Source organism: Sinomicrobium pectinilyticum (assembly GCF_003725735.1).
GTDB lineage: Bacteria > Bacteroidota > Bacteroidia > Flavobacteriales > Flavobacteriaceae > Sinomicrobium > Sinomicrobium pectinilyticum.
Genome location: NZ_RJTM01000057.1, coordinates 1 through 57,671, shown reverse-complemented (window position 1 = coordinate 57,671; position 57,671 = coordinate 1). Strand labels below are relative to the sequence as shown.

53 protein-coding genes (1 of these 53 running past the window's edge) are annotated in these 57,671 nt (G+C 46.3%); 19 read left to right on the top strand and 34 right to left on the bottom strand.

What is annotated here, in order from left to right:
* The 7 genes from ED312_RS07985 to ED312_RS07955 form a co-directional block, all read left to right on the top strand.
* On the top strand, positions 1–849 hold the 3' portion of the coding sequence (locus ED312_RS07985) for a DUF58 domain-containing protein (RefSeq protein ID WP_123215534.1). 18 nt of this gene lie to the left of the window's left edge; 849 of the gene's 867 nt are visible here — the last part of the coding sequence; its start codon lies off the left edge, out of view; its stop codon occupies positions 847–849.
* 40 nt (positions 850–889) lie between these two features.
* On the top strand, positions 890–2,554 hold the full coding sequence (locus ED312_RS07980; RefSeq protein ID WP_240643060.1) for a hypothetical protein: 1,665 nt from the start codon (positions 890–892) through the stop codon (positions 2,552–2,554).
* A 2-nt stretch (positions 2,555–2,556) separates the two neighbouring features.
* Entirely contained in the window at positions 2,557–3,558 is a 1,002-nt protein-coding gene (locus tag ED312_RS07975; protein WP_123215476.1) for a vWA domain-containing protein, read from the top strand.
* Between the two features lie 100 nt (positions 3,559–3,658).
* Positions 3,659–4,702 (top strand): VWA domain-containing protein, encoded by a 1,044-nt coding sequence (locus tag ED312_RS07970; protein ID WP_123215475.1) that lies wholly within the window; start codon positions 3,659–3,661, stop codon positions 4,700–4,702.
* 39 nt (positions 4,703–4,741) lie between these two features.
* Positions 4,742–5,671 carry a tetratricopeptide repeat protein gene (locus ED312_RS07965; protein ID WP_240643059.1) on the top strand — a complete coding sequence of 310 codons (930 nt, stop codon included), beginning with the start codon at positions 4,742–4,744 and terminating at the stop codon, positions 5,669–5,671.
* A gap of 52 nt (positions 5,672–5,723) precedes the next feature.
* A complete protein-coding gene (locus ED312_RS07960; RefSeq protein WP_123215474.1) occupies positions 5,724–7,502 on the top strand; it encodes a BatD family protein in 1,779 nt (592 codons plus the stop codon).
* 58 nt (positions 7,503–7,560) lie between these two features.
* Positions 7,561–8,322, top strand: coding sequence for a tetratricopeptide repeat protein (locus ED312_RS07955; RefSeq protein ID WP_123215473.1), 762 nt, complete (start codon positions 7,561–7,563; stop codon positions 8,320–8,322).
* A gap of 26 nt (positions 8,323–8,348) precedes the next feature.
* Here ED312_RS07955 and ED312_RS07950 read toward each other — a convergent pair whose 3' ends face one another.
* The gene (locus ED312_RS07950; RefSeq protein WP_123215472.1) at positions 8,349–9,287 is read right to left on the bottom strand and encodes a cation diffusion facilitator family transporter; all 939 of its coding nucleotides are present in this window, start codon (positions 9,285–9,287) and stop codon (positions 8,349–8,351) included.
* A gap of 317 nt (positions 9,288–9,604) precedes the next feature.
* On the opposite strand from ED312_RS07950, the gene ED312_RS07940 reads away from it, so the two are divergent.
* The 3 genes from ED312_RS07940 (at position 9,605) to ED312_RS07930 (ending at position 12,460) form a co-directional block, all read left to right on the top strand.
* Entirely contained in the window at positions 9,605–9,916 is a 312-nt protein-coding gene (locus tag ED312_RS07940; protein ID WP_123215470.1) for a hypothetical protein, read from the top strand.
* A 218-nt stretch (positions 9,917–10,134) separates the two neighbouring features.
* Positions 10,135–11,778: a SulP family inorganic anion transporter gene (locus ED312_RS07935; protein WP_123215469.1), complete on the top strand. Its 1,644-nt coding sequence runs from the start codon at positions 10,135–10,137 to the stop codon at positions 11,776–11,778.
* A 43-nt stretch (positions 11,779–11,821) separates the two neighbouring features.
* A complete protein-coding gene (locus ED312_RS07930; RefSeq protein WP_123215531.1) occupies positions 11,822–12,460 on the top strand; it encodes a carbonic anhydrase family protein in 639 nt (212 codons plus the stop codon).
* Positions 12,461–12,530: 70 nt separating this feature from the next.
* On the opposite strand, the gene ED312_RS07925 is transcribed toward ED312_RS07930, so the two are convergent.
* The 6 genes from ED312_RS07925 to ED312_RS07900 all read right to left on the bottom strand — a co-directional run bounded on the left by ED312_RS07925 (position 12,531) and on the right by ED312_RS07900 (position 19,823).
* Entirely contained in the window at positions 12,531–13,940 is a 1,410-nt protein-coding gene (locus ED312_RS07925) for a DUF4403 family protein (RefSeq protein WP_123215468.1), read from the bottom strand.
* A 325-nt stretch (positions 13,941–14,265) separates the two neighbouring features.
* Positions 14,266–14,853 (bottom strand): DUF6252 family protein, encoded by a 588-nt coding sequence (locus ED312_RS07920; RefSeq protein WP_123215467.1) that lies wholly within the window; start codon positions 14,851–14,853, stop codon positions 14,266–14,268.
* A 47-nt stretch (positions 14,854–14,900) separates the two neighbouring features.
* The gene (locus ED312_RS07915; protein WP_123215466.1) at positions 14,901–16,445 is read right to left on the bottom strand and encodes an HAD family hydrolase; all 1,545 of its coding nucleotides are present in this window, start codon (positions 16,443–16,445) and stop codon (positions 14,901–14,903) included.
* 129 nt (positions 16,446–16,574) lie between these two features.
* Positions 16,575–17,351 (bottom strand): LytR/AlgR family response regulator transcription factor, encoded by a 777-nt coding sequence (locus ED312_RS07910; protein WP_123215465.1) that lies wholly within the window; start codon positions 17,349–17,351, stop codon positions 16,575–16,577.
* A gap of 52 nt (positions 17,352–17,403) precedes the next feature.
* Entirely contained in the window at positions 17,404–19,218 is a 1,815-nt protein-coding gene (locus ED312_RS07905; protein ID WP_123215464.1) for a tetratricopeptide repeat-containing sensor histidine kinase, read from the bottom strand.
* Between the two features lie 80 nt (positions 19,219–19,298).
* The gene (locus tag ED312_RS07900; protein WP_123215463.1) at positions 19,299–19,823 is read right to left on the bottom strand and encodes a CvpA family protein; all 525 of its coding nucleotides are present in this window, start codon (positions 19,821–19,823) and stop codon (positions 19,299–19,301) included.
* A 426-nt stretch (positions 19,824–20,249) separates the two neighbouring features.
* On the opposite strand from ED312_RS07900, the gene ED312_RS07895 reads away from it, so the two are divergent.
* The 3 genes from ED312_RS07895 to ED312_RS07885 all read left to right on the top strand — a co-directional run bounded on the left by ED312_RS07895 (position 20,250) and on the right by ED312_RS07885 (position 22,240).
* Entirely contained in the window at positions 20,250–20,606 is a 357-nt protein-coding gene (locus ED312_RS07895) for a hypothetical protein (protein WP_123215462.1), read from the top strand.
* A 173-nt stretch (positions 20,607–20,779) separates the two neighbouring features.
* Positions 20,780–21,799 carry a phenylalanine--tRNA ligase subunit alpha gene (gene pheS, locus ED312_RS07890; RefSeq protein ID WP_123215461.1) on the top strand — a complete coding sequence of 340 codons (1,020 nt, stop codon included), beginning with the start codon at positions 20,780–20,782 and terminating at the stop codon, positions 21,797–21,799.
* A gap of 45 nt (positions 21,800–21,844) precedes the next feature.
* The gene (locus ED312_RS07885; protein WP_123215460.1) at positions 21,845–22,240 is read left to right on the top strand and encodes a hypothetical protein; all 396 of its coding nucleotides are present in this window, start codon (positions 21,845–21,847) and stop codon (positions 22,238–22,240) included.
* An 82-nt stretch (positions 22,241–22,322) separates the two neighbouring features.
* On the opposite strand, the gene ED312_RS07880 is transcribed toward ED312_RS07885, so the two are convergent.
* From ED312_RS07880 to ED312_RS07780, 20 genes are all read right to left on the bottom strand, one after another.
* A complete protein-coding gene (locus tag ED312_RS07880) occupies positions 22,323–22,955 on the bottom strand; it encodes a LysE family translocator (RefSeq protein ID WP_123215459.1) in 633 nt (210 codons plus the stop codon).
* Between the two features lie 23 nt (positions 22,956–22,978).
* On the bottom strand, positions 22,979–24,193 hold the full coding sequence (locus tag ED312_RS07875) for a murein hydrolase activator EnvC family protein (RefSeq protein ID WP_123215458.1): 1,215 nt from the start codon (positions 24,191–24,193) through the stop codon (positions 22,979–22,981).
* Between the two features lie 30 nt (positions 24,194–24,223).
* Complete coding sequence (locus ED312_RS07870; RefSeq protein WP_123215457.1) at positions 24,224–25,012, bottom strand: DUF4292 domain-containing protein; 789 nt, start codon at positions 25,010–25,012, stop codon at positions 24,224–24,226.
* Positions 25,013–25,034: 22 nt separating this feature from the next.
* Positions 25,035–25,973 (bottom strand): tetratricopeptide repeat protein, encoded by a 939-nt coding sequence (locus ED312_RS07865; RefSeq protein WP_148044245.1) that lies wholly within the window; start codon positions 25,971–25,973, stop codon positions 25,035–25,037.
* A 50-nt stretch (positions 25,974–26,023) separates the two neighbouring features.
* Complete coding sequence (locus ED312_RS07860) at positions 26,024–27,034, bottom strand: sugar nucleotidyltransferase (protein ID WP_123215455.1); 1,011 nt, start codon at positions 27,032–27,034, stop codon at positions 26,024–26,026.
* A 138-nt stretch (positions 27,035–27,172) separates the two neighbouring features.
* Positions 27,173–27,346, bottom strand: coding sequence for a GIY-YIG nuclease family protein (locus tag ED312_RS24490; RefSeq protein ID WP_394342857.1), 174 nt, complete (start codon positions 27,344–27,346; stop codon positions 27,173–27,175).
* 80 nt (positions 27,347–27,426) lie between these two features.
* Positions 27,427–27,861, bottom strand: coding sequence for a dUTP diphosphatase (dut, locus tag ED312_RS07850; protein WP_123215454.1), 435 nt, complete (start codon positions 27,859–27,861; stop codon positions 27,427–27,429).
* A gap of 92 nt (positions 27,862–27,953) precedes the next feature.
* Positions 27,954–29,441, bottom strand: coding sequence for a lipopolysaccharide biosynthesis protein (locus ED312_RS07845; RefSeq protein ID WP_123215453.1), 1,488 nt, complete (start codon positions 29,439–29,441; stop codon positions 27,954–27,956).
* Positions 29,442–29,596: 155 nt separating this feature from the next.
* A complete protein-coding gene (locus tag ED312_RS07840) occupies positions 29,597–30,088 on the bottom strand; it encodes a hypothetical protein (RefSeq protein WP_123215452.1) in 492 nt (163 codons plus the stop codon).
* A 307-nt stretch (positions 30,089–30,395) separates the two neighbouring features.
* A complete protein-coding gene (gene atpG / locus ED312_RS07835) occupies positions 30,396–31,256 on the bottom strand; it encodes an ATP synthase F1 subunit gamma (protein ID WP_123215451.1) in 861 nt (286 codons plus the stop codon).
* 84 nt (positions 31,257–31,340) lie between these two features.
* On the bottom strand, positions 31,341–32,918 hold the full coding sequence (gene atpA / locus ED312_RS07830; RefSeq protein WP_123215450.1) for a F0F1 ATP synthase subunit alpha: 1,578 nt from the start codon (positions 32,916–32,918) through the stop codon (positions 31,341–31,343).
* Positions 32,919–33,007: 89 nt separating this feature from the next.
* Positions 33,008–33,544 (bottom strand): ATP synthase F1 subunit delta, encoded by a 537-nt coding sequence (atpH, locus tag ED312_RS07825; protein WP_123215449.1) that lies wholly within the window; start codon positions 33,542–33,544, stop codon positions 33,008–33,010.
* Positions 33,545–33,553: 9 nt separating this feature from the next.
* The gene (locus ED312_RS07820; RefSeq protein WP_123215448.1) at positions 33,554–34,051 is read right to left on the bottom strand and encodes a F0F1 ATP synthase subunit B; all 498 of its coding nucleotides are present in this window, start codon (positions 34,049–34,051) and stop codon (positions 33,554–33,556) included.
* 83 nt (positions 34,052–34,134) lie between these two features.
* Entirely contained in the window at positions 34,135–34,335 is a 201-nt protein-coding gene (gene atpE, locus ED312_RS07815; RefSeq protein ID WP_072316888.1) for an ATP synthase F0 subunit C, read from the bottom strand.
* A 49-nt stretch (positions 34,336–34,384) separates the two neighbouring features.
* Positions 34,385–35,461, bottom strand: a complete 1,077-nt coding sequence (gene atpB / locus ED312_RS07810) for a F0F1 ATP synthase subunit A (protein WP_123215447.1) — start codon at positions 35,459–35,461, stop codon at positions 34,385–34,387.
* 100 nt (positions 35,462–35,561) lie between these two features.
* A complete protein-coding gene (locus ED312_RS07805) occupies positions 35,562–35,951 on the bottom strand; it encodes a hypothetical protein (protein ID WP_148044244.1) in 390 nt (129 codons plus the stop codon).
* A gap of 135 nt (positions 35,952–36,086) precedes the next feature.
* Positions 36,087–36,506 carry a bactofilin family protein gene (locus ED312_RS07800; protein ID WP_123215445.1) on the bottom strand — a complete coding sequence of 140 codons (420 nt, stop codon included), beginning with the start codon at positions 36,504–36,506 and terminating at the stop codon, positions 36,087–36,089.
* 33 nt (positions 36,507–36,539) lie between these two features.
* Positions 36,540–39,074 (bottom strand): type IX secretion system periplasmic lipoprotein PorW/SprE, encoded by a 2,535-nt coding sequence (gene porW, locus ED312_RS07795; RefSeq protein WP_240643058.1) that lies wholly within the window; start codon positions 39,072–39,074, stop codon positions 36,540–36,542.
* Positions 39,075–39,359: 285 nt separating this feature from the next.
* Positions 39,360–40,055: an ABC transporter ATP-binding protein gene (locus ED312_RS07785; RefSeq protein WP_123215443.1), complete on the bottom strand. Its 696-nt coding sequence runs from the start codon at positions 40,053–40,055 to the stop codon at positions 39,360–39,362.
* 84 nt (positions 40,056–40,139) lie between these two features.
* Positions 40,140–41,624 (bottom strand): DUF5687 family protein, encoded by a 1,485-nt coding sequence (locus tag ED312_RS07780; RefSeq protein ID WP_240643057.1) that lies wholly within the window; start codon positions 41,622–41,624, stop codon positions 40,140–40,142.
* Positions 41,625–42,056: 432 nt separating this feature from the next.
* On the opposite strand from ED312_RS07780, the gene ED312_RS07775 reads away from it, so the two are divergent.
* Complete coding sequence (locus ED312_RS07775; RefSeq protein WP_123215442.1) at positions 42,057–43,109, top strand: ferredoxin--NADP reductase; 1,053 nt, start codon at positions 42,057–42,059, stop codon at positions 43,107–43,109.
* A gap of 166 nt (positions 43,110–43,275) precedes the next feature.
* On the opposite strand, the gene ED312_RS07770 is transcribed toward ED312_RS07775, so the two are convergent.
* From ED312_RS07770 to ED312_RS07740, 7 genes are all read right to left on the bottom strand, one after another.
* Complete coding sequence (locus ED312_RS07770) at positions 43,276–44,277, bottom strand: glycosyltransferase family 9 protein (protein ID WP_123215441.1); 1,002 nt, start codon at positions 44,275–44,277, stop codon at positions 43,276–43,278.
* A gap of 158 nt (positions 44,278–44,435) precedes the next feature.
* Positions 44,436–45,041: a DUF4254 domain-containing protein gene (locus ED312_RS07765; RefSeq protein WP_123215440.1), complete on the bottom strand. Its 606-nt coding sequence runs from the start codon at positions 45,039–45,041 to the stop codon at positions 44,436–44,438.
* A 293-nt stretch (positions 45,042–45,334) separates the two neighbouring features.
* Positions 45,335–46,684, bottom strand: coding sequence for an undecaprenyl-phosphate glucose phosphotransferase (locus ED312_RS07760; RefSeq protein WP_123215439.1), 1,350 nt, complete (start codon positions 46,682–46,684; stop codon positions 45,335–45,337).
* Positions 46,685–46,959: 275 nt separating this feature from the next.
* On the bottom strand, positions 46,960–47,946 hold the full coding sequence (locus tag ED312_RS07755) for a UDP-glucuronic acid decarboxylase family protein (RefSeq protein WP_123215438.1): 987 nt from the start codon (positions 47,944–47,946) through the stop codon (positions 46,960–46,962).
* A 245-nt stretch (positions 47,947–48,191) separates the two neighbouring features.
* Positions 48,192–49,724: a S41 family peptidase gene (locus ED312_RS07750; RefSeq protein ID WP_123215437.1), complete on the bottom strand. Its 1,533-nt coding sequence runs from the start codon at positions 49,722–49,724 to the stop codon at positions 48,192–48,194.
* A gap of 53 nt (positions 49,725–49,777) precedes the next feature.
* A complete protein-coding gene (locus ED312_RS07745) occupies positions 49,778–50,545 on the bottom strand; it encodes an AraC family transcriptional regulator (RefSeq protein ID WP_123215436.1) in 768 nt (255 codons plus the stop codon).
* 12 nt (positions 50,546–50,557) lie between these two features.
* Positions 50,558–52,693 (bottom strand): M48 family metalloprotease, encoded by a 2,136-nt coding sequence (locus ED312_RS07740; protein WP_123215435.1) that lies wholly within the window; start codon positions 52,691–52,693, stop codon positions 50,558–50,560.
* 420 nt (positions 52,694–53,113) lie between these two features.
* On the opposite strand from ED312_RS07740, the gene ED312_RS07735 reads away from it, so the two are divergent.
* The 5 genes from ED312_RS07735 to ED312_RS07715 form a co-directional block, all read left to right on the top strand.
* Positions 53,114–53,464 carry a hypothetical protein gene (locus tag ED312_RS07735; protein ID WP_123215434.1) on the top strand — a complete coding sequence of 117 codons (351 nt, stop codon included), beginning with the start codon at positions 53,114–53,116 and terminating at the stop codon, positions 53,462–53,464.
* 2 nt (positions 53,465–53,466) lie between these two features.
* Positions 53,467–54,330, top strand: coding sequence for a hypothetical protein (locus tag ED312_RS07730; protein WP_123215433.1), 864 nt, complete (start codon positions 53,467–53,469; stop codon positions 54,328–54,330).
* Positions 54,330–55,463 carry an adenylosuccinate synthetase gene (locus ED312_RS07725; protein WP_123215432.1) on the top strand — a complete coding sequence of 378 codons (1,134 nt, stop codon included), beginning with the start codon at positions 54,330–54,332 and terminating at the stop codon, positions 55,461–55,463. The genes ED312_RS07730 and ED312_RS07725 overlap by 1 nt, the downstream gene beginning before the upstream one ends.
* 113 nt (positions 55,464–55,576) lie before the next feature.
* A complete protein-coding gene (locus ED312_RS07720; protein ID WP_123215431.1) occupies positions 55,577–56,224 on the top strand; it encodes an OmpW/AlkL family protein in 648 nt (215 codons plus the stop codon).
* Between the two features lie 331 nt (positions 56,225–56,555).
* A partial coding sequence (locus ED312_RS07715; protein WP_148044243.1) for a hypothetical protein occupies positions 56,556–57,671 on the top strand: 1,116 nt, incomplete at its 3' end.

Genomic DNA, 57,671 nt, shown 5'->3' with positions numbered 1-57,671 from the left:
CTTAAGAAAGTCAGGAAAATAGAGATCAAGACACGCCGGTTGTCCGATCACATCTTTGGAGGCGAATACCATTCCACCTTCAAAGGAAGAGGTATGACATTCAGTGAAGTGCGTCAGTACCAGTTCGGCGATGATGTGCGTAATATAGACTGGAATGTCACCGCCCGGTATAACGAACCGTATGTAAAAGTATTTGAAGAAGAGCGGGAACTCACCATGATGCTCGTAGCCGATGTGAGCGGCAGCCAGTTTTTCGGCACCACCGCACAGTTCAAAAACGAAATCATTACGGAAATAGCCGCCACCCTCGCCTTTTCGGCCCTGCAGAACAACGATAAGATAGGGCTCATCCTCTTTTCGGATAAAATAGAACTGTACATCCCCCCGAAAAAAGGAAAGTCGCACGTACTGCGCATTATACGCGAACTACTGGAATTCGAATCCGAAAGTAAAAAGACCGACATAGCCGAAGCCCTGAAATTCCTGTCGAACGTCATGAAGAAAAAAGCTATCGTTTTTGTCCTCTCGGACTTTATGGCCGACGATTACAATCACACCCTGAAGATCGTGGGAAAAAAACACGACATCACCGGAATACGGGTTTATGACAGGCATGAAGAACATCTTCCGAACCTCGGGCTTATTATGGCCGAGGACGAGGAAACCGGAGAACTTGTCGCCGTAGATACCGGCTCCAAAAAAGTACGGAACAACTACACGGCCTATCATAAAGAACGGGTAGATTATTTTCAGAATTCCTTTACCAAGAACGGTGCCGGGGTACTGAACAACAGGGTAGACGAAAGCTATGTAAAAAAGCTGCTGGGATATTTTAAAAGAAGGACATAAAAACCAATGTTGTCATAAAGCAAAAAATTAAGAACGTTTCATGATCAAAGATCTTTTCACTATAAAAAAAAGACTTTTCCTCCTTCGTAAGGGAGCTGGGGCACTTTTTGCCGTACTGTTCTTCTTTGCACCGATACGTTCCGTTGCCCAGGATGACCCGAGGGTTGCTTCCGAAATTGACTCCACCCAAATGCGGATCGGCGAACAACTGCATTTTGAAATCTCAGTAGATGCAGACAGTACGGCACTGGTCGTATTTCCCGAAGGACAGACTTTCCGTCCGCTGGAAATGGTGAAAGCTTCAGACATAGATACTTTTCGCAATAAAGACAGGGTAAACCTCATACGGAAATACGCCCTTACCCAGTTCGATTCCGGGCACTATACCCTCCCCCGGCAAAAAGTCATTGTCAACAACAAGGACTTCTATACAGATTCCCTGCAAATCACCGTCAACGATATTGCCGTAGACACCACTACGCAGAAAATGTACGATATAAAGCCCCTGGCGGAAGTTTCCAGGAATTATTCCGGGTGGGTGAGGTACATCATCTGGGCCATTATTATCCTGGCCGTTGCGGGAGCACTTGTTTACTGGTTTTTCATTCGGAAAAAACCACTTACCCGGGAAGAAAAAGAAGCGCTCCTTCCTCCTTTCGACAGGGCCCTGCTCGGACTGAAAAAACTGGAAGAGTCCCGTTACCTGATACAGTCCCAGTACAAAGAATACTATTCCGAACTCACCAATATCGTCCGGGCCTACCTGGAAGAAGAGGTCCATATTTCCGCTATGGAAAGTACTACCGAAGAACTGGTGACCAAACTGGAAATGATGCAACAGGCCGGAAGACTGAACCTGGAAAAAAATACGATAGACAACTTTAAAAGCGTCTTGCAAAAAGCAGACCTGGTGAAATTCGCAAGGTCCAGACCCGATACCTATGCGGCCGAAGAGGATCGCAAAGTTATAGAAAACGTAGTCGTACGGACCAAAGAAGCCATTCCGGAACCTACGGAAGAAGAATTACTGCAACGCGAAGAATACATAGCCGAGCTGGAACGAAAACGCCGTAAAAAAAGAAAAGTCACCATAGCCATTGCCGCAGCCTGCGTGTTGTTCGTAGCAGCCGGAGGCGCAGTTGCCTATTACGGTTTTACACAGGTAAAAGATACGGTTTTCGGCCACCCGACCCGCGAACTGCTCCACGGTGAATGGATAACCAGCGAATACGGCTATCCCGCAATTGTACTGGAAACCCCGAAAGTGCTGAAACGGACCGAAGTAAAACTGCCCGACGCCCTCAAACAGATTATAAGTACCAACCAGACGTTCACCTATGGCGGACTCATAGGCGATTTCCATGTTTCCGCAAGTGCAACTACCTTCCGTGAAGGCGTGGAATTTAACATGGAAGATGCCATACAGGGCTCTGTAAAGACCATGGAACAGCAGGGTGCTAAAAATATTATCGTCAAGCAGGACGAATTCACCACGCCATCCGGGAAAAAGGGGATTAAAGTTCACGGCAGTATGGATATTACCCTGCCCGGCAGTGAAAAAACCGTAAAAGGAGAATATATAATATTGAATTTTAACGAAAAAGGAGCATTCCAACAGGTTATTATTGTCCACAGACAAGACGACCGTTATGCCAAGGATATCGAGAACAGGATCGTAAATTCCATCGATTTTAAAAACCAATAAAAATGCTGGAGAACATTCAATTTGCCAATCCGCAATTCTTCTGGTTGCTTTTATTGCTTCCTCTGGCTGTCGTATGGTATTTGCTCAAGAGGAAAAAGGAAACGGCTCCCCTGAAAATATCATCTGTCAAAGGCTTTAAGGCAGGCGGCTCCATACTGCCCCGTCTGAAACCGATACTCTTTGTCATGCGTCTGCTTGCACTTGCGGCTCTTATCACTGCAATGGCCAGGCCGCAGACCCTTGATATATCCTCCAGGACCAAAACCACCCGGGGGATTGATATTGTTATGGCACTCGATTTTTCATCCAGTATGCTGGCGAAAGACCTGAGGCCCAACCGCCTCATAGCTCTCAAGGAAGTCGTGGCCGAATTCATCAAAAACAGGCCCAACGACCGGATAGGTCTCGTAGCCTATGCCGGGGAAAGCTACACTCCCATTCCTGTTACGAGCGACAAGGCCCTGGTGCTGAACACCCTGGACCAACTGGATTTCGAGACCCTCAAAGACGGCACTGCCATAGGTATGGGGCTGGCCACCGCAGTAAACCGCCTCAAGGACAGTAAAGCGGAAAGCAAAGTCATTATCCTGCTCACCGACGGTGTGAACAATACCGGGGTAATAGAACCCCTGACTGCAACAGAACTGGCCAAGGAATACCATATAAAGACATACACCATAGGGCTGGGGACCAATGGTATGGCAATGACCCCCGTTGCATACAACCCCGACGGTTCTTTCCGTTATGGCATGCAGAAAGTGGAAATTGACGAAAAATTATTGAAGGACATCGCCAAAGAGACCGGCGGCAAATATTTCCGGGCGACCAACAACAGGAAGCTCGAAGAGATATACGAAGAGATCAACCAACTGGAGACCACCGAAATAGAAGAGTTCAAATACTATAATTACGATGAAAAATTCCGGCCGCTGGCTTTACTTGCGGGAGCGTTATTATTTCTCGAATTATTACTGCGTTATACAGTATTCAGAAGTTTTGTGTAATTTGACAAACCTATGAACCGAATTGGCAAGATGTTTGGATAACCGTACAAAGGAACCCGGAACTGCCATAACCGTGAATGATAACCCATAAACACAACGGATGTACGTACTGGAAGAAAAAATATATTTTTATCTGCTCGCCATAATCCCGGTGGTGGTGGTGCTCTTTCTTTTTATGCAATTATGGAAAAAAAGAACGCAGAAGAAATTTGCCGACACCTCACTGTTAAAAAGACTGAGCCCGGATACTTCCACCTTCAAGCCCCTGCTGAAGCTCATTACCCTGTTACTTGCCTTTACCTGTATGGCATTTGCCCTGGTAAACCCGAAAATAGGCACAAAACTCGAAACGGTAAAGAGAGAGGGGGTCGATATCGTGTTTGCCGTGGATGTGTCGAAAAGTATGCTCGCGGAAGACATTACGCCAAACAGGCTGGACAAAGCCAAACGGCTTATTTCCGAGGTCATTGATCAGCTGGCGGGCGATCGTATAGGCATTATCGCATATGCCGGAGAAGCTTTTCCCCAGTTGCCGATAACAACCGATTATGCAGCAGCCAAAATGTTCCTCCAGGGAATGAACACAGACATGCTTTCTTCACAGGGGACCGCCATCGGGGATGCCATTACCATGGCCAAAGACTACTTTAACGACCAGGAGCAAACCAATAAAATCCTGGTTGTCGTTTCCGACGGGGAAGACCATGAAAAAAATATCGAGCAAGCCATCGAGGAGATCACCCAAAAAGGGATTCGCATCGTAACCATAGGTGTAGGGACCCCGAAAGGAGGCCCTATTCCCATAAAACGGAACGGTATTACCGAAACCTACAAAAAAGACCGCCAGGGCGAAGTGGTAATTACCAAACTCAATGAAGATACCCTCAAGGAAATGGCCGAAGAAAGTAACGGTGAATACATTGACGGCAGAAACACCTCTGATGTCGTTTCCTTTATGAAGGATTATCTCGGGCAAATGGACAAAAAAGAATACGAAACAAAACAGTTTGCCGACTATAAGAGTCAGTTTCAGTGGTTTTTGGGGGCAGCTATTTTATTTTTAATTTTAGACCTGTTGTTTCTGGAAAGAAAGACCGCCTGGGTACGGAAGCTTAACCTGTTTAACGAAAAGAATGAGAAATAACACTGAATTCAACCTGTTAATTGCTTAAATTACCGAAAGATGACTGTTTTTTCCACACATATCGCCAGAACCATGCGTTCGTGCCCCGATACAAGGGCTACGCGAATGTACCTTACGGTTACCTTATTTCTGTCTTTTTTCCTGACTTATGCCCAGGAAAAGGAAAAAGATAAGGAAGCAGAAAAAACGGCACGGGTCTCCGAAAACCTTACGTATGAAGCCAACCAGGAGCTCGCCCGGGACGATTTTGAGGATGCCGAGGTAAGTTACAGAAAAGCCATAGCCAAAAACGCGGAAAACGCCACCGCCAGGTACAATCTGGGAAATGCCTATTACCGCAGGGAAAATCTCGGTGAAGCATTTACACGCTACAAACAGGCAGGGGAAACCGCAGGCACCCCTGAAGAAAAACATAAAGCCTATCACAACCTGGGGAACGTGTTTATGAAAAACAAAGAGTATCAGAAAGCGGTAGAAGCTTATAAAGAAGCCCTCCGTAATGATCCTGCGGACGAAGAAACCAGGTACAACCTTGCCCTGGCGAAAGAAATGCTGGAAAAAAACCCGCCCGAGGACAAAAGTAACGACAAGGAAAACAAAGACCAGGACCAAAACAAAGACAAGCAGGACCAGGACAAACAGGATCAGAACAAAGACGGCGAAAACAACAAGGACCAGGACCAGAAAGACCAGGGAGATAAAGGAGATGATGGCCAGCAGGAGCCGGAGGATGAGAAGGACCAGGGAGACAAAGGAGATGACGAACAGGGTAAAGACAAAAATGACCAGAATGAGAACGGTCAGCCCGAAGAAGGACAGGGAGAACCACAACCCGGACAAAGCGAGCTGTCGCCGCAACAAATACAGGCCCTTCTGGATGCCATGGGCAGAGAAGAAAAACGGGTACAGGACAAGATAAATGCCAAGAAGGCCAAAGGAGCAAAAACATCCACCGAAAAAGATTGGTAATCTCCGCGGAGCGGTACAACCACCCCGGGAAATTAATGCCATTTAAAATACTATGACCCTAAAGAAAAACATATATATACTATCCGCACTGCTGTTACTTACTTCGCTTTGTTTTGCGCAGGAAGAAACAGTTCAGTTCGAAGCCAGCATCAGCAAGGAAAAACTGGGAGTTAACGAACGGTTGCGTGTAGATTTTAAAATGAACAAGGATGGGGACAACTTTACCCCGCCCGATTTCGAAGGTTTCACGGTTGTCATGGGGCCTAACCAATCCGTAAGCCACTCCTGGATAAACGGCAAACGCAGTTTCTCCAAAACGTATTCTTATATTCTGGCCCCCGTGGGCAGGGGAAAATTCACGATCAAGCAGGCCACGATCGAAATCAGCGGTAACACCTATAAAACCATGCCCGTAACAGTCGAGGTCACCGCTGCCGTGGACAACCCGGGCGAAGAGAACAGCCCCTCAACCATTGCAGAAGACAAACTGCACCTGGTTGCCGAGGTGTCCAAGGCAAGTCCGTACCTCAACGAGGCGATTACCGTGGTTTACAAACTGTATGTAAGCCCGGACACTAACGTATCTGACTTTCGCCCCCTGGACAACCCTACCTATAATAATTTCTGGAGCCAGGAAATAGACATACAGCGTTTTGAAGTCAAGAACGGCACCTACCAGGGCAAACCTTATCGGTATGTGGTCCTCAAACAGGTAGTATTGTACCCGCAGAAAACAGGCCAGCTCAGCCTGGAACCGCTGTCTCTCGATGTAACGGTAGACGTCCCTACCAACAGGCGGGATATATTCGGCGGGCGCCTCTACACACAGGCCCACAAAACGGTTTCTGCCGGAAACCGCACCATCAATGTCAAACCACTCCCCGAACAGGGCAAACCGGCAGATTTCAGCGGTGCCGTAGGTAAATTCAGCTTTAAGGTAACGCCGTCCAAGAGTGCTTTAAAAGCTTCCGAATCTTTCCAGTTAAAAGTCGAAGTACAGGGTAAAGGTAATTTTAAGCTGTTTTCCCTGCCCAGGATGGAACTTCCGAGTTCTATGGAAGTATACAACCCGGAATTCAAGGAAAACATATCTACCTCCCTTTCCGGCATGTCAGGATCGGTCTCCGATAATTACACGGTAGTCCCGCAGTTCAAGGGGGTATATACCATTCCGGATATCACTTTCTCCTACTTTGATCCTTCAACGGCGTCCTACCAGACCATCCGTTCGGATCAGGCTACCGTAAACGTAACCGAAGGCCCTCAGCAGGCTATCGCCTCCGGTCCGGGATCATCCGGGAATAACAAGCAAAGTGTTATTGCGGCAGGAAGCCAGTTCAGGTTCATCAAGCTTTCCCCTTCACTGGTATCCGTACAAACCCGTGATTTCTTTGGGTCCGGATTGTTCTATACCTTGCTGCTGCTGCCGTTCCTGTGTATCCCGCTGGCTATATTCATCATAAAAAAGAAACAGAAAATCTCGGCGGATGTAAAAGGCAACAAAATACGGAAAGCCAACAGGCTGGCCAGGAAATACCTCTCAGAGGCACGCAAGGCACTCGGTAAAAAAGAGGAATTCTATATTGCGCTGGAAAAAGCCCTGCACAACTACCTGAAAGCGAAGTTACATATCGAGACCTCGGAATTCAGTAAGGAAAAAATAACAGCCCTGCTCCGGGAAAAAGAAGTTGATCCGCAAAGTACGGAAGGTTTTATCGGTCTCCTCCAGAGTTGTGAACTCGCCCGGTACACCCCGGCTTCGGATGTGACCATGCAACAGGATTACGACAAGGCCGTTGCCGTAATTTCCCAAATGGATAAGCAGATCTAAAACAAAACAAGGGGTTACTCATACGGAAATACCCCGAAATGACCTAAGAAAGTACAACATGAGAATCGCGACCATAGTCATAGTCTTACTCTTCCATTTCACCGGATTCTCCCAGGAGAGCCCTTCGGCGGAAACGCTTTTTGATAATGCGACTTCCCTGTACAATGACGGAAAATATGAAGAGGCCAGCAAAAATTACCTGGCTATCCTGGATCGTGGGCTGCACTCCGCCGCAGTATATTACAACCTCGGGAATTCTTATTACAAACTGAACCGGATCCCGGAAAGTATTTATTACTACGAAAAGGCGTTGCAACTCTCACCTGATGACCAGGATGTCAAAAACAATCTTGCTTTTGCAAGGAACATGACCATAGATGCCATTGAGCCCCTCCCGCAAACGGGATTATCCAGGTTCTGGAACAACCTGACCGGAAATTTTCATTACAACACCTGGGCCGGAATAGCTATTGCACTCGCCTTTCTTACGGCGATATTTTTTCTGTGTTACTACTACCTCAGCTCATCTGTTAAGAAGAGGATATTTTTTGTAGCAAGCATTGCTGCTGTTGCCTGCCTGACAGGCAGCGTTTACATTGCGTATTTCCAGTTCCACAAGAGCACGAATACCAATTTTGCTATCGTTTTTGCGAAAGAATCGCAGGTAAAATCGGAGCCTAATTCCAGGAGCGAACAGGCTTTTTTATTACACAGCGGTACCAAAGTACAGATACTGGAAACCCTGGACGACTGGAAACACATAAAACTGGCTGACGGAAAAACCGGGTGGTTGCCGCGGGAAGATGTGAAAGAGCTTTAACGGCCATTCCCCCGGAGTAGCTGGTATCAATCCCGGCGGTCGCTGACCGTCCTGTCCTTTCCGCGCCTGTGCTGCGTATCGTTATAGGTAAGGTACTCGTCGAAAGGTTCTACATGGATAAGTATATGTTCCGTATCGGGCATTTCCTCCTGTAAAGCATCTTTAAGATCGTGGGCCAGTTTATGCCCTTCTTTCACCGTAATTTCCGCATCTACTATAGCATGTAAGTCAATATGAAATTTCATTCCGGTTTTTCGGATATAACATTTCTCCGTAGCTATAATACCATTTACCTGTCTCGCGATCTCCCGAACACGTTTTATACGGTCTTCATACAGGTGTTCATCCATAACTTCTCCGAGTGCCGGTCTGAAGATGAGGTAACTGTTGTAAATAATAAAACCGGAAGCGAAAAGGGCAGCCCAGTCGTCGGCAGACTCATATCCGTCACCCAGCAACAGGGCTACGGCTATTCCTATAAATGCGGCAACAGAAGTTATGGCATCACTTCTGTGATGCCAGGCATCCGCCCTCAGGGAACTGCTTTCTGTCTCCGTACTCCGCCGCATTACCACGCGATAAGAGATCTCCTTCCATAAAATGATCGCTCCCAAAACGATAAGCGTATAAGATTCGGGCTGTTCGTGCGGTGTTCTTATGTTCTTTATACTTTCGTAGGCAATGACCGCAGCAGAAATGATCAGGAAGCCTACGACCACGAAAGTCAGTAAAGGTTCTGCCTTGCCATGCCCGTACGGATGGTTCTTGTCCGCAGGCCTGGTGGCATACTTTAGCCCTAACAAAACCAGGAAAGAAGAAAACACATCTGTCGTGGATTCTATGGCATCCGCTATAAGTGCATACGAGTTTCCCAGGATACCGGTAATCCCTTTTATAACGGCCAGGGCAGCATTACTGAATAAGCTGAAGTAAATTGCTTTTACGGCTACACGTTCCCTGGTCATTTGCACTTCTTTTTGGCAAATTTACGATATCCGGTTTTAAATTCCGGGAAGAGATGCACCCTTTTTCCCGGAGATGATATTCCGCCGGCGCTTCCCGTAAGGTATCAAAAAAGAAATTTTATAACAAAATATCCGGAGAAATGCCCCGGGAGACTCTCTTTAAATTTAAAACTATTGATTATCAATAACATAAAAAACATCATCAACAGTTATCAACTCCCTAAAAAAGCCTTAATACCCAATGTTTTAAATATTCCTTAACACTACATTCAAAAAATCCTGTTATTTTTGCAGCTATAAGGTTAAAAAAATAATCATTGATAATCGGGAAATCGACATATAAAAACATTGCCATTTCTTTACTGGTACTCTTCGGGATATTTATAATTACTCCCGCAGTAGTAACCATTATACAGAAAAATGCCGATGTTTCCATGTTCTATTCCGCCACGGAAGAAGAGAGCAAAGAGACCGTAAAAGTCATCGACGACCGTATTATTAAAAGTATGTACGAAACCTGTTTTTGTCTTTCATCTCCTTTTAACGAAAGTATTGCAACAGGCTACCGGGAGATTCTTCACAATTCTTTCCTGGTAAATAAGTTCTGCCCGCCTCCCGAAGTGGCATAACATAATCTTTTTACTTACGACCCTTTATTATTCCCGGCTAGGTAAGCGTTGGTTGTTTATCAACAAGCGCTGTTTTAGACACTATCCGTAATCGTTTCATTTAACCGGCATCTTCCTGTATTCCGCAGGTTGGTTGCCCGGAGGGTTTCACTACGTGCTCAGGAAAATATATTGCCGGCACTGAATCTATCATTTTCATTTTAAAAAACTTAACTCTTATGAGAGAGAAAACGCCATTTTTCGCAAATCTGAAGTCGGATTTCGCATCAGGTCTTGTTGTTTTTCTGGTTGCTTTACCGTTGTGCCTGGGAATAGCCATGGCTTCGGGTGCACCGCTTTTCTCAGGTATTATATCGGGTATTGTAGGTGGTATCATCGTAGGCTACTTAAGCCAGTCGCACGTAAGTGTTTCCGGGCCGGCGGCAGGACTTACCGCCATTGTACTGGTGGCTTTAACAGACCTCGGGGCTTTTGACATATTCCTTACCGCAGTGGTCATTTCGGGGCTCATACAGCTTGTCCTCGGATTTATCCAGGCAGGGACGATCTCCAATTATTTCCCTACCAATGTCATTGAAGGCATGCTGGCCGGTATCGGTGCTATTATTTTCCTGAAACAAATACCGAAAGCCCTCGGATCGGATGTTGAAATCGGTTCCGGCCTGGCTATTTTTACCGATCTCTTCGCCTCTTTCCAGGATATAAGGCCCGGGGTAATCATAGTGGCCCTTGTGTCTCTCGGCATCCTTATAGCCTGGGATAAAATAGGGGCGTTAAAGCGGCTGAAACTGATTCCCGGAGCCCTGGTAGCCGTACTTACCGGTACCCTCCTCAACGAAATGTTTGTGCTGTCGGGCAGTTCCCTGGCCATTACGGAGAATTACATGGTTAACCTTCCCGTTCCCACTACTGCGGAAGAATTCCAGGGGATGATATCGCTTCCCCGTTTTGCCTCCGTAACCAATCCGGATGTCTGGGTTGCAGCCATAACCATTGCCATAGTGGCCTCTATCGAGTCGCTCCTTAACCTGGAAGCTTCGGTACGCCTGGACCCTTTAAAACGTTATGCCAGTGCCAACAGGGAACTTAAAGCACAGGGAATAGGTAACGTGGTGTGCGGTCTCATAGGCGGTTTACCCCTTACTACCGTTATCGTAAGGACCTCCACCAACATCAATGCCGGTAGTAAAAGTAAGGCTTCGGCGATAATTCACGGTATGCTTCTCCTGGTCTGCGTCCTTACCATTCCATTCCTGCTTAACAGGATACCGTTGTCCACACTGGCAGCAGTTCTTCTGATCATAGGATATAAACTTGCCAAACCGGCCACTTTCAGGCACTTCTGGTCAAAAGGCAAATACCAGTTCATTCCTTTCCTGGTCACTTTCGGCGCCGTGGTTTTCACCGACCTCCTGACAGGGGTTGCTCTTGGAATGATCATCAGTGTGATCTTTATCCTCAGGGGGAATATCAAACGTGCATATTTCTTCCGCAAAGAAGAATATGAAAGCGGAGATATCATACATATGGATCTCGCACAGGAAGTATCTTTCCTGAACAAAGCGGCCATAAAGCTCACGCTGAACCACCTGCCGGAAAATTCCAAAATAGTGATCGATGCTTCCGATACTGTTTATATAGCACACGATATCCTGGACCTCATCCAGGAATTCAAAACCGTGACTGCCCCGGAAAAAGGTATCGAAGTTGTCCTTACGGGCTTTAAGGACGCCTATCAGCTCGACAATGACGAGGAAATATCCAACCACGTATCCGTAGAGCATGACAATGTAATGTCTTACCGCAAAAACGGTAGTACATCGCACAAAAAGGTAATTTCCGAACTGATCAATGATAAATAACACTATAAAACGGGATACTTTTAAACCACATAAAAATATCTATATGAAAGCACATACCGCAGAAACTCAGGCCACGGTAACTCCGTCCAAGGCTTTGGAATTTTTGAAAGAAGGAAATCAACGATTTATACGAAACCTCAGGGCGAACCGCGACTTACTGGAGCAGGTAAATGCCACCAAAGACGGGCAATTCCCCTTTGCGGTAATCCTCAGTTGTATTGACAGCCGTACTTCGGCCGAACTGATATTCGATCAGGGCCTGGGCGATATTTTCAGCGCCAGGGTAGCCGGAAATATTATAAATGAAGATATTCTGGGAAGTATGGAATATTCCTGTAAAGTAGCCGGTTCAAAACTTATCGTGGTGCTGGGCCACAGTAAGTGCGGTGCGGTAACCAGCGCCTGCAAAGGTGTGAAGATGGGAAACATTACGGCATTGCTCAGCAAAATGCAGGATTCTATAGACGAGGTAAGCAGGGAAAAGCCCGGAGCAGAAGCTTCTTCCTCCGAATTCGTGGAAGCCGTTGCACACCATAATGTGGTTCATACCATGGACGAAATACTCAAGCGAAGCCCCGTACTTAATGAAATGTTCGAGGCCGGTGAAATAGGCATTGCAGGATGTTATTACGATGTGGAATCGGGAGAAGTGGAGTTTGTCAAGGAGATTATTCACGACTAATTCCCCTAAGGCAGAAAATAAAAACCGCCACGTGTTTTGGTTTAATCCGGCATGTGGCGGTTTTATTTTTTTACTCCAGACCATCAACAGTAACGGAGACCTTGCCTTTGAGCTTGATAAAAGCAATCATAGCTGTAGCCGATAACTGGATTTTATCCAGTTTTATCTCCCGGACGGACCCGTTTACAAAAACACCTTTTACAGGAGAGTAGTTCTCAAGATAATGCTCCACGCTCTCTTTTCCCTCCTTCAGGTTAGGTTCTATGGAATACCTGCATTTTTCCTGCAACTGGAGTAATATACGATTCCCCGCCAGCCACTGTGCCGACTTTAACAAGGCATTCCTGGTGTCCAGTACATAATCCAGCTTATCAAAATACACTTCTTTGGTGGCCTCGTTGTACTGCGGGTATCCTGTCAGATAGAGCGTACCGCTAACACTCCCCGCCACATCCAGAGCTATAATTATTTTCCCTTCCTTTTGCCAGATATCCACAGCCCTGACCATGATTTTCTTTCTGCCATCTCCGAACTCATAACCTTTAAAATTCCTGGTAAGGATCCTGGATGCATCTTTATAAGACGATATGGCCGCTATACTGGCCGTAACAGATTCGGGAATTTTACTCACCGGTTTTAACACGATATTTTCCCTGTTGAACTTCGACGCGGGCTTCTCTCCGATAATGGTCTCCATAGCACATTTCATCCCCATTTTAAAAGTTATAGCCTGGTCTATTAAGGACGCATCTGTCGTATACAGCTCTTCCGGAATGATCCGCAACCAGCTCTCATAAGTTTCGCTCATTTGAAAAGGGGTGCATATTTTTTCGAGGGCATCCAATACATTGGGCTTAAAATCCAGGGATTCTTTTATAGCATGGTCTATATTTCCTTCAATAACCGATTTCAACAAAACAACCGCTGAATTAACCAGGCCGGTAACAGGTAATTTTTGTCCCATGACATTCATTGTCGGTTCTTCGTTCCACACCAGGGATTTTAATGCTGTATTTGTTCTCAACTCCCAATTAACCAGGCCTACATCACTGATAAGGGTAACAGTGCCGTCCAGGGAAATATCCCTGACATCTTCGAGGGGCAACCCGAATGTATTTGCATTGAACCGGTATTTTATCAATGCTTTTAACGGCAGTACGGTTTTTAGCTTTCCGTTCTCGTTGGTTATGGAAATCTCCCGGTCTTTCCAGACTTTCATTTTAAGGTCGTCGCCCTTAAAATCCGTATCTTCATAGATAAATCCTTCGAGCAAAGTATTTGTTATGCGCTCTACATCTTTTAGTTTTATGGCAACGGGAAGGTTGATAAACGAATATGTATTTTCATAAACCAAAGGAGCTACACTTCCCGGCTCCGGTTTCAGGGTCTCTATTTTTTTTGATGAGGAACAACCCGACAGGCCCGAAAACAATAACAAAAGACATGAAAAAAATGCTCCCGTACGCTTGTGATCTTTCATTGACAGATAAAATTAGGATAATTTGGAAACGACCTGAATTTTGTTTCTAAAGATAGAAAAATCAACATAAATCTGTCATAATGCACCTGAAGTCAGTGTAAACACACTATATAAGAAAGAAGCAGTAATTGGTAGTAATCCGTAATTTGTTGCAGGTTTCCGTTGCCAGTTGTCGGTTTTCCGTAACCTGAAAACCTGTAATCCCGGTGGTTTCGATACATCCCGAACATAGTTCGGGACACTCACCCACCTCGTTTTGTGCCCAAACCTGCAACCTGTAACTTATAACGTGGAGCTATATAAGCAATACGGAAAATTCTCATGTTCACTCCATTGTAGCCCCCATTACCTTATAAATACCTATTTCACTGAATTCACCCTTAACGCCTTTAATTTTACCATTGGATTCCTGCACGGTAAATTCATATTTTCCCGAAATGGTATTAGGATTTCCTTTAAGATCGAGATCGGAGACTGTAACAGAACCTTCTTCTGCCATCATTTCGCCAAATAATGCTGTACATATAACTTCTTTCTTCTCAATCTCTTCGCCTGCTGCTGCCCGTTTCATATAGTTCCCCGCATCGTAGGTCCCCTCCTTGAGGGCAGGTACTCTGAAGTGAAACTGAATATTGATATCGCCTTCTTCCGAAGAAGCCTCTAATATTAAAATACGCTTTGTGTCCTCAACTGCCATCAACTGGGCATTGAACCCCGAACTATCATATTGCTTTCCATCAATTCCTATACTAAAGGAGCCATTCTCTTCTGTACTTCTGGTTACTTCTTCATGTTCTTCTACTTCTTTGCTTATTTCCCTTATAGCCTTTATTCCCTCTTTCTGTTCTTTGTTTAAACAGGAATTCAGGCCGATAAGAGCGACGAAACCGAATAAAACGGATTTTTTTATCATTGTTCTGGTTTTGGTTTTTGAATTAAAATGCAGTGATCTGTATTTTTTTATTGTTCCTTATATTCACTAAGACCTATTCTCTGCTTACTGGTATTCCCCGGTTGTCCGACATAAGACGGAAGATCCGGAGATTTGCCTTCGTTATCACCACAACCGCCTTGTAAAGCACAAATAGAATATATCCACATATCCATAGTCATCTTAAAATGTTTTCTCATCCAGTCAGATCTCCCCTTAAAGTCCGTAGGGTTCATTGCCGCCTTTATGGCGTCGTAAATTCTCTTGTTTAAGTCCGCTACATTCAGGTATTCTTCGATGGGCTTAACATCTGTAAACTCCCCTGCCTCATCTACATATCCTTTGTATTCTTTGTATTGGTCTATCCATTTTTTCATCTGTTCATACCTTTCTTTCATCTGTTCCCAGGTGGGTTTTTGAGTTTCCTGTACGGAGAAATCAGAGATCGTACCAGGCATGTCGGGCATATATGGTCCATGCCCCTCAAAACCCGGTTGTTTCCTTTCTTCGGGATTGGGGGTCATCTCCATGACCCCGGCCAGTTCACTCAGAGCCCCCCGGAACATCCATGCACCGTTCTTTATTACCTTACGCTGTCCGGGCTCTTGCCCTGTAAAAGTAATCGTCTCCATTTTCCATACGGGCACTTCGGACTTACCATATGAAAATACAGTTTCACCAGCTTTATCGTTATACCGAATCTGTATCGAATTTCCTTCATAGGAAATAGTCGTCACCCTTCCTTTTTCATCTTTAACAATATCCAATCGGGCAGGCCGGTATAGTTCTATATCTGTCTCGCTATATCCCCTGGAATTACTCCGTAAGTAAAACCCCCTACCTATATAAGACCAAATTCCCTTGTCAATAATTTTACTGCCCGGACCCAAGGGCGCTATACCGGTTTTTACGGCAATGGCTTCCAGTTCATCATATTTTAACTGTGTCGATTGCATCTTATCCCGCAATGACATGTATGTATCTGCAAGGAACCTTACCTCTTCGGGCAGATGTTTATTGGCAATATTCTTTACACTTACCTGCAGGGTCAATAGCTCTTTGGCGGTCAATAAAGGTTTTACCCGGGACTGAAAATCCAGGGGATAATCAGAAAATTTCGCTCCCGCCTCTATCCCCCAGATAAGCGTTTGTATATCCGGCTGGGGTATCTCCGGAAAATCAACAGACTTTTTCAAAATAGAATGTATAATCCCGGTTTTTAATCCTTTAAGTTTTGCGATCTGATATCCATCTCCCTGAGTAGGCCCATATACTCCTGCCCTAAGGCAATACGATCTCACAGTAGCTTTATAGTAACCGGGCTTTAACCGGAAATCAGCTATGGTGTCTGCCATTTCCGGATCAAAAAAGTCCTTGTCAAACCAATCGAATCCGTACAAAGTATCGTTTATGGACGTGGTTATTGCGGAACCGGGTTTCCAGGCATGAGGATCTACTTTGGTAGTTATTTTCCGAACCTCTTTGATTACTTTTTTAAATATCTGAGCCTGGCCCTTTATGGGCAATACACCACAAACCACCACAACAAATATCACCTTAAACGGACTGTTCATCACACAAATCTTTGGGTTCTGTGGCGTAAAATTAGCCGATATATCCCATAAAAACGCGGCACCCCCGATTGTTTTAGTATTCGGGGTATCCTGGTGAGTTATTACAAGGAATTCCCGAGCATTCGATCCTTACAGGGAGTCAAAAAACGCAAGTACTCTTGCCTTTTTACTTTTGGAAACAGGGATTCGGAATCCATTATTCAGGACAAGGTGTTCTTCCTTTTTGCGATACATAGCTACATGAGAAAAATTGACGAGGTAAGATTGGTGTACTCGTATAAAACCAAGTGGAGAAAGTCTTTCTTCAAAAACTTTTAAAGGCTGAGATACCACGATCTTTTTGTCCGGCTCCAAAGAAAAGACCGTATAATTATTGTCTGCCTGTGCATAACAAATATCTTTTGCCTTAATGACATGGATACGATCGGAGGTTTTCAGGACAATCTTTTTTTCCGAACTTCCTTCTTCCCTGTAATTCTGAAAAAAAGCCTCCAGTTGCAGGTAATATGTTTCCTGTTGAAGGGTATCGATAACTCTGGCCACGGCATTTTCCACATCGCCGGGTGTTACGGGTTTAAGCAAAAAATCCAGTGCACTGAAGCGAAAGGCCTGCATGGCATAATCGGCATGGGCGGTAATAAAGATAACTTTGAAGTTGCGTTCTTTTTTCCTGTAAAGTTTTTCCAGCAACTCAAAAGAATTGCCATCCGGAAGGTTGATGTCCAGAAGGAGAAGTTGCGGTTGCACTTTGCCGAATATCGCTTCGGCCTTTTTCAGATCTCCTGCTTCGTACAGGAGCAGTGTTTTGAACCTTTTTGTTAACACTGCGGTTATGAACTCCCTGGATCGGGAATCGTCTTCTACCAAAAGACAGGAAATTTCCCTTGCGGGTATAGCTGTTTCCATATAAATTTTGCGCTTTTACAATGGCCCGGGGCCATTCCGGATTTTATGTGCTTTATTCTCCCAGGACCGGCAGGTATAAGACAACCCTGGTTCCCGGAAAATCCGGATGCTCCCGATACGGATAAATCTCTAACCGTATCTTTTTTTCACCGGCCCTGTTGAATTCGCGTATTCTCTTATTTACGATTTCCATTCCCATAGAGCGGTGAAGAACGTCCGCACGTTGTTTTTGTTCCGAATTCATTCCTCTTCCGTTATCGCTTATTTCCACCTGCAGCATATCTCCGGCTTCCATACTTTTAATGTTGATCCGTATCTCGCCTCCCGGAACGTCTTTTACCCCGTGAATCACGGCGTTCTCTACAAAGGGCTGCAGAAGCATGACCGGGATGTAGCAAGGATCATCTTTCTCCGCCAGGTCCGTGGTGATCTCAAATGTAAAGCTGTGATCATAATTCAGCTGTTGAAGATGCAGGAAGTTGCGCATCATTTCCACTTCTTCTTCCAATGAAATGGTTTCTTTATCCGAACTTTCCAGTACAGCTCTTATCAATCTTCCGAAACTGCCCAGGTATTCCGCCGAAGTTTCGGTTTCATTTTTATAGATAAAATTCTGTACGGTTTGCAATGCGTTAAAAATAAAATGCGGATTAAGTTGTGTAAGCAGAAAACGTTGCCGCATCCGGGATTTTTCCAGTGCCTGACGTGTCCGGGTCTGTTTGATCCCTATATAAACCAGCACAATAAACAGCAATAAAAGGGCTAGAGAAATCCCTGCCAGCACCCGTTGCCTGTCGATCAGTTTTTCCTGTAACCTGCTCTCGGCCTGCAGGAAATCTATCCTGGCCTGTTTTTGTTCAGACTCGTATTTCTCGGTGAGTTCTGCTACCTTTCCCCGGTGGTCCAGTTTTTGCAAAGAGTCTTTCAACTTATCGCGTTCTTCGGCATAACCAAGGGCAGCGGGAAAATCCTTTTGCTTCTTTGCCACACTCTTCAGATTCTGCAGTACCAGTGCCCGGTCTTCTCCCGTGGCCTGTTCAAGTGCTTTCCCGTAATACACATTGGCCCTGGTATACCGGCCGGACATCTCGTAGGCACGTCCCAGGTTGTTGTAAGCAGCAACAGGACTTCCGGCCGAGAGGCTATCTTTTATCCGCAGCGCCAGTTCTCCCGCCGAAACAGCCTTTTCCCATTGTTCCTTTTCCGTATATATATTGCTGAGATTGGTATACAGTACAGCACGCACATATTCTTGCCGGAGTTTCTCCGCCAGGGGTATGGCCTTTAATATCATTTCCCGGCTGGCATCGTGTTTGCCACGGTCCAGGTATAAAGCCGACAGGTTCCCCATAACATGAAGCCTCAGCACATTTTCTTCATCCAGGATATCCAGAGCACTTTCCAGGTACTTCTCGGCTTTGTCAAAGTCCTCCAGGCCCGCGTATAATGCCCCCAGATTCACATAAACCTTTCCCACATCGGAAGGATAGCTGTTTTTATCCAGGTATTCCAATCCCTTGTGGTAATGATCCAGCGCTTTATCGTATTCCTTCCGCACCTGCAATACCGATCCCAGGCCGTTGTAAAAACGACCTGTATACAAAGAATCGCCGGTATTCCGTGCCATCGATAACCCTTTCGTATAACACTGCTTAGCCGAATCGAGCTCCCTTTGCTGCATAAACCCTGCCCCGGAACGAAACAGGCTGTCGAGAACATGACTGTTATCACTGTTTTGCAGCCCTGCGGGCGGAAATCCTGAAAAAGGACCGGCATACACTGTCAACGAAAATAAGACCGGTAAAAAAACAAAAAAAGACCTTCGGATATGGATAAACTGATTCAATGTATACAGGTATTCGTTCATGTTATAGAAATGGAATGTGGCAGGAAACCAACAACCCCGGCCATGACAGGACGGCACAACCGTATAATCATCTGCAGTGCCTAGGCACTGTCATCCGGTATATTTATTATATCTGTTTCCTTACCTTTGCGGAGCACAAAAAAGAAAAGTGTCTCCCCTATTTCCTTTACCGGGCCATACAGTACCGAGGTCCGCTTTTTCTGGGCATCAACAAAACTTATGGCATTATCCGTAGCTTCGAAAAAAACAAGGAGTGCCCCCAGTATTACCGCTACTTTCAGGCCGCCGAAAAGGCCGCCCAGTATCCGGTTTAACAGGCCTAAAGCCGCAAAGTCGGCAATCTTTGTCAATAATTTTCCCGCGAGCGAAACCACGATGATCACCGCACAGAACACCAGGATAAACGCCGCGAGGTTTACATAACGCTCCTCCCAGTCTACGTGCCTGGCCATATAATCGCCTACCTCATAGGAGAAATGAATGGCACAGTATATCCCGAGCACCAGGGCCACCAGGGATGCTATCTCTACAAAAAGGCCTTTGTAAAGGCCCCGGACAATACCAAACAGGATAAGCAGCCCGATTACTATATCTATATAGTTCATCCTTTTTTCTTAATAACGCTATCAAACAAATATATGGAAATAATACTTTGACCCGGATTTTGACTGCCTTTTAATACCTGTACACAAAATTGGCATTGCCGGTTGTTTTTTTAGTTGAGGAGTTCGAAGGTCGAAGTTCATGGGCCAAACCTGTAACCTGAAACTTGTAACTCGTACCTTAAAACCTGAAACCATTAAACATTGCAATTACAGTTTTTTTAATGCGTTTGCCCCAGTGTTCCGGGCTTTAACTTTTAACGTGATCATAAGAAGAGTTCCCCCACAACTCCGAACTCCAGAACTCTTTCGTTTTTCATCGGGCCCGGAAGTTTCCATACATAATGCAGTTGCCCTGTTTCCTTTTCCGTTCCGCTTTCTGAAAACCGCGAATCTTTGTAACTTTACCGACTTTTAATACGGAGAAAAATGTCCAGAGACGAAAAACTAAAGGAACGATGGGATATCCTGGTACGGAAACTGTCGGGAAGATTTGCCGACGGGGATACCCTGGACCTGGATGCCATCATCTATCTTATCGGGGTACAGGAGCTGGGACAACTGGGCAGGAAGTTTAAGAAAGACGACAAGATAAACCTCATGCACATAGCTATATGCCGGCTTCTGGAACCTTATGGGTATTATGAATTCGACTATATAGACGAAGAAGGGTGGCCCCATTACAAAACAAAAGAAGAACTTCCCTTTCTGAAAGCAGGAGAACAATCCGTGCTTATGAAAGAGGCCATTGTACAGTATTTTATAGAGAAAGAATTTATAGAGTAAGCAAAAAAAAGTAAATTTGCCTCTCTGTTAAAGATCGATGGCAAATTTTCCGTATTCCGGTAAATCCCGTTACTACCCCACTTGTAAGGAAGCCTTACTCCTTTTTCCGGGGCATGACAGAAAGAACCGGAAACAACAAAAATTTTTCGCATTCTAAAAAAGTTAATGGCCCGATGATAGATAAGATAAAGGAACACATAGCCAGGGTAGAACAATTTACCGCTTCCGAGATGGGCGAAATAGAGGCTTTCCGGATAGAGTACCTCGGTAAAAAAGGAGTACTCAATGATTTTTTTGCCGCTTTTAAAAGTGTCCCGAACACGGAGAAAAAAGAATTCGGACAAGTTGTCAACCAGCTGAAAGATGCTGCACAGGACAAGGTAAACGCTTTAAAAGAAGCGCTGGAGAAGAAAACCGTTAACAAAAACATATACGGGGACCTTACCAGGCCTGCGGAACCTGTTGCCCTGGGGTCACGCCACCCGATCTCTATTGTTAAAAACCAGATCATAGATATTTTTTCGCGTATAGGATTCAACGTATCCGAAGGACCGGAGATCGAGGACGACTGGCACAACTTTACGGCACTGAACCTGCCGGAATACCACCCGGCCAGGGACATGCAGGATACTTTCTTTATCCAGACCGATCCGGATATCCTGCTGCGTACTCATACTTCATCCGTACAGGTACGTTACATGGAAGAGCACAAGCCCCCGATCCGTACCATTTCCCCCGGAAGGGTATACCGTAACGAGGCTATTTCCGCACGGTCGCATTGCTTCTTTCACCAGGTTGAAGGCCTGTATATTGACAAAGGTGTTTCCTTTGCCGACCTGAAACAGACACTTCAGTATTTTACTACCGAAATGTTCGGAAAGTCCAGGATACGCCTTCGTCCTTCCTATTTCCCTTTTACGGAACCAAGTGCGGAAGTGGATGTGTACTGGGGACTGGAAACGGAAACGGATTATAAGATGACCAAAGGAACAGGCTGGCTGGAGATCATGGGATGCGGTATGGTAGACCCCAATGTATTGCAAAATTGCGGTATAGACCCTAAGGAATATTCCGGATTTGCTTTCGGTATGGGCATAGACCGTATTGCCTTGTTACTGCACCAGATACCCGATATCCGTATGCTCAGCGAAAACGATGTCCGCTTTTTAGGCCAGTTCAAATCCGTTTTATAAACTGTATTCCGAAGGACTGTAACCGAGATAACTCTTTTCGATGTTATGAAGAAAGATATAGAGATCCCCGTTGTAAAGGACGTGTACGTAGCAGTGGTCCGGGAGTGGAACGAGGAATTCCTTACGAAGGACTGGAACGCCTATATCATAAACAATAAAAAAGGTCCGATAGAAATGGTCCTGGTAGTATCCAAAGGATACGACAACAGTACCAGGACTTCCGTAATGCGCCACGGTATAGGTGTTGTAGGTGCAAGGGACTATGCTAAAATAGAACTGGTACAGGAAGATGTCCTGAAACTTCACAATGAATTTTTCGTTACTTTCTTCTTTGAAGGAAAACTCTTTGAAAAAAAATATCTTTTCTCCAAAAACACTATCGGGGAGGATGCCCTGCGCGATCTCCCGGTAATGAAACAACAGGGAATACTTGCCGAATAGCAGTTCCGGGAGTTTTTTTAGTGGTGGTTCGGGTTGTTTTTGAAGGCACTCCGTTATAAACGGGTGCCGCAGAATCCTGCGCTTATTTTGCCTTGGTAAATGCCATCTTTAGGGCGAGCCCCGTAAGCACACTGGCCATAAACCATTTTTGCAGCCGGGCCCGGAACGGATGCCCGGCAAACCATACGGACATCCGGGAGGCAAAAAAGACGATCAGGAAATTCACGGAAAAGCTTATCAGTACCTGCACAAACCCGAGCTGGAAACCCTGCAGGAGTACCGACCCGTACCCGGGTTTTATAAACTGCGGAAAAAAGGACAGGTAGAAAACCGCCATCTTCGGGTTGAGTACATTCGTCAGGAACCCGATATGAAACAGTTTCATGCCGGAATCCCGTTTCAGGGTCGTATCGGGATTAAAAACATTCTCCTTCGATCTTACGGCTTTATAGGCCAGAAATAACAAGTATCCTACCCCCAGCACCTTTATTGTCATATAGGCATAAGGAACGGCGAAAAAAATCGCGGTCAGGCCGAAAGAAACCATAATAATGTGAAACAGGAAACCGCAAATCACCCCGAAAAGCGAAATGATCCCGGCTTCTTTTCCCTGGGAGAGGGAACGGGATATGAGGTACACCATATTGGGCCCCGGCGTCAGGACCATGATCAGCGCTGCAAGTGCAAACAGCAATAGCGTATCGGTTGGCAACATGCTATAGTGGGTGTTGGTTTATACTACATGCGGTATATCCACTCTTCCGGATTTAAGCGATTGGTATCCCGGTACAGAAAAAACTTAAGCTCGGTCTTTCCGCTGGACGGACTTGTAAATATTTCACCGAGTTCGGTCTTGGCGGAAATTTTCTGGCCTTTCTTCACAAAGATCCTCCCCAGGTTGTAATAGGTGGTAATATAATTTCCATGCCTTAGCTGTACCGCTTTATTCGCTCCAGGCACCGCTATAATCGCGGAAACTTCCCCGTCAAAAACGGCCCGGGCCTTTTCCCCTTCCTGTGTGGCTATGATCACACCGTTATTAAAATTCTTTACTGCGGGGTATACGGGGTCGGAATATTCCCCGTAACCTTTGCTCTTCACTCCTTTTTCCACCGGCCATATCAGTTTACCCTTATTTGCGGCAAAATTATTGGCAATGACCTTGGCCTCCGGGGTCAGGGCAAAAGTAACGTTGCTGGTACTCTTACCCGCTTTTTTATTGGATTCGACTATCGCTTCGCGTATCAGTTTTTCGATCTGCCGGTCTATGGCCTGCGTTTCCCTGCGTTTCTGTGTTATCTGCGAATTATACTGCGATTCCTTTTTGCGTATACTGGCAATAAGGGCTTGTTGTTCCCGCCTTTCCTTCTCGAGGGACTGCTGTTCTTTCTTATTTTCGGCGATCAGGGTTTCCTTTTCCTTTCGCTGTGCGATAAGTTCTTTATTCAGGTTTTGCAGTTCCAGGGTTTTCGTCTGTATAGACTCCCCCTGTTCTTTCCGGTAATCGGCATATTGCTTCATATACTGCAAACGCTTGTACGCCTGGAAGAAGTTCTCGGAAGAGAGCAGGAACATCAGGCGGTTTTGCCTGGACCTGCTTTTGTATGTACGCCGTATGGTTTCGGCATAATCATCTTTTAAATCCGCCAGCTCTTTTCTCAGGTCACCGATCTTCTTCATATTGTTGTTCACCTGGCGGTTGAGAAGATTGGCCTGGCGGTTGGTTACCTGTATGAGTTCCTGTCGTACCCTGATCTTTTGATTGAGGTCTTCTACTTCGGTAATTACGCTCTGCCTTTCCTTTTTCTGCCGGGAAAGCAGGCTATTGATCTGCCTTATTTCTTCCTGCAAACGCGCCCTTTTGGCCTCCAGCTCCTTCTGCTCCCGGGTCTGGGCATTCCCGATACCAAACGAAAGCAGGACCATCACCAGTAAAAAAATACGTTCTTTCATTATGCAGCCTACGGTTTAGCGTGTATCGGCCTATCTGGCACTATCTAAAATTATCTCTTTATATCCTTTGGGAATGCTGTAGGGAAAGGTCAGCTCCCGGTTAAATTCCACATTCCTGTACTTTATATCTATATGGGTTTTCCTGCTTCCTTCTTCTACCGTAATCCCTATCTCCTCCGGAAAAACTTCTTTCTCTACGAGCTGGTATGTCCTGTATTTGATATTCAGCACCCGGCCTTCCGCCGGATCGGAAAGCAGTTGTCTCCCCATCCGGAAATTCGCCGGTTCCACCTGGAACAATACTTTCAGCAGGTTCATTTCATTAACGGGCTTCAACTGGTAGTTATTGTTCACGATCAGGGCATTGTAATTTCCTTCATTCAGGTCAAATATCGCCTGGCCCAGTAACAGGTTCTGCACTTTTTCGAAATCGAGTTCCGTACCCAGAAAATCACTTAAATACGAAAAATCACCGTCAAAATAACTGTTATCCAGCTTATTGTAAAAACTCACTCTATCGGGTGTCATATAGACTTTGGCCATGTTCATCGTGGCGCTGAGCCAGATCGCTTTATCTTTTTCCAGCCGGAAGCTGAGGTTCAGTCCCTGCGAAATCTCACCATTATCGTAATCCACCTTCATGCGCCCCGAAACGGTTTTGAAATCCGGCGCGTTCTTATAGTGCCTTTTAATGACCTGCCTGGCCGAAAGGTCGCGGGCCGCTTCTCCTTCTGCTATGGCTTTGGTGGTTTTACAAGACTGTAGTAACAAAACAAGTACTACAGGCAGTATTATCCCTATCTTTTGTATCTGCTTCATATTTTTCCCGTTACACCTGTATTTATTTTTTCATTTTCCCGCTATATTCCAGGGCCTTTTTTTTGTCTCCGAGCGAATTGTAAGCTATGACGAATTCCCGGTAAATATCATTCTCGAGCCGGGTATCGTCTATCAGGTAATCCAGGGCAGTCTGCAAAGCGGTTATGGCTTCCTCGTGTCTTTTGAGGCGGTTCAGGGCATGGGCACGGTCATAATACAGTTTCGGCTGGGAAGGGTATATTTCCAGGGCTTCCGTGGCCCTTTCCAACACTTCCCGGTGATTAAAGAGTTTTTTATAATTCTCTATTTTCCGGTATATCTCCTGCAGTTCGTTCTTCTCTTCCGTTTCTTCGGGAACAATCGTTTCCGGTTGTTTTGCCTCTTCGGAAGTATGTTCGCGCAACCTGGTGCTTATCCACAGTTTCTGCTGCTCCCGTTCTTCCGATCTTCCCAGTCGTGCATCCAGTTCCTTTATAAGGGCGAGGGCCTCTTCATATCTCCTCGTATCCATATAGATACGAACGAGGTTCTCTTTATACTTGCCGTTGGATTTTGCCAGTCGCTGCCCTACTTCAATGGCTTTATCCGTCTCTCCCCGCGCTTCGTAAACATCGAAAAGGGCATCGAGATACCATATTTCCGGTTTCTTTTCCACGGCAGCGAGCAGGTAGGCTTCTGCCTGGTCGTAGGCCTTCAGTTCCTTGTAATTGCGGCCCAGTTCATAATCTACCACATCGTTGTCCGGTTGCAGTTTTTTACATTTCAGCAGTTCATCTACGGCTTTATCGTAGTTTTCTATTCCCTTTTGCTTCAAAGCTTCGAAAAAGTGCTCCTGGAAATCATCGGAATAATCTTCCGTGGAAATCTCAGCGCTTTCCATAGCCACGGCAGGTTCCTGCCCGTAGCTTTCACACAGGAAATAGAGTCCTAAAATTGCCGTTATGAAGATCTTTATTCTCACTTCTCAAATGTATGCATTCCCGCGCACTGTACCAGCGCCCGGGCACTTATTTATTCCAGTACGCAATAGTCCCCTATACTGACACTGGTGAACGAACCGTCAAATTTCGCATGGTTGCCTATCATGGCATTGTCCAGGTCCGCATTTTTAAGAATGGCCCTGGTCTGGACCAGGCTGTTTTTTATAACCGTATTTTCAACGAAACAGCCGTCTCCCAGGGAGACATACGGCCCTACTGTGGCATTTTTCAATACCACATTCTCCCCGATATAGCAGGGTGGAATAATTTCGGAATTTTCCAGGTCTACCGTATCGGATATCATGCTTTTTCCCTCTTCATGAAGAAACCCGAGCATCCGGGTATTGGTCTCCACGGTCACCTGTTTGTTTCCGCAATCCATCCATTCGTCCACTTTTCCGGGAACAAATTTCATGCCTTTTTCCATCATGCCTTTGATACCGTCATTGATCTGGTATTCTCCGCCGTTGATAATATTTTCATCCAGTACCCGCTGCAGTTCCGCTTTCAGCACACCTGCATCCTTAAAATAGTAAATACCTATTACGGCGAGGTCGGAAATAAATACGGCGGGCTTTTCCACAAGCCCGGCAATCTCCCTCCTGTCATTGAGTTCCACGACCCCATAGGCCTCCGGGTTTTCCACCTGTTTTACCCATATCACACTATCCGCACTTTCATCCAGGGTAAAGTCGGCCTTAAAGAGGGTATCGGCATAAGCAATCACACAAGGGCCGGAAAGCGAATCGGCGGCACACATGATTGCATGGCCCGTTCCGAGCGGCTTGTCCTGATAATAAATAGTTCCTTTCGCCCCGAGGTCCCCGGCAATGGAAACAAGCACTTCTTCTATTTCCCGGCCGAAGTCGTCTTTAATTATAAACGCTACTTCTTCGACCTCCTGTTTCAGGACAGCTGCGATATCTTCCACCAGTCGTTGTACAATAGGTTTTCCCGCTATGGGGATCAGCGGTTTCGGCACTGTAAGTGTGTGCGGGCGGAGACGGGAGCCCCGGCCTGCCATGGGTACTATTATTTTCATATCATTCCCGCGTAGGCGGGGATCTTTTTAGTTATACAATTATTTTCTTAGTCTCCTGAAGTTTAAATTCCAGTTCATACTCAAATCTAACCATCCGGGGTTCATTTCTTCAATCAACCTAATTTTCCACTCTCTTTTCTATTTTTTAAACTGAACTTCTCGTTTTGCAGCTTTTGATCCTTCTTCGTATTCTTCAAAATAAATCAATTTATCACAATTGTACCTTGCGGTGAAAGACTTTGGATAAATCTTCAATTTATGTTCCTTTACTCTTTCTTCAATATTGTCCGTTACCCCCAATGTATAAAACACCGTTGGGCTTATTTGTCATTATATAGACATACCAAAGCTGCATTTCTTATCTATTATAAGATTCCTGCCTTCGCAGGAATTTACTTTACCCCCGTACTTCCGAACCCTCCTTCACCCCGTACGGTTTCTGATAAGGTCTCCACTTCTTCCCACCGGGCCCTTTCGTGCCTGGCGATCACAAGCTGTGCAATACGCTCTCCGTCCTCCACTACAAAATCCGTATCGGAAAGGTTTACCAGGATGACGCCTATCTCTCCCCGGTAATCCGCATCTATGGTACCCGGGGCGTTGAGTACGGTAATTCCTTTTTTGGCCGCCAGTCCGCTCCGCGGGCGCACCTGTGCTTCGATCCCCACGGGCAACTCTATGAACAGCCCGGTCTTTACCACAGCCCTTTGCAGGGGCTTTAATACTACCGGCTCCCCGAGGTCTGCCCTCAGGTCCATTCCGGCCGAAGCCGAAGTTTCATAGTTAGGTAACGCATGTTTGGACCTGTTAATTATTTTTACAGTCATTTTTTTATGTTTTAAAGGCGGAAGCGCACGGAATCCGGAGAACCCTTTTTATCTTCTCCACGCCCTGGTTATACTTGTATACTGTGCCTGCCCTATCTCCCGTTCCCCGGGCGGGAACGGTACTTTTGCAGGAATATCCTTTTCAACTCTTTCCTCTCCAGGTAAAATACCAATGCCAAAAATACTAAAAGTAGCCCGCTTCCTACAATAATATTACTATCAAATACATAAAAAGAAAGAAAGGAGAAAAAAACGGAAACAGACAGGTAGGCACTTATCTTTTTCACGTTATAGGGCACAGGATAGTGTCTTTGTCCCAGTACATAAGAAAGGACCATCATAGTTCCGTAAGCTGCGAGGGTAGTTATGGCCGAGCCCGTGTAACCTATCAGCGGGATAAGAATATAGTTGAGCGCGAGCGTAATCACTGCCCCGATAACGGATATATAAGCTCCGTAACGCGTTTTATCGGTGATTTTGTACCAGACGGACAGGTTGTGGTAAATACCGAGGCACAGGTTGGCCAGGATAACCATAGGCACTATACCCAGGGCTTCCCAATAGGTTTCATTACGGATAAGCAATACTTTCAGAATATCAATATACACCATGACCCCCAATAATATACAGGAACCGAAAATGACAAAATACTGTGCGATCAGCGCATAGGTTTCGGGAGCATTCTTGTTTTTTGCATAACTGAAGAAAAAGGGTTCCACACCGAGGCGGAAAGCCGTCGCATAGAGCGTCATAAATGTCGCTATCTTATAACAGGCCGAATATACCCCCACCTCTCCTTTGGCGATATCTTCGGGCAGCAGGTAATCCAGCAACAGGCGGTCAAAAACCTCGTTTACGGTATAGGCCAGCCCGGCGATGAGCACGGGCCAGGCATACTGCATCATCCGCTTCCACAGTGCCTTGTCAAAATGCCATTTTATCTTTCGGAAACCCGGAACCAGCACCAGGAAGGTCAGCGCACTGGCCACCAGGTTGGAAATAAATATATAGGCGATCTGAAAGTCTTCCACATAAAGATAATCCCAGGTGTTTTTCCCCTCACCCGATGCCAGTCGCGGAAGAAGCACCAGAAAGAAAACGTTAAGGCCGAGATTAACGGCTACGTTCCCCATCTTGATATAGGCATATACCAGCGGCTTCTGCATGGCCCTCAGCCTGGCAAAAGGTATAATGGCAAGGGCATCCAGGGCCAGTATCCATATGGTATATACGATATATTCCGTATCTATCCCGGCCCATTCTGCCAGCGATCCCCGTATGGAAAGCGCCGCCAGAAGGAACAACAACGTGGTCATTACAATGGAAGAAAAAGAAGTACTCACCACTTTTTCCTTGTCCTGTTCCGTATTAAAAAAACGGAAAAAGGCAGTTTCCATACCATAGGCCAGGATAACATTAAATAAAGCTATCCAGGAATAAACGATATTGACTTCGCCGTATTCTTCCTTGGGTAAAATATCGGTATAGAGCGGCACCAGGATAAAGTTGAGCATCCTGGGCAAAACTGTTGCCAGCCCGTAAATAAATGTATGTTTAAAAAGTTTTTGAAGTGCACCCAACAGTTCACCGGATTTCTGGGTGATAAAAGTAGGGAAAAGTACGGAAAATCCCTAACTGTGCTTCGGCAAGCGCAGCAACCGGGAATCGGCTTCGCTCAGCTAACGGGAACCGGGGCGCTGAGCCGACTTTCCGGGTGCAGGAAACCACTTTAAAATTATTCCTTTCGGGGATTTATCACGGGAGCTCCTTCTTTTACATGGGCTATCCTGAAATATTTTACGACATTTCCTTCCTTAAAACTGACCACGGCTTCGTCTTCTTCCAGTTCAAACGGAATGGATTTTCGAAATTCCGGGGGCTGGTTTCCCACCTCTTTCCGGGGATCGGCATGCATAATAATATCCGTTTTCGGCCTGTTCTCAAACCTGCCTATGTATACCAGGTAGCTGCCACGCTGTACTTTTTCCAGCTTTGCCCCCCTGCCGCGATAATACACACTATCCAGAAGTATGTCACTACCCGAAGTAACCGGAATAAAAATATTGGTCCCGGATAGAGGGCTTCCTTCCGTACGCCAGTTTTCAGACACCACGTCTCCCAAGCGCAATACTTCCGGCAGTGCAGACAATACTTTCTGCGAGTTTGCACACTGTACAAAAGCGGAAATCACCACAATGCCGGCAAGAATCCTTATAACTGCTCTCATAGCTATATTCGTTTTAATCAACCTACCCAAGACCTATACCCGGCAGGAGTTTCATTCAGTCAACTGTCTCGGGACACTGAATGAGTAAATATACTGTTTTCAAATTTGATGCCATTTTTACCGGTGGCGCAAGAACATGAACTGTGAGACTTTATCGGCTCATCACAGGACAGCACAAATCCTGAAAACGGCACTATCAAAAAACCCGCGAGATCGGCTCTTGCGGGTTTTTTATATCTGAAAAAAGGAATTTATCTTTTTTAAAAACAGGTCCCGGAAATAATACCCGGCCCCATCTACCGGCAGTTTAACCGTTCAATGCCTCGGCACCACCGACGATTTCCAGTATTTCATTGGTAATCGCGGCCTGGCGGGCCTTGTTGTAGGTCAGTTTCAACTGGTCCCTGAGTTCCTTTGCATTATCCGTAGCTTTGTGCATTGCTGTCATACGCGCGCCATGCTCGGAAGCAAACGAATCGCGGATAGCCTTGTACAATTGCGTTTTAAGCGACTTCGGGATCAGGGTTTCCACGATCTCCTCTTTGGAAGGCTCAAAAATATAATCGGAAGCCAGCTCCTTATTTCCTTCCACGGGAACTATGGGTAAAAACTGTTCTGATCTTACAACCTGGGTGGCGGCATTCTTAAAGTGGTTGTACAATAATACGATCTTGTCATAAGATCCGTTAACGTACATCTCCATAAGGCGTTCCGCTATCTCCGATACGTGATCAAAAGTAAGGTCATCGAAAATACCGTTGTGGTTTTCTATAACCGTACAGGATTTACGAAGCACATCGTCCCCTTTTTTACCGATAGTCACAAAATCCACATCTTTATCCCGGTAAGTAGCCGAAACAACCTGTTTTGCTTCTTTAATAATATTGGTATTAAAAGCTCCGCAAAGCCCGCGGTTGGATGTTATGGCCACCACAAGTACTTTATTCACCTCACGCTCTTCGGCATAAATACTACCGGAATCGCCTTCCAGCGTAGCACTCAACCCCTGCAGCAATTCGGTGAGTTTCTCGGCATAGGGCCGCATAACGGTGATGGCATCCTGTGCTTTTTTCAACTTTGCAGCAGATACCATTTTCATGGCGCTGGTGATCTGCATCGTCGAAGATACCGACACTATTCTTCCGCGTATTTCTTTTAAGTTTGCCATGCTTTATTAATTAGCAAATTTGGTAATGTGTCCATGTGATAATTTGCCGGTTATACTGCATTACCCGATTATCACATTGGCACATTAGTTATATTTTCCTGAAAGTTCCTTAGCTACGGAGCTCAATGTATCCGTAACTTCATCGGTAAGCTTACCCTGCTTCAACAGGTCGAGGATGTTCCTGTGTTTGGCATTCAGGTATTCCAGGTAATCTCTTTCGAATTCTTTTACTTTCCCCACGGGCACGTTTCGCAACAGGTTTTTAGAACCTGCATAGATAATCGCTACCTGATCTTCCACGGTGTAAGGATCGTTTTGCGCCTGTTTCAGTATTTCCACGTTACGCCTACCTTTTTCGATAACGTTCAGCGTGGCCGTATCCAGGTCGGAACCGAACTTGGCGAAGGCTTCCAGTTCACGGAACTGGGCCTGGTCGAGTTTAAGCGTACCGGCTACTTTTTTCATGGATTTGATCTGGGCCGAACCTCCCACACGCGATACCGAAATACCTACGTTGATCGCAGGGCGGACGCCGGAGTTGAACAGGTCGGATTCCAGGAATATCTGTCCGTCGGTAATAGAGATCACGTTGGTAGGGATATACGCAGAAACGTCACCTGCCTGGGTTTCGATGATCGGAAGGGCAGTAAGCGAACCTCCACCTTTCACCAGGGGTTTCAACGGAGCCGGAAGGTCGTTCATTCCTTTTGCAATATTATCATCGGCGATAATTTTTGCAGCACGCTCCAGCAACCTGGAGTGCAGGTAGAATACATCCCCCGGGTATGCCTCACGTCCGGGCGGACGACGCAACAACAGGGACACCTCACGGTAGGCCACCGCCTGCTTGGACAAATCATCATAAATGATCAGTGCAGGTCTCCCGGTATCCCGGAAATACTCTCCGATAGCAGCCCCTGCAAAGGGAGCGTACACCTGCATCGGTGCAGGATCGGAAGCGTTTGCCGCTACGATAGTGGTATATGCCAGCGCTCCCTTGTCTTCGAGCGTTTTGGCAATAGCTGCAACTGTAGAGGCTTTTTGCCCTACGGCTACATATATACAGTATACGGGTTCACCCGCATCGTAAAATTCTTTTTGATTCAGGATGGTATCAATACAAACCGTAGTTTTTCCGGTCTGACGGTCCCCGATCACCAGCTCCCGCTGTCCCCGGCCTACGGGGATCATGGCATCTACCGCTTTGATACCTGTCTGTAACGGTTCGTTCACCGGCTGGCGGAAGATAACTCCGGGCGCTTTGCGCTCCAGGGGCATTTCATACAGTTCTCCTTCGATACTTCCTTTTCCGTCGATAGGGTTACCCAGGGTATTCACCACACGCCCTACGATACCTTCTCCAACTTTTATGGAGACGATTCGCTGGGTGCGTTTTGCGGTTGCCCCTTCTTTAATTTCTTTGGAAGGACCCAACAATACTACCCCTACATTATCTTCTTCCAGGTTAAGCACAATACCTTCCAGGCCGGACTCAAACTCCACCAATTCCCCGTACTGGGCATTGGAAAGTCCGTATACCCTTGCGATACCGTCTCCAACCTGCAGGACCGTCCCCACTTCGTCCAGGGAAGCTCCCGCTTCAAACCCGGATAACTGCTTCTTCAATATTGCTGATACTTCAGCCGGATTAACTTCTGCCATCTTTAATCTTGGTGTTTAGTGACCGGACACCGGGCCTGCCGGTAAGCAGGGAATATCCAGCCTCATTTTTTAATTGTACTGTATACTTATTAATTATAGGAAAATTTTCTTTTCAAATCGCCAAACCTGTGCGCTATACTCGCATTGTACTGCAAATCGCCTATGCGCAGGATAAAACCGCCTATGATACTGTCGTCAATTACATTTTTCAGTACCGCGTCTTTTCCGGTGAGTTCTTTCACCTTTTGCAATACACCCGCTTTCAGCCTGTCGGTCAACGGTACTGCCGTGGTAACTACGGCAAGTTGTTTTCCGTGGCTTTCGTCGTAAAGGGCAACATACTGGCGGGCCACTTCGCCCAACAGTCCTATCCGGTTGTTTTCCGCAAGCACCCTGATAAGATCTGCGGAGATCTTGTTTACGGAAGCGAATATTTCGCTTAATGCCGCTTTTTTTACTTCGGATTTCACAACGGGGCTTTTAAGCACAAGTTGCAGGTCCCTGCTTCCGGCAACCGTATTTTTCACCAGGTCCATATCTTCATATACGGCCTTTACGGCATCGTGTTCACGCGCCAGGGCCAGGACGGCCTTTGCATAACGTATAGCTGCTCTTGTTCCTGCCATGATCGTTTGTTAGTTTAAAGTAGTACCTACTTCTTCGAGCATGTTCTCTACCAGCTCCAATTGCTTGTCCTTATCGGAGAACTCCTGTCTGATCACCTTTTCGGCAATCTCCACGGATAAACTTGCCACCTGGTTTTTCAATTCGGCCAGGGCTGCCTTTTTCTCTCCTTCGATAGCCGATTTTGCCTGGGCGATCATCTTATTCCCCTGCTCCTGGGCTTCTTCCCTGGCATCGGCAATGATCTTCTCTTTCATCTCACGGGCCTCTTTCAGCAGGGTATCGCGTTCCGCACGTGCTTCTTTGAGGATACGCTCATTATCTGCCTTGAGGTTCTGCATTTCCTTCCGGGCCTCTTCGGCGGCGGCCAGAGCATCATTGATAGAAGTTTCCCTGCTTTTTACTGCTCCCAGTATAGGTTTCCACGCATATTTGCGCAATAATACCAGCAGGATAATAAATACCAGTACCGTCCAAAATATCAAACTTTCAGGATGCGTAATATTCATTTTCTATATATAGTTTAAGTCCTTTACGTACAAAAAAACAAAAACCACCCCGTAACCAACCGTTACGGAGTGTGTTTTTTTAATTAACCTTTCATCAGCGCTACAACCACTGCAAACAGTGCAACACCTTCAATAAGGGCTGCTGCAATAATCATGGCAGTCTGAATTTTCGAAGCCGCTTCGGGTTGACGTGCAATAGCATCCATCGCAGATCCACCGATCTTACCGATACCAATTCCCGCAGCGATCGCAGCCAATCCGGCTCCTATTCCAGCTAAAATCATAATTGAAAATTTATATAGTTACTTAATTAAACTCCAAACAAAATTCCGCCTAGTGATGATCTTCTACAGCCTGACCGATAAACAGTGCAGAGAGAAGGGTAAACACATAGGCCTGTAATGCCGCCACCAGCAATTCCAGCACAAACATGAACAGGGCAAATGCAATGGACACGGGTGCAACCGCAGCGGTTTTAAAAATAAATATCAATGAAAAAAGGCTCAGGATTACAATGTGTCCCGCGGTAATGTTGGCAAAAAGACGCACCATAAGGGCGAACGGTTTTGTGAACATCCCCAATACTTCCACGGGTATCATAATAATGAGCAAAGGTTTCGGTACGCCCGGAGTAGCGAATATATGCCCCCAGTAATTCTTGTTCCCGCTGAACGTGGTAATCAAAAAGGTAAATACCGCCAGCACCCCCGTAAACACGATATCGTTGGTAAGGGTCCCGGAAAAGGGGAAGAACGGAATAAGCCCGAACAGGTTACCCAGCCATATCAGGAAGAATACGGTAAGCAGGTAAGGCATATACTTTTCGTACTTTTCCTTTCCGATATTGGGTATGGCTATTTCGTTTCGCACAAAAAGGATCAAAGGCTCCATAAACCCGGCCAGTCCTTTGGGCGCTCCCTGGTTTTTCCCGTAAGACCGGGCCACAGGTATAAAAATAAGCAGCATAAGCGCGGCAGAAAGAAACAGGGTAAATACGTTCTTGGTAATGGAAAAGTTGAGCGGCCTGTCGTTCACCGGGTGGTGCTCTTCGTCGAAAGCCAGTTCACCATTCGCCCCGGCATAATAGATCTCATCGTGATAACGCACGAACTTCATTCCTTTTTTCTCCACAACCACCTCTCCGGCTTCGTCGTGATGAAACTCTCCTGACATAAAGGTCACCAGGCCGTTCTCTGTCCAGAGAATAACGGGCAGGGGCAGCGATAAATCGCCTGCAATGTGGAAATCATGCGAATCACTGATGTGGTGCATGATCGTTTCGGTAGGATCGAAAGCCTCCTCCTCAGTATCACCGGAATGGTCTTTACGATGTTCCTGGGAAAACACGGATGAAGAGATCAACAGTGTTAAAAAAGCTATAATTTTGACAAATTTTCGTGCTATCGACATATCTTTATTTCTAAAAAATACCTGGTCTCGAAATTTTGGCGCAAAGGTAAAAATTTAATTAACAATTCCTTGTTTATAAATAAACATTTTTTCGGATTTTTCATTCCTGACGCTCCTGAACGAATTTTACCACATAAAAGACTTCGATCGTTAAAAAAACGAAGTACGGGACAAAGAACGCCAGGACATCGCCCACAAAGCTGCCCTCCTGTGCTATAAGAGGCCACAAAAAAACCACGGAGGCCATCATTCTCAGCAAACTACATCCCATAAAGGCATACCCTGTCTTATCGGCAGATCTCCTGCTGATATAGAGCAAAAACAAATATATCAGGAAAGTTACTGTGAAGTGAAAAGCGTAGATAGTTATCGTGGAAAGCTGAAAGTCATAGCCGGTAATCCCGTATGTTACAAGCGCATATTGCAATCCACACAATACCGCGGTAAGGGGCAACATCAATTTCAAAAAGGCAAATACATGTCTTTTCATCCGGCTACTGGGTTTGGTTCTCGGCCTGCAAATATAGACGATATCCCGGAACCATTGCCTTTTTCTTCAGAAAGCCCTCCCCTGCCTCACTGCCCGACGAGGCCGGAAAGAACAATACGGTAATCCGGGGGGAAATCAAGCGGTCTTCCCCGCTTTTTCCGGTTCCGCCACGGATTTGTTAAGCGGTTTTATCTCGGCGCCTTTCATCGTGCAATTAGCATTAAATGCCGCCCCGGGATCTACGGAAAGCTTGGACACGACCACGTCTCCCTGGATCATGGCCGAAGACTTCAGCGACAATTGCTCGGCCACCAGTAATTCACCGGTAAACTTGCCTTCTATGTCAGCATTGACGCATTCTATCTTACCGTTAATAAAACCGTCCTTTCCAATCACGATCCGTCCGGAAGACTTTACATTGCCCTCTACTTTTCCATCGATACGGATATCGGCATCGGAAACAATATCACCGGTAATCCTGGTGTTCTTCTCAATACGGTTTGCCTGCGGAAAAGTTTCCGTAATTACTTTTCCTTTTTTGGATTCTGAAAACATTTTGGGGTAAGTTTAGTTATTATAAAATTATATTTATGGTTCCTGTTGTATTTCCTTCTTTTTAAAGGCGTCAACATTCTTGTGCACCTGTACCGTCCTGTAATCAGGGCTCAAAATAAGGAAATTTTCGGTGTCGATCACACATTCTTCATCATTATTGACCAGTTCCCTGTACGCCTCCGCGTCTTTACTATTCCGGAGACCGTGCACGACTACGAATACGGTATCCGTATCATATACGTCCCTGGAGATGCTCAGGTTTTTATAATAGGGATATTTCAGGGAAAAATATTCCATATTCTCCATAAGTTCCCTCGTTCCGGTAATATTGTCCTTGCTCACCGGGAAGATAAGTTTCCAGCGTCCGGGCCCGTCTTCTCCGGCCATAAAGGCGTCATTTGCCAATGCTGCGGCTTCATCCAGTTTTCTCTGGGCCTCTTTACCTATATCATCATTAGGGTAATTAAGGGCAATGGCATTCAGTTCTTCTTTAAAGCGGTCCGCGCCGTAGAGCCTGCCGAGACTGGTGGCCCGTAGCATCTCCATACGGGGGATGATCTCTTCGCCGGTATGCTGTTTTATATAGCGTTCGGTTTCCCTGACCACCGTTTCGTACTGCTGTGCTTCAAACTTCTTGTATAGCGATGTAAAATACGTTTCCGGGTCATTTGCTTCCCCGGCCAGGACAGCTTCGGGATTTTCCAGGATTTCCGCATACCTCGAACCGGGGTGGTTTTTGATGATATCTTCTTTTGCCGCAGCCGTTTTACCGGACCCCACCATTTCATACAGGCGGAAAAGATGATACTTGGAAGGCAATACCAGCTTTTCTTCCGGATCGCTGTCCAGCACGGTCTCAAGCTTTCCGATGGCAAGCGGGTATTCCCTGAACTTCTCCTTGTAAATCAGTCCCAGCTGGTAATTGGCAAAATCCCTATCCGTTTTCAGGCTGTCCAGCACCTGTTCGTCCGTAGGCAGGCGATCGATATAAAAACTAACGTCATAGCGTTCGTCAGGCGTCATGGCCACCATTTCCGATTGTTTTTCTTCGGCGCTGTCCCGCGGTGAGATCATACTTTTATTGGAAAGTCTCCAGTTATCCTGCAGCTCACGATCTCCCCATATCTTCCGGAACGAGGTTTTTCCCTGTCCCAGGGCAATCTGGTTATAGAAGTAAAATTTCCCTCCTTCACTACCGGCCTGCCCTATGGGATTTGCCTGTTCTTCAAAAGGATTGAACGTTCCGCTCGCTGCAGCCCGTTCCTCTTCTTCCTCCCGCTTTTTCTCATCCTCCGCACGTATCTCCTCGATATATGCTTCAAAATAGGCCACACGTTCGCTTTCCGGCAAAGAGGCCAGCCGGAGGATACTGTCGTTCACGTGAACGATATCTTCGTAGCGGATAACATCCTCCAGGTTGTCCCGTTTTTTTTGGATAGCCCTTATTTTCCGGCGGTCATCTTTCAGCTGTGTCAGCGTACTGTCGTAATATGCCCCCGCATTTTTATATTCGTTCCGGTCAAAATTCATTTCCGCCAGCGCTTCGTAACACATGGCCTTCAGTCTCCGGTCCCCCTCATTGGCCCTTAAGGATTTGTTGAGGTATTCTTCGGCCAGCCGTATGGAATCGGACTGCTTGTGAAAATCTGCAATATAGTGGTATATTTTATCGAGATAGGGGCGGTTTTCACGGTTGTTTTCCATCTTGTCCAGGAATATGAGCCTCTCTTCCCTTTCCACACTGTCCGTCACCTCCGTATTGCGCATTTTTTGCAGTTGTGCATTGATCATATATGCCCGCGGCGACTTCCGTTTCAGGGCTATGACCTTTTCATAGGCCAGGTTGGCACTGTCCTTGTTTTCGAGAGCATCGTAGAGCTGCCCGATAATATAATTATACCTTCCCTTTTCTTCGTTCTTTCTGGTAAGGGTCGCGGCAATTTTCAGTTTGCGGATGGCGCTGTCCTTGTGTTGCAGGTTTATATAAGCCTGGGCCATTGCCGCACTGGCATCGGCATATTCCTGGTCTTTCAGCTCCGTTCCGTACACAAAATCTTTCAGGTTTTGCAGGGCAAGCTCTTCACTCTCCAGGCGTATGTTGGTCTTCTCTCTCCATATCCTGGCCTGATGGTGTTTATCGCTATCGGGGTATTTATCCAGGATATAATTAAATGCTTCCATAGCGGGAATAAAGCGCTGGTCGTAATACCTGCCGATACCGAGCAACAGGTAGGCCTCATCCATTTGCGGGTTGCGTTCTCTTCCCCGGATGTTCATACCATGCTTTTGTATGGCTTTGGCCGCCTTTTCCTCGGCCCTTTCGAAACTGGGGTTGTTTGCCCCGCCGGAAAGGGCTTTTTCCTCCACCACTTCCATGCGTTCCACGGGCAGCACTTCCCAGAAATTATCGTTATAAGAGGTAATGAGCCCCTCCCTGCCCTCTTTCAGGGCGTTCTTTCCGTTATAAAGAATATTGTCTTTGGCCGTAAGTGCATGAAAATTACGGTTTAAAAAGGCATCTTTTTCTGTAGAACAGCCGGTAACGGCTAAAAAAGATGCGATTGCCACAACACAGGCTAAGCAGGATATGTTAATTACGGACCTCAAATTTCAAAACTGTTTTTTTTAACTTTTCCGATCGGGGTATAAAGTCATACGGGAATATCCCTGCCATTCCCGTAAAACCGGGCAATGGCCATTCCCGAGACCCCCTCTGCGCCCCGGTTAACCCGGACAGCCACACAGGGTTTATAGGGTAAAAATACATTTCTTTTTTGATTTAAGTGAAAATCCGCCCGTTTCTGTTTTAAAAAAAGAACGCTTTTATTCCGTGTGTTCCATACCCTTACGGGTTCAGCCGGCAAAAATCATTTCCAGTTCCTTCAGTGTTTCCGGCGTTGTCTGCATGTCCCTGACTATTTCCCCTTTGTCCAGCACCACAATGCGTTTGCACACATCGGTTACGTGCATCAGGTCGTGGCTGGATATGAGTACCGTAACCCCGTTATCTTCGGCCAGCTCACGTACTATTTCCTTCAGGCGTATCTGGGTGGTAGGGTCCAGGTTGGCAAAGGGCTCATCCAGTATAACCACTTTGGGGTTACCGATCACCGCGGCCACAATCCCCACTTTTTTCTGGTTACCTTTGGAGAGGTCGCGCAGGTATTTATTGCGTTTGAGGATCTCCCCGTTAAAGAACTGCCCGTATTTTACCAGGAAAGCGTCGACATCGGCCCGGTTCCATCCCCGGAGCTCTCCCGTAAAATAAAAATATTCTTCGGGCGTGAGGTACCCGATCAAAAAGCTTTCATCGATAAAGGCCGAGGTAAAAGGTTTCCAGTCTTCGCTCTTGTTTACCATAACCTCGTTATTGATGATATAGCCGGATGTAGGCCGGATAAGATCGAGCAGAAGGCTGAAGAACGTGGTCTTTCCCGCCCCGTTGTTCCCTACCAGCCCCAGGCTCTGGCCGGAAGGGACCGTAAGTTCTTCGATGCGGAGCACCGTGGTTCCGTTATAGGTTTTTGTGAGGTCGTTTGCTATTATCATATCGTATTTTTTATTTACTCACTAAGTGTCCCGATCCCGATATACATCGGGATTATCGGGATTGCCCCGAGGTAGTTGACCTGCTTAACTCTCTTTTTCCTTAAATCCGTTTATGGCTATATATTTCCGTTTCCTGTACAGGTCCCCGATAGCGGTCATCAGGAAGTCCCTGCCCATTATACCGGCAATCCCCATCAATGCCAGTACGGAAGAGGCGGCATCGAACGAAATAAACTTATAGCACAAGTACCATACCAGCAGCGGAAATATCAGCAGGGGCAGTACCACGATAAACTGTGCGGCACCGGTACCCTGGTAATTGAGGAACGGGCTTTTCTCCAGGTCCACACGCTTTTTGTTATACGCCCCGGCAAAGAGCAACACCGGGATATTCACCCCGATATTATACAGCGCACAAGCCGTATTCAGCACTACGATATCCCAGCCGAAATAGGCATAGGGCAGGCTGAGCAGGTACAATACCACCACACTGAAGGCCATGAGCCCTGCCTTGGAAGCCAGGTATTTTTTCAGCGGAATGTTTTGGGACATCATCATGCCGTAATACGGGCTGTCCCACGACGGGATGAACTGTCCGAAATTTATCATAAAGGCCCCGGAAATAAATATTCCCACAAAGACATACCACGCAGGCATATCGCTGTAGGTGGGATTGGGGTAAAACATCAGCCCGTAAGCCAGGAAGAACAGGGATAACCATACCGTACTTTTGGGGCGTTTGTTCCGCCATATGAGTTTCAGATCGAGTTGCAGGAAAGGGGCGATATCGCCAAACTTCCGCACCCAGCCCATATCGGAAGTATTTACCTGTCCTGCTTTGCTTTCCAGCGAAGCATCCAGGTAGAACCGTTTGCGCAAAGCGGCGTAGTTCCAGAGATATAAAAATACGGGTAGCAGCACAGGAATAACCACCATATAAGGCCGTGCCACCAGAACATCGAGCATCTTCCCTAAGAAGATACTGATCTCAAACACCTGTAAATGCTCCAATACGGACAGAACAATGGCAACAAGGATAAAGGGGAGCAGGGTCTTGATATCTCCGGCAAACTTTTTCTTTAAAAGAAAATTGAGGTAATTGACCCCCATCACCAGGCACAGCATACACATGCTCCAGGCCAGCATGCTCCCCGGACCGTAATTTCCTTCCACCGCACAGTACACGGCAAACGGAACAACCACCAGTAAGGGAAACAGGTTGAAAAGGGAGAAAAGACTTTTCAGCAGAAGATAATGAATGGCTTTTCCCTTATGTACAGGCAGAATAAGCAACGGCCTGATATCCATAACGGGAAGTGTTTGTATAAAAAAGCGCACCAGCAAGTCGGCAGAGACCCAATAGATGACCAGCCGGTTGGCTACGGACAGCTGTTCCTCTCCCGGGTACAGTTCGGACAGCAGGGGGTACAGGCCAATACCGAGTATCAAAAAGGAAAGTATGAAATAAAGGGCGAGAAAACCCATTAAAATACGAATGGCCAAATCTTTCCCGAGACTGGCGGAACGAAAAAAAGACTTCCATTGCAGGGAAACAAAATGCTTTATCATTTCAAACAGGTTTAACAGTTCATAGGTAGGTACGGCAGTACTTTTGTTACATCAAATTTAACATTTTACCCGAAACCTCTTCCCTGCAAAAGATAGTGCCCTGATACTTAAGACGGGAAAACCGGACATCCAGGACCTCAAAATAATACTTTTGCCCCGAAACACCACCATTTCTTCCGTTCTTTTTATTCCGTCACCTCTATTCCTTTGCTGTTTTCGTACAGGGAAAGGCAGATATACTTCGTATTTCAGCCCAAACCGGCATTCCTGCCATGTGCATCCGGTGACAAGACCGTTTTTTAGCCCGGGAGTCGGGGAGCCCGGAAGTGAGGAGGTACGCTTTAACTTTTCATCACACCCGGAACGTTCTGCATGTGACGTGTTGCCCTGACTGTGTAACTATTTTATGTACATTTGCCGAAAAATTGTGTCATGTTGCATTTTCACCCTCTACGTGTCAGCAAAATAGAGCGAAATACACTTCAAGCGGTAACCATAACTTTTGATGTTCCTGAAAACCTGCGTGAGATCTTCATACATGAGGCGGGACAACATATCACCATAAAGAAAAAATTCGACGGCCAGGAGATCCGGCGGTCCTATTCCATCTGCACTTCCCCGGGAGAAGGGACCCTTTCCGTGGGGATCAAGGAAATCCCTGACGGTATTTTTTCCAGGTACGCCAACCGTTCCCTACGGGAAGGGGATATCCTGGAAGTACACCCTCCCGAAGGGCATTTTACTTTTACCCCCGATGCCTCCAGGTCGCGGGCCGTAGCCGCTTTTGCCGCAGGAAGCGGTATCACCCCGGTGATCAGTATATTAAAAACGCTCCTGGAAGAAGAACCGCAAAGCAAATTTGTGCTGGTATATGGCAACCGGAGTACTGCCGATACCATGTTCCTGCGGGAAATCACCGAACTTATTGCAACTTACCCGGAAAGGCTCACGGTATATTTTACTTATTCCCGGGCCGAAGAAGAAAATGCCCTTTTCGGCCGGATAGAACACGCCACGGTGAATTACATCATAAAAAACAAGCAGAAAGATACTGCTTTCGATGCTTTTTACCTCTGCGGACCGGAGGAAATGATAAATACGGTATCCGAAACCCTGAAAGAAAACGGTATTGAAGAAGATAAAATAAATTTCGAACTCTTTGTTTCTTCAAAAGAGGAGGAAAAGCTGGATGAAAACCTTGAAGGAAAGAGCCGGGTAAAGGTTATTGTGGATGACGAGGAATTCGAATTTACCATGTCCCGGTCAGAAAAAGTACTGGACGCGGCACTTCGCAATGACATAGATGCCCCCTATTCGTGCCAGGGTGGTGTGTGCAGCAGCTGCCTTGCCCGTGTAACGGAGGGAAAAGTAAAAATGGTAAAAAACCAGATCCTTACCGACGCAGAAATTGCGGAAGGCCTGGTGCTCACCTGCCAGTCGCACCCTGTTACGCCTACGCTGTCTATTGATTATGACGATGTTTAGGCCGCACTGAGGGATAAAATACAGAATATCCTTCTCTTTCAGGGTCTGTATCCTTACTTAAAAGATATTGTTTAAGTGTGGAAACGTGGAAAAATCCAGTGTTACAGGAGGAGCTATTACAGGCCGCTATCCGTGGCCGGAATTCAAAAACCCATTTGTTGTAACGCTATATCCCCTTTAATATTTTTTCCACAACCTCGTCCGGCGAGATTGTCCGCATAACATCCTCATATCCTCCGGGAAATTTATTGCCATATACCGAAGTAGGGATCAGCGGGTATTTTTCCCTGTCCGGAAGCAGCGCATCGTCCATATCCTGCCCGAACGGGTAAAACCCGGCATACGGGTGCGTCACCCCCCAGAGGGTGATGGTCCTGACACCGTATATGGCCGCAAGATGAGCATTACCACTGTCCATGGCCACCATAACATCCAGGTTGGAAATCAGGGCAAGTTCCTGTTCGAAAGATAGTTTCCCGGCAACATTCACCACATGGGCATAACGGGACTGCAGGGCATCCAGGGCCTTTTTTTCTTCCTTTCCCCCGCCAAAGAGCAAAAGCGTATATTTTCCTTTTTCATCCAGTTTACGGATAACTTCTTCCATAAGGTCCGGCGGATACATTTTTCCCCGGAACGCGGCAAAAGGGGCTATACCTATTGTTTTACGTCCTGTAAGTTCTTCCGCTCCCAAGAGTTGCCTTAGCTCACCGGTGAGTTCCCGTTTTTCGGAAAATACGGGACGGGACATATCTATGCCATACCCCAGTTTTTCAAAAACATCGGCATAACGCCGGTGGGTGGTTTTCAGCGGAACAAATACCTTGTTTCTCTCCCGCGTCAATGCTTTTTTCTCCCCGCGTCCCTTATCTATCTGTACCACCCGGAATCCGCCTGCCAGGAAAAAAAGCCTCAGGATTTTGCTTCGCAATACGTTGTGCAGATCGGCCACGGCATCTATACCCAGCCCTTTGAGTTCGCGATACAGCCTGTAAAGTCCCGGAATTCCTTTATGCTTCCCCCTGATATCCGCCCCGTAAAAGGAAACACCGGGAATACCGTCGAACACCGGCCGGAAAAACGCCCTGGAAAGCACAGTGATCCTCAAATACGGGTGTTGTTTCACCAGGGTCTGTAATACGGGGACGGTCATCGCCACATCTCCCATAGCGGAAAGCCTGATGACCAGTATCCGGGTACCTTCCTGCCTGTCTGCCGCCTCAGCGAGGGGAACACTCTTGTTTCCGGCTACTGCCGGCCGTGTATTTGTATCTGATTTTTCTATCGGGAATATATTTTATCCGGGACCGGGCCACAAAAGCCTCCTTATTTTTTATTCTGGTACAGTACGGGGTTCAGCTCTTCATCATTATACATCTTCATCTGCTTGTATACTTTCATGTATTTGTCTCCCGCCTCTATATCCTCCAGCAGCTGATCTATGGCGATGGAAAGGTCCTTTTTCTGCTCCAGGAGAATATCCAGTTTTTCCCTGCATTTTGCCTGGTGCTCTACCGTAGATCCTTTACGGCCGGCCTCTTCCTCCATATGGTATATTTTCAGGGCCAGGATGGAAAGGCGGTCTATGGCCCAGGCAGGGCTTTCGGAATTGATCGTAGCCTCCGGTTTGGGCTCTACGTCTTTATATTTATCCAGAAAATAACTGTCAATAAACTCTACCGTATCCGTACGGTCCTGGTTAGAAGCATCGATTTTCCGTTTCAGGTCCAGCGCATCGACCGGGTCAATTTCCGGGTCGCGGATCATATCTTCATAGTGCCACTGCACCGTATCTATCCAGTTTTTCCGGTACAGCAAATGCTCTATCTGCTCCTTGGGGTACGGATTTTCAAAGGCCTGGTACACATCGTCCGCCTCGTGATATTTTTTTATACTTTCTTCAAAAACGCTATATGCCAAATCACTAAACATCATTTTCTTTTTTATCGGGTTTCTATTTTTTCTCTGTCACGAATGCATCGCTGTTTCTCAAACTCCTGCAGAGGTAAGGTGCTATCAGAACGTTATGCGAACCTGTTTTGTTATACCCCATGAATATCTTCAGGGTTCCCGTCACCACCTTATTCCCGGCACCGGTCATCTGCCATTGATCGTCAGCGGTTTCTATCTTTGCATCTCACGCGCCACTTCCGCATCCATTCCTTCTGCCACCGCTCTTTAACCGCCGCATCATTACTACAAAGATAATAATAATATAGCCTGACCTAATAGGCCTTTTCCTCACCCCGGAAGGCATTTAATATGGTCTGCACAATGATCTTTATATCCAGTGCGAGCGACCAGTTTTCGATATAAAATATATCGAATTTCACCCGGTTGACAATATCGGTCTCGGTCTCTATTTCCCCGCGGTATCCCCTGGTCTGCGCCAATCCGGTAATACCGGGCTTTACAAAATGCCGCACCATGTATTTGTCTATCTGCTGCCCGTAAAGGTTAGTGTGTTTTACCATATGGGGCCTGGGGCCCACAACCGACATCTGCCCGAGAAAAACATTGTAGAACTGGGGCAGTTCGTCAATACTGGTCTTCCGGATAAATTTTCCGATACGGGTGATTCGCATGTCATCTTTAGTGGCCTGCTTTTTATCCGCATCGGCTGTCATGGCCATAGAGCGGAACTTATAACAGTAAAATTCCCTGGAATTGATACCGTGTCGCCTTTGCCGGAAAAACACCGGCCCGTCCGATTCGAGTTTTATGATCAATGCCAGCAGGGGAGTAAGCCAGGACAACAGGAACAGGATAACCACGAGAGAAAATACCAGGTCGAAAAGCCTTTTTACGAAAGCATTCAGAGGATCGTCGAGAGGAATATCCCGCAACGACAGGATGGGAATATAATCGTAATATTCGAATTTCAGTTTCTTCGCAAAGATGTTCTTGTTATCCGGGATAAACTTCAGCAACTTCATATTGTTGTCGGCAAAGTCTATCAGCTCGGAGAGTTCCTGATCTTTTACTTCCGCAACAGAACAGTAGATCTCATCGATATCGTTTTCCACGATATATTGAAAACAATCCGGGAGACTATGTTTTTCCCGCAGCGAAAACTGTTTCCTGAATTCGTACCCGAACTCCAGCCTGGAATCAAAAACATCGATAAGCTGCTGGGCTTTCTTGTTATGCCCTATCACCACTACCCTCCGGATATTTCCTTTAAAAAATGCCCGGTACCGCAGGAGTAATACATAGGTGAGTATCTTCAGTGTGGAAATAAAGACAAAGGTCAGGGCAAAATACTCCGCCAGGGCCAGCCGGCTCATATTGGGTTGCTTAAAAAAGCCTATAAAAGCATACAGCACCAGGAAGAAAAAAACAAATTGCTGAAAAATCAGTGTCAGCACCCGGGTAAATTTGGCATATCGCTGTACCTCGTAAAACTCTGTTTTCAGGGAGATCACAACCCATGCCAGCGACAAATACGCCAGGAAAAGGTAAGGCTGCATAAAATTGATGGGCAACAGCAGGGCCAGCATATTGATAATACACAAATCCATAACATAATTTATGGGTTTTATGTACCTGGAATATCGTCCCGCTTTATATTTCATTGCTTTGTGTTTTAAACAAAAAATAGCTTTCTGTTGAGTACGTGACAAAAATGGCGGACCCGGTTTTCGCGGAAAAGCCGTTTACCCTGCTCGTTTTTACCGATGCAATACAGCACTTAAAGGGAGCCGGTCGAGGCATTATCGAAATTAAATTTTTGTCACGTCTAAAATTCTTCTGTTATCTTATCACATCCCGTCATTCAAGGGTAACGCTCACAGCACAGCCCTCCGTATGCCATAGATGCAGCGATCGTGCATACGTTGCGAAACCGTACCTATCGTTTGATATGCGAGGAAAAATCCTTGTGTTCTTTTTTGTTGAGTTCTCCGGGGGGAAGGTTTTTAAAATACGCATAGGTTTTCTGCATACCTTCGGACCTGCTTACCTGTGGTTCCCAGCCCAGTACCTTCTTTGCCCTGCTGATATCCGGCTGTCGTTGCATAGGGTCGTCCTGGGGCAAAGGCCGGTAGACGATCTTCTGGCCGGTACCGGTGAGTTTAATCACTTCTTCCGCAAATTCCTTAATACTTATCTCCTCCGGGTTCCCGATATTCACCGGCCCGGTATAATCACTCAGCAACAGGCGGTATATTCCTTCTACCTGGTCATCTATATAACAGAACGAACGTGTCTGTGAGCCGTCGCCGAAAACGGTGAGATCTTCTCCCCGCAGGGCCTGCCCTATAAATGCAGGGATCACCCGGCCGTCGTTGAGCCGCATACGCGGGCCATAGGTGTTGAATATCCGTGCAATACGGGTTTCCACACCGTGAAACCGGTGATAGGCCATGGTCATGGACTCCTGGAACCGCTTGGCTTCGTCATATACTCCCCTGGGGCTTATGGTATTTACATTTCCGTAGTATTCTTCGGACTGCGGGTGTACCAGGGGATCCCCGTAGACTTCGGAAGTAGAGGCTATCAATATCCTCGCTTTTTTATCTTTCGCCAGTCCCAGGAGATTGTGTATCCCCAGAGAGCTTACTTTCAGGGTTTGGATAGGTATCTTGAGATAGTCTATAGGACTTGCCGGGGATGCGAAGTGCAGAATATAATCGAGCTTCCCCGGAACATGGACAAATTCGGTGACATCGTGATGCTGAAATTCGAAATTTTCAAGGGGGAGCAGGTGCTCTATATTACGCATATCACCGGTAATGAGGTTATCCATACCCGTAACATGAAATCCTTTGTTCACAAAACGATCGCAGAGATGCGACCCGATGAACCCGGCCGCCCCGGTAATGAGTATTCTATCCATGGCTTTCTTATTCTCCGGAAGGCCCGTCCCTTAACATTTCACTCCAGGTCCGGCACCGGTTTTCCGAGGGGCTAAAGATAATATATTTTTAAGGATATGATAAATGGCCGGCAGCAAAGCTTATCCTGTACCCCAGCGGTAAATTCACTGTTCTTTTAAAGGTGTATTCCACTATTCATAAATCGGCAGCAAGCTACAGCAACCGGGGCGATCGTAAAAAAACAGGGGATGTACAGTGAGCAGCCCTATTTTAGGGTATTGTTTTTTCGTATCAATTCCAGCACAAACGCCATCTGGGTATCCTTATGCTCCAGGTAATCCTCAAAAGATCGGGGTACGTTGTAATCGGGAATAATACCACGGTTGTATACCTGGTTAGTCTTTTCCGGCACATCCTGTTCCAGGTTTACCAGGGAGAAAAAAGTAGCCAGTCCCGATTTTGGCAGTATGTATCCCCAGGGGGTATGCCCGTTATGCCCGTAATAGCCGCCCATAGCTTCTTCTCCGATGGTAACCGTATTGGGATTTCCGGCAACCATCGCGGCAAACAGGCTGCCGGCAGAGGCTACCCGGGGGCTGATCAGCAGGTAAATATTCCCGGTAAAGGCATTTTTGGCCGGGCTGCGGACCCGGTGGTCCTCACTGGTTTCATCTTCATAAAAACGACCTTCCTTTTCCAGCGGAAACTCCTCCCGGAGCATGCGGTTGTACTTCCCTACCCCCAACGGGCGTAAAAAAGCGGGAGTTTTACTGTATGCATACCGGAGGTAAGGCACTTTCCGGAAACTTACCCAGGCCTGCCTGTTTTCCTGGAAGTTCCTGTCGGTAAGATAGGAATACGTCACCAGGTCGTTCGGGTCTGTTCCTCCCCCGTTATAACGGACATCTACTATGAGGTTTTTGATTTCCCGCTGCTTTACGGAAGCAAAAACACTGTCCAGGAAATGCACATAGCGTTTGTGAGATGCGGAGTGCTTACCTCCCATGGAAAAGGAATTAACGGTCAGTATGGCCGTAATACTATCTATCACTGTAAAGGAATACATTTCATCCTCTTCCCAGTCTTTGTAATTGGCTTCATCATCCGGAAAAGAATACCTCTTTTTTACATTTTTGTAATAGTCCCGGTAACCCGCACTTTTTAACGTCCTGTACTGTTCAGTTGCCGAACCATGAGGAATAAAACACACGGTAAATGCAGGTTCCAGGCCGTAATGCAGGCGGTAATACCTGCTGAAATTATATTGTATACCGATCGTTTTCCCGGTGATATTCACCCCGTCGGTAGTATAGTATTTGCCGAGATCGGCTATAATGTCTCCAAAGGGCCTGCCGTTGACCGACACGATCTCCGCCCCCAGGGGAATTTCCGCGCCTTCCATGTTTAATACCCACTTCCCTGCTACCGGTTTCACCGGGTACGGAAAATACCCGGAAGTTTCCGCCGCCATAGATTTACGGTACTTTTCCGGCAAAGAAGTATCGTTGTGCAGGCTCCCCTCGAAATCGGTCAGTTTTACAATAATATTATAGAAATCGCGGTAGCTTGCAGATCTTTCCACCTGTGCTTCGGCCCAGGTGTATATACTGTCCGTTTCCTTTTCGGTACGGTATTTATACAGGCCCGAATTGGCTTTGAGGCGTATGTTTTTAAAGATCTCCAGGTCTTTTCGCATTTTGACCCTGGGAAAACTATCGTCTATGGATTGTGCATAGCCCGAAAAACTGTATACCAGCCATAACAGGAAAAACAAATAATGTAGCTGTACTGTCTTCATAAGCACAAAAATACCTGTACGGCAGTAAACGGACTTGTAAAATCTTGGCTATTTTATTCACCCTGAAGCAGGCTCTTCTGGTAGGTGCTGGGAGCTATGCCGACAAAGCGTTTGAAGGTCCTGGAAAAATGCGGCAGGTCGGTAAAGCCGTAATCATAGGCTATCCGGGTCAGCTCCGTATGCGGCGTAATGTCTCTTTTCCCGGCAAAGATCTTTTTCATCAGTACGTAATGCATAGGTGACATGCCGGTGGATACGCGGAATTTTTTGGCAAAACCGTATTTATTGCAGTTGGCCACCCGTGCCAGGGCTTCCAGGCTGAGGTTACCGGTAATATTCCCACGGATATATTCCATGACCTCCCGGAGGTCGGCGGGACTTAACTCGGAATAATCCGCTTCTTTTCCCTCTGCAAAAGGACGCAGCGATGTTGCAAAACCCGGGAGTAATGCTTCCCGGCGGCCGGCATCTGTGACAGACAAGCTGTCCCTTAAGGCAAGGAAATTCCTCACTACCCCGACATCACGGATATTGCGCTCCCGGAAAACAACATTTTTACCGCCAAAAAGGTACTTCATCAGGTCGCCCGAAATATAGATCGTATCGAAATCCAGCTTTATTCCCGCATCAGCCAACGGGTTGGCGTGTACTTCATACGGATTGGTAATGGTAATGCTTCCTGCTTCCCCGTAAAATTTTTTCCCGTCCATCGCTATGGTTTCCGTACCGTTGCGGATCAGGGAAATACAAAAAGTATCGTGATAGTGCTCCGGGAAAGCGGCTGCCTGGTTACGGATGGATATGTGTTCGAGGTCGTTCAACGGTTTTTCTTTTTATTCTCCAACTCCTGTTTCTGCTATATTCCCGGCGGAAAGTGCCTGTTCTGCCGCCTTTACCTTTGGTGGCAATGCACGCAACAACGCCGCCTGGTAATCGAGCAATTCTTTCTTTTGCAGGAAAAATTCGCTGGAGATCAGGTAATAAAAATCCCCGAGAGCGGTGAACAGTACGGTCAGGTTGTCTTCCTGGTATGCATTATTCCTAAAATATTCCGGTTTCCCCGAAAGATAACGTTCGAAGTTTTCTCTCATATCCCCGGTGATTTCTTTGCTTATATTTTCGCGCGACAGCAAAGGTCTTATCGCTTCTTTAAAGGCTTTCTCCGTATCTTCAAGTTCTTGAAAATTGCGCTTTATTTCTTCAAAAGGTGTTGTAAAACTAATAAACTGCGTCCCTTCGGAAAGCTTCATATACAGGTTAAACTTACGGTCATAATCTTCGTCCAGCCGGTATAGTTCGTTATACAATACCTCCAACCGCTCTTCTCTTCCGGATTCGGATTCCAGTTTTTTAAAATAGTGGAAAATATCGCGGTCATTCTCTCTTATTTTCTCCTTTATTGCTTCCAGTTCTTTTTCCAGGTGTCCCGCCAGGGCTTTACCTTCTTTCCACCTGTACCGCTTTCCGTCGTAATCAAACGATTTGATCCGGATTTCTTTTTTTCCGATAGCCGATAGTGTATTGATGTCGTTTTGCAGGGCTATGGAGGTATATACCCGGTCTACCTTGTCCTTCGAAAACAGTTCGGACAGCTTTAACTCATTGTGCTCATCCCGCACTTCCGCCATTTCCTCCTGTGTTATTTTCTCCGGGTTCTTATTATCGTAATAACTGTTATAGACCTTATCAAAAACTCCCTGCTCGTATTTCTTCACAAATTCCGTTTTGAAATCCTGCAGGGGAAACGCCGTTAATTCCTTGTCATCCGGAACATCGGCAAAAATCTTTTCGGTTAACATTTCCTGGACCTGTTCGGCATTTTTAAACAATCCGTTTGCACCGGAGGTTAAAATATTGCCGTTCAGCTCTGCGATACCCAGGCTTTTCAGGTTTTCTATCCTGTCTTCCGCACTCGGATGTGAAGCCCATTGATCCTTGATCACAAGTCTGGACTTGTTAAACCTGTTCTGGTCCTCCACGGAAACCCTGGGAAAGCCATTTTCTACGGGAATGCCGTCTTCCCCGGCCAGGAAGTTCATAACAAAAAGCTGTTCCTTAAAGATATTCGGGCTTTTTATCTTCCGGTCCAGGTTATCCTGGTAAAACTGCACTACAGCATTCCAGGCATAATCTGCCAGGTTGAGTCGTAACAGGGAGTGCTGCATAGGTACATAACCGGTGACATTCCCGGCTATTTCATCGGCATGGAACTCCATTTCCCTGGACAGTGCCATATAACTGATGTTTACCACATTATAGAGTTTTCTCAGTATCCATTGGATGCCCTGTACGATTTTAACGGCTATAATAACAAATATGGAGAAGTAACCGCTTGCTGCAGCCCAGTTGCTTACCAGTTTGTCAAAGGACTCATTGTCGTACAGCATGTTATAGATAACCTGGTTTACGTTATAGACGTAGCTTCCCACCTTCATACTTTTTTGCGAGAAGTGTCCGAACTCATGGGCAAGTATGGCTTTCAGTTCGTGAACAGTTACCGTATTTACCAGCCCCATACCGATATGGAGGTTTTTTCGTACCGGTAAAAACATGCTCCAGAAATTAGAATTGTAGAACACCGAAGCGTTTATTTCCCCCGAAATAAAGACTTTTTTCGGAAAATCGGTCCCTACTTCCGCAACGATCTCCTCTACGAGCCCGAAAAGTTCCGGCTCGTCCTCTTTTGTAATTTCTTTCATGTGAGACAAGTCCGTTTTACCGGATTTAAAAAGAAACTTGAACAAGAAGACCAGGATCAGGAAGCCGAGACTTGCCAGTCCTATCCCAAGTGCAATGGTAACCAGTTTGGGCATCGCTATAATAAGCTGAATTCCGGCATAGGCACATAAAACAGTAAGACCGATGGCCAGAACCGCAAGTACGCTATATGTAAAAACGAAAAGAAGAATGGACCATATCGCTTTCCGGGCCTGGTTTTTAAAATTTTCGGACGGTTTGATCTCTTTCATTGGTTAGTGATACATTAGGTTGTTATGAAATTATTTTCTCCGTTTCGTCTATTCCTTAAATAGTTTAGTACATGACAAAATTCGATCCGGGTAGATTTTCCTCTCCTGATAAATATCGGAAGAGGGAAATCAGGTTCCCTTTAGGGTTAGGGTCAAACTGATTTCCCGATAAATCTGCATAAAACAAATTTTGTCATGTACTAAACTTAAATATATATATATTGTATCCTTCTTTTAATGATGTACCCCAACAGCATCCCGGTACATGTTCGCACTCCTGATATTATTTTTACCTCCCCAATATAGCCTTTTTTCCAAAACCTCTTTCCCGGGAAGCGAAATTTGCCTTAAAAATCCCTTATTCCGGGGAGGTGTTTAACCGGTATTTCTCCATAAATTTGTGTATAGATATTAAAAACTATGGAAGATCCTAAAATCAGCGGCGCTTTCCTGGAATCCCTGAAGCGCAATAACGACAAGATACGCGGCGACCGTGCCCTGGCTATCGTAGAAGATGCCCAGATTATGTACAAAAGGGAAGCAGAAGACCTGGCCCTGATGCTCAAAAAACTGAAAAGGGAACAGGAAAATATGCTCGACCTCAGCCCGACGGATGCCAACAGCCTGGTGCTGGCTTCCGATTTCGATGCCAGGGGCTACGTAGCCAAAGACCTGGAAATGGCTGTAAAAATCCGCAACCTTGAAATAAAACTGGAACTGGCTGTTAACCGATATACATATCTCTTCGGGGAAAAACTGGAAATACTGTAATTATGGGAGGAGGAAAATTCAGTTACGAGGCGTATTCCCGTCTCCGCGTCAGCAAAGGATATGACAACAAATCGAGAGAACAGATATTTACCGCCCGCCAGATAGACCCGGAGATGGACCCGGCTACCATACAGGTTCGCGAATCCCGCGATTCGGAGGAACATCCCGAGTCGCTCTCCATTATCGTAGCCCTGGACGTTACGGGTAGCATGGGATTTGTTCCGGAGATCATCGTTAAAGAGACCCTGCCCGACCTCATCGGTTCGCTTATACAGGCGGGTATTCAGCATCCGCAGGTTTTGTTCCTGGGTATAGGAGATTATGTTTATGACAGCGCCCCGCTACAAGTTGGCCAGTTCGAATCTTCTGCCGAGCTGCTGGACCGCTGGCTGACCCGGGTATACCTGGAAGGCGGTGGCGGTGGCAACAACCATGAAAGCTATAACCTGGCACACCTCTTTGCCGCCAGGCATACCTCTATAGATTGCTGGGAAAAACGAAAGCAAAAGGGCTTTTTGTTTACCATAGGAGACGAACCGGTAGCACAGGAAATCCCGGCGGACATTATCAAACGCCTTACCCCGGCCGATGAAGCGGGTACGGTGACCACCAAAGCAATTATTGAAGAAGCACAGGAAAAATACCACGTTTTCCACCTGCACCTGGAACACAACGAAATATCCAGGCAGGACTACCGCAAAGGAAACTGGGCGGCGCTGCTGGGACAACAGTTTGTAGAAGTGGAAGACTTCCGTAATGTAGCTAAAAAAATCGCGGAAATCGTTATTGCCCACCATTCCTTTACACCGGGTACGGGAAGTGCCACGAAGACCGGGGACGATATCGAAGTAGAAGATATGCTGTAATGCGAACGTGTTCTGTAGTTATAGACCTGGGTTTCGGCGATGCCGGTAAAGGGCTTACCACCGATTACCTTGCAGGCCGTAACCCCGAATCTACCCTGGTTATCCGTTTTTCCGGCGGGCACCAGGTGGGGCATACCGTTACCCGGGGAAACTTCCGGCACACCTTCAGCAATTTCGGTTCCGGGACCCTCCGGGGAGTACCTGCGCTATATACCGAGCACACCACACTTTTTCCCCCGGGCATCGCACTGGAATACCAGGCTTTGAAGGCCTATCGTCCCAGGCTGTTCTTCCATCCCCTGGCCATGGTAACTACGCCTTATGACATTGCCTATAACCGCGCTGTGGAAAAGGAAAAACAACACGGTTCCTGCGGACTGGGATTTGGCGCTACCATAGCCCGGAATAAAGAAGAGGTGTTCTTTTTTGCCAATGACCTGGTATTCCCCTGGATGGTAAAACAACGGCTGCAAAGTATACACCGCTATTACGAGACCCTTCTCGGCAAGCAAAATAATATCCTCCTGGAAACACATTACAGGGAAGAGCTGAACGCCTATGACGAAGCCGGTTTTATAGCATACTGTAACCTTATCCGTCCCCTGTACACCATTGCGCTGCCACAGGAACTCGTGTCAAAATACGCACACCTGGTATTTGAAGGAAGCCAGGGTATACTGCTGGACACCAAATACGGTATACACCCGCATACCACCTGGAGCCGGACCACCTCGGAAAACGCCCTGCAACTCCTCCGTTCCATGAGGGGCGACATCCCGGAAACAGATATCTACTACGTAACACGCTGTTACCAGACAAGACATGGCAACGGCCCCATGAGCAGCAGTAAAAAGGTTACTCTCCGAAACTGCGAAAACGAAACCAATACGGAAAACGAGTTCCAGGGAAAATTCCGCACTTCGGCCCTCGACCCGGAGTTGTTGCGCTATGCCCTTTCGTGCGATGCCATATCGCACCACAACCTGCCCGTTACGAAAAACCTGGTCGTCACCTGCCTGGACCAGCTCCCGGAATTCCGGGTAGAAAAACTTACGGAAAAGCTGGAAGAGAAATTTGCACAGGTACTGGGCAGCTACGGCCCGGACAGCAAAGACCTGAAGAGATTACGCTAATCCCTGTTTTAAAAAAGGAATATCCGCAAAACTATTTTAACAGAGGCTGACAATAGTCATGTTTTGTACATTTTTTCATGGATAATTTTGAGCATTCATAAAAACAATAGTCCATGAAAAATTTAATATTAAGCGCCTTACTTATTATGGCATCGTTTTCCCTGGCAACAGCGCAGGAAAGCAACAGTTCATCGTTTAATCCCTGGCAGTTCCGGCTTCGCGCTGTGGTGGTAAGCCCGGACGAAAGTGCCAGCATAGGTACGATAGGGGGAGATGTGGATATTTCCACTACGGTGATCCCGGAACTGGATATCACTTACTTTTTCACCAGGAACTGGGCGGCAGAGCTTATCCTGGGAACTACAAAGCACAAGGTCGAAGCCACCAACACTGCTGCGGGAAATATAGACCTGGGCGATGTATGGCTGTTACCTCCAACGCTTACGTTGCAATACCACCTGACCAAATGGGAGAAATTCAAGCCTTACATCGGGGCCGGGGTCAACTACACCATTTTTTACAATGCGGATGAGGGGCCGGTAGCAGACAAGGTGGAATACGACAATGCCTTTGGCTTTGCTACCCAGTTAGGACTCGATTATATGATCTCCGACAAATGGTTTATAAACCTGGACATCAAAAAAATATTCCTCCAAACCGACGTCACCGTCAATGCCAATACCGCACTCGGAGCCACAGTACCTGCCGATGTGGATATTAATCCCTGGCTGATAGGACTGGGGATCGGGGTAAAACTTTGAGACAGAGATACGTTGTGGGCCCTTGGAGTAACCGAATTTCGGGGGGTAGCGTCTGCCTCCTCCGTCCTCTACCCCAGCCCTAAAGGGTGAGACGGAGGGGACCATTACATTCCCAAAAGCCAACAAATACACGGATACTTGGTTAATATCCTCACAACAGGACTTCAGGAGAGCTCATTCTTTGGTTTACTTGTCTCCTGTACTCACCTTTTTTCCATGGAAGAAAGGTGAGTTTTTTGTGTCATCCTTTTTTTACTCCCATCCAAAACACCAAAAAGCTACCGATTTCATCCGGATTCCCTTATTTTTACCCTTTTCAAGTAAAATAACAATGAAAGCCCCTAAATCTGTTTGTATTGTTCTGGTCTTGATCCTTGGTTTTTACACCAATGCCCAGGAAAAAATACAGGATACCCTCCTCCATAAAAGCTATGACGATCTCAATACCCTGTTCTATTACTGGTTGCCAAAAGATACCGTAACGGCTAAAACTATTGTCAATACCTATATAGCAAAAGCCAGGGCAGAAAAAGATTCTATAGAAACCGCAAACGGATACTATTATTACGCCACAAGCTTCGGGGCAAAGAGAGGCTTGCAGTATGCAGATACTATAATCGCGCTTACAGAAAATATAGAGGATAAATATTATCCCGCCGTAGGTTATTTATTAAAAGGATATTGGTACTTCAAGACGGACAATTATAGAAAAGCCCTAAAATACTATCTTTTAGGAGAGACCTTTGCAGTTAAAAGAAACAACCTGCAAATGCAGATTCATATCCTTTCTATGGTGGCAGTATTAAAAACCCATACAGGGGACTATAGAGGAGCATTGGATATCGAGAAAAAACATCTTCATGCATTAGAAACTCAGCCAAAATATAGAGAAATTGTTACTAATGGTCCGAATTTGGGAAATAACTTCAACACTCATCATCTAGTAGCTATACATAACTTATCCTTAACCTTTTTACATCTTAAAGAGAATGATTCTTCAAGAATATATCATCAAAAAGGTATTGCAAAAAGCTTGGAGTACAAAGATACCCTGAAGTATTATCAAATAGTTTCGAGTAGCGGCTCACTAGAATTCTACGATGGTAATTTCCAGGCTGCCTTGGACAGCCTGAATAAAGCTATTCCCCATCTAACGGACGACCACAATATTGCCATGGCACATTATTATAAAGGACGATCTTATCAGGCCTTGGAAAGCCATAAGGATGCCTTACTCATGTTTTTAAAAACGGATTCGTTAGCTACAAAAATTAATTACAAGTTCCCCGAATTGAGAGAGGCCTATGAATACCTCGCAGATTATTATGATATAAAAAAAGAAAGAGATAGCCAGCTCATTTATATCAACAAAATATTAGACCTGGACAAAGAACTCCTTCGTTTAAGGTCCATGGACGGAGAAATAGTCCGGAAATACGATACCCCA

What these genes read in the sequence shown, in the direction of transcription:
- ED312_RS07975 (WP_123215476.1), top strand. Translation starts at nt 2,557, where the DNA reads ATGCTGGAGAACATTCAATTTGCCAATCCGCAATTCTTCTGGTTGCTT.
- ED312_RS07800 (WP_123215445.1), bottom strand. Translation starts at nt 36,506, where the DNA reads ATGTTTTCAGAATCCAAAAAAGGAAAAGTAATTACGGAAACTTTTCCG.
- ED312_RS07735 (WP_123215434.1), top strand. Translation starts at nt 53,114, where the DNA reads ATGGAAGATCCTAAAATCAGCGGCGCTTTCCTGGAATCCCTGAAGCGC.
- ED312_RS07895 (WP_123215462.1), top strand. Translation starts at nt 20,250, where the DNA reads ATGTCCAGAGACGAAAAACTAAAGGAACGATGGGATATCCTGGTACGG.
- ED312_RS07765 (WP_123215440.1), bottom strand. Translation starts at nt 45,041, where the DNA reads ATGTTTAGTGATTTGGCATATAGCGTTTTTGAAGAAAGTATAAAAAAA.
- pheS (WP_123215461.1), top strand. Translation starts at nt 20,780, where the DNA reads ATGATAGATAAGATAAAGGAACACATAGCCAGGGTAGAACAATTTACC.
- atpH (WP_123215449.1), bottom strand. Translation starts at nt 33,544, where the DNA reads ATGGCAGGAACAAGAGCAGCTATACGTTATGCAAAGGCCGTCCTGGCC.
- ED312_RS07905 (WP_123215464.1), bottom strand. Translation starts at nt 19,218, where the DNA reads ATGAACGAATACCTGTATACATTGAATCAGTTTATCCATATCCGAAGG.
- ED312_RS07935 (WP_123215469.1), top strand. Translation starts at nt 10,135, where the DNA reads ATGAGAGAGAAAACGCCATTTTTCGCAAATCTGAAGTCGGATTTCGCA.
- ED312_RS07880 (WP_123215459.1), bottom strand. Translation starts at nt 22,955, where the DNA reads ATGTTGCCAACCGATACGCTATTGCTGTTTGCACTTGCAGCGCTGATC.
- ED312_RS07760 (WP_123215439.1), bottom strand. Translation starts at nt 46,684, where the DNA reads ATGAAATATAAAGCGGGACGATATTCCAGGTACATAAAACCCATAAAT.
- ED312_RS07900 (WP_123215463.1), bottom strand. Translation starts at nt 19,823, where the DNA reads ATGAACTATATAGATATAGTAATCGGGCTGCTTATCCTGTTTGGTATT.
- ED312_RS07920 (WP_123215467.1), bottom strand. Translation starts at nt 14,853, where the DNA reads ATGATAAAAAAATCCGTTTTATTCGGTTTCGTCGCTCTTATCGGCCTG.
- ED312_RS07780 (WP_240643057.1), bottom strand. Translation starts at nt 41,624, where the DNA reads ATGATAAAGCATTTTGTTTCCCTGCAATGGAAGTCTTTTTTTCGTTCC.
- ED312_RS07870 (WP_123215457.1), bottom strand. Translation starts at nt 25,012, where the DNA reads ATGAAGCAGATACAAAAGATAGGGATAATACTGCCTGTAGTACTTGTT.
- ED312_RS07785 (WP_123215443.1), bottom strand. Translation starts at nt 40,055, where the DNA reads ATGATAATAGCAAACGACCTCACAAAAACCTATAACGGAACCACGGTG.
- ED312_RS07820 (WP_123215448.1), bottom strand. Translation starts at nt 34,051, where the DNA reads ATGAATATTACGCATCCTGAAAGTTTGATATTTTGGACGGTACTGGTA.
- ED312_RS07720 (WP_123215431.1), top strand. Translation starts at nt 55,577, where the DNA reads ATGAAAAATTTAATATTAAGCGCCTTACTTATTATGGCATCGTTTTCC.
- ED312_RS07970 (WP_123215475.1), top strand. Translation starts at nt 3,659, where the DNA reads ATGTACGTACTGGAAGAAAAAATATATTTTTATCTGCTCGCCATAATC.
- ED312_RS07770 (WP_123215441.1), bottom strand. Translation starts at nt 44,277, where the DNA reads ATGGGAGATGTGGCGATGACCGTCCCCGTATTACAGACCCTGGTGAAA.
- ED312_RS07875 (WP_123215458.1), bottom strand. Translation starts at nt 24,193, where the DNA reads ATGAAAGAACGTATTTTTTTACTGGTGATGGTCCTGCTTTCGTTTGGT.
- ED312_RS07725 (WP_123215432.1), top strand. Translation starts at nt 54,330, where the DNA reads ATGCGAACGTGTTCTGTAGTTATAGACCTGGGTTTCGGCGATGCCGGT.
- ED312_RS07925 (WP_123215468.1), bottom strand. Translation starts at nt 13,940, where the DNA reads ATGAAAGATCACAAGCGTACGGGAGCATTTTTTTCATGTCTTTTGTTA.
- ED312_RS07885 (WP_123215460.1), top strand. Translation starts at nt 21,845, where the DNA reads ATGAAGAAAGATATAGAGATCCCCGTTGTAAAGGACGTGTACGTAGCA.
- dut (WP_123215454.1), bottom strand. Translation starts at nt 27,861, where the DNA reads ATGACTGTAAAAATAATTAACAGGTCCAAACATGCGTTACCTAACTAT.
- ED312_RS07980 (WP_240643060.1), top strand. Translation starts at nt 890, where the DNA reads ATGATCAAAGATCTTTTCACTATAAAAAAAAGACTTTTCCTCCTTCGT.
- ED312_RS07755 (WP_123215438.1), bottom strand. Translation starts at nt 47,946, where the DNA reads ATGGATAGAATACTCATTACCGGGGCGGCCGGGTTCATCGGGTCGCAT.
- ED312_RS07950 (WP_123215472.1), bottom strand. Translation starts at nt 9,287, where the DNA reads ATGACCAGGGAACGTGTAGCCGTAAAAGCAATTTACTTCAGCTTATTC.
- atpB (WP_123215447.1), bottom strand. Translation starts at nt 35,461, where the DNA reads ATGTCGATAGCACGAAAATTTGTCAAAATTATAGCTTTTTTAACACTG.
- ED312_RS07965 (WP_240643059.1), top strand. Translation starts at nt 4,742, where the DNA reads ATGACTGTTTTTTCCACACATATCGCCAGAACCATGCGTTCGTGCCCC.
- ED312_RS07750 (WP_123215437.1), bottom strand. Translation starts at nt 49,724, where the DNA reads ATGAAGACAGTACAGCTACATTATTTGTTTTTCCTGTTATGGCTGGTA.
- atpA (WP_123215450.1), bottom strand. Translation starts at nt 32,918, where the DNA reads ATGGCAGAAGTTAATCCGGCTGAAGTATCAGCAATATTGAAGAAGCAG.
- ED312_RS07840 (WP_123215452.1), bottom strand. Translation starts at nt 30,088, where the DNA reads ATGAGAGCAGTTATAAGGATTCTTGCCGGCATTGTGGTGATTTCCGCT.
- ED312_RS07740 (WP_123215435.1), bottom strand. Translation starts at nt 52,693, where the DNA reads ATGAAAGAGATCAAACCGTCCGAAAATTTTAAAAACCAGGCCCGGAAA.
- ED312_RS07915 (WP_123215466.1), bottom strand. Translation starts at nt 16,445, where the DNA reads ATGAACAGTCCGTTTAAGGTGATATTTGTTGTGGTGGTTTGTGGTGTA.
- ED312_RS07955 (WP_123215473.1), top strand. Translation starts at nt 7,561, where the DNA reads ATGAGAATCGCGACCATAGTCATAGTCTTACTCTTCCATTTCACCGGA.
- ED312_RS07775 (WP_123215442.1), top strand. Translation starts at nt 42,057, where the DNA reads ATGTTGCATTTTCACCCTCTACGTGTCAGCAAAATAGAGCGAAATACA.
- ED312_RS07910 (WP_123215465.1), bottom strand. Translation starts at nt 17,351, where the DNA reads ATGGAAACAGCTATACCCGCAAGGGAAATTTCCTGTCTTTTGGTAGAA.
- ED312_RS07860 (WP_123215455.1), bottom strand. Translation starts at nt 27,034, where the DNA reads ATGAAAATAATAGTACCCATGGCAGGCCGGGGCTCCCGTCTCCGCCCG.
- atpG (WP_123215451.1), bottom strand. Translation starts at nt 31,256, where the DNA reads ATGGCAAACTTAAAAGAAATACGCGGAAGAATAGTGTCGGTATCTTCG.
- ED312_RS07960 (WP_123215474.1), top strand. Translation starts at nt 5,724, where the DNA reads ATGACCCTAAAGAAAAACATATATATACTATCCGCACTGCTGTTACTT.
- ED312_RS07805 (WP_148044244.1), bottom strand. Translation starts at nt 35,951, where the DNA reads ATGAAAAGACATGTATTTGCCTTTTTGAAATTGATGTTGCCCCTTACC.
- ED312_RS07930 (WP_123215531.1), top strand. Translation starts at nt 11,822, where the DNA reads ATGAAAGCACATACCGCAGAAACTCAGGCCACGGTAACTCCGTCCAAG.
- atpE (WP_072316888.1), bottom strand. Translation starts at nt 34,335, where the DNA reads ATGATTTTAGCTGGAATAGGAGCCGGATTGGCTGCGATCGCTGCGGGA.
- ED312_RS07730 (WP_123215433.1), top strand. Translation starts at nt 53,467, where the DNA reads ATGGGAGGAGGAAAATTCAGTTACGAGGCGTATTCCCGTCTCCGCGTC.